General features: G+C 50.5%; 42 protein-coding genes, 2 tRNA genes, 1 pseudogene and 1 riboswitch (1 of these 46 running past the window's edge). Of the genes and pseudogenes, 19 read left to right on the top strand and 26 right to left on the bottom strand.

The annotated features are described in order from the left end of the window. The coding region (locus VGM48_RS11320) for a reverse transcriptase domain-containing protein (RefSeq protein ID WP_331579093.1) at window positions 1-733 on the top strand (733 nt) is incomplete at its 5' end. A gap of 816 nt (window positions 734-1,549) precedes the next feature. Then, window positions 1,550-2,329: a hypothetical protein gene (locus tag VGM48_RS11315; protein WP_331579091.1), complete on the top strand. Its 780-nt coding sequence runs from the start codon at window positions 1,550-1,552 to the stop codon at window positions 2,327-2,329. A gap of 188 nt (window positions 2,330-2,517) precedes the next feature. Here VGM48_RS11315 and VGM48_RS11310 read toward each other — a convergent pair whose 3' ends face one another. The 12 genes from VGM48_RS11310 to VGM48_RS11255 all read right to left on the bottom strand — a co-directional run bounded on the left by VGM48_RS11310 (window position 2,518) and on the right by VGM48_RS11255 (window position 13,710). After that, the gene (locus VGM48_RS11310; RefSeq protein WP_331579089.1) at window positions 2,518-3,249 is read right to left on the bottom strand and encodes a glucosamine-6-phosphate deaminase; all 732 of its coding nucleotides are present in this window, start codon (window positions 3,247-3,249) and stop codon (window positions 2,518-2,520) included. Window positions 3,250-3,291: 42 nt separating this feature from the next. Next, window positions 3,292-4,815 (bottom strand): Gfo/Idh/MocA family oxidoreductase, encoded by a 1,524-nt coding sequence (locus tag VGM48_RS11305; RefSeq protein ID WP_331579087.1) that lies wholly within the window; start codon window positions 4,813-4,815, stop codon window positions 3,292-3,294. Between the two features lie 12 nt (window positions 4,816-4,827). Further along, the gene (locus VGM48_RS11300) at window positions 4,828-5,523 is read right to left on the bottom strand and encodes a DUF1080 domain-containing protein (RefSeq protein ID WP_331579085.1); all 696 of its coding nucleotides are present in this window, start codon (window positions 5,521-5,523) and stop codon (window positions 4,828-4,830) included. Window positions 5,524-5,664: 141 nt separating this feature from the next. After that, complete coding sequence (locus tag VGM48_RS11295) at window positions 5,665-6,510, bottom strand: alpha/beta hydrolase (RefSeq protein WP_331579083.1); 846 nt, start codon at window positions 6,508-6,510, stop codon at window positions 5,665-5,667. Between the two features lie 19 nt (window positions 6,511-6,529). After that, a complete protein-coding gene (locus tag VGM48_RS11290) occupies window positions 6,530-7,942 on the bottom strand; it encodes an amidohydrolase family protein (protein WP_331579081.1) in 1,413 nt (470 codons plus the stop codon). Window positions 7,943-7,973: 31 nt separating this feature from the next. Continuing rightward, window positions 7,974-8,474: an SRPBCC domain-containing protein gene (locus VGM48_RS11285; RefSeq protein WP_331579079.1), complete on the bottom strand. Its 501-nt coding sequence runs from the start codon at window positions 8,472-8,474 to the stop codon at window positions 7,974-7,976. Continuing rightward, window positions 8,471-8,791 carry a metalloregulator ArsR/SmtB family transcription factor gene (locus VGM48_RS11280; protein WP_331579077.1) on the bottom strand — a complete coding sequence of 107 codons (321 nt, stop codon included), beginning with the start codon at window positions 8,789-8,791 and terminating at the stop codon, window positions 8,471-8,473. Before VGM48_RS11280 ends, VGM48_RS11285 begins: the two co-directional genes overlap by 4 nt. Window positions 8,792-8,919: 128 nt before the next feature. Beyond that, on the bottom strand, window positions 8,920-9,957 hold the full coding sequence (locus VGM48_RS11275; protein ID WP_331579075.1) for a hypothetical protein: 1,038 nt from the start codon (window positions 9,955-9,957) through the stop codon (window positions 8,920-8,922). Window positions 9,958-10,029: 72 nt separating this feature from the next. Beyond that, window positions 10,030-10,281 (bottom strand): DUF6520 family protein, encoded by a 252-nt coding sequence (locus VGM48_RS11270; RefSeq protein WP_331579073.1) that lies wholly within the window; start codon window positions 10,279-10,281, stop codon window positions 10,030-10,032. A gap of 40 nt (window positions 10,282-10,321) precedes the next feature. Further along, window positions 10,322-10,789 (bottom strand): MauE/DoxX family redox-associated membrane protein, encoded by a 468-nt coding sequence (locus VGM48_RS11265; protein ID WP_331579072.1) that lies wholly within the window; start codon window positions 10,787-10,789, stop codon window positions 10,322-10,324. Window positions 10,790-10,863: 74 nt separating this feature from the next. Then, window positions 10,864-11,178 carry a hypothetical protein gene (locus tag VGM48_RS11260; protein WP_331579070.1) on the bottom strand — a complete coding sequence of 105 codons (315 nt, stop codon included), beginning with the start codon at window positions 11,176-11,178 and terminating at the stop codon, window positions 10,864-10,866. Window positions 11,179-11,202: 24 nt separating this feature from the next. After that, the gene (locus VGM48_RS11255) at window positions 11,203-13,710 is read right to left on the bottom strand and encodes a hypothetical protein (RefSeq protein ID WP_331579068.1); all 2,508 of its coding nucleotides are present in this window, start codon (window positions 13,708-13,710) and stop codon (window positions 11,203-11,205) included. 77 nt (window positions 13,711-13,787) lie between these two features. Between VGM48_RS11255 and VGM48_RS11250 the strand changes: the two genes are divergently transcribed. The 3 genes from VGM48_RS11250 (at window position 13,788) to VGM48_RS11240 (ending at window position 16,617) form a co-directional block, all read left to right on the top strand. Next, window positions 13,788-14,804 carry a serine hydrolase gene (locus VGM48_RS11250; protein ID WP_331579066.1) on the top strand — a complete coding sequence of 339 codons (1,017 nt, stop codon included), beginning with the start codon at window positions 13,788-13,790 and terminating at the stop codon, window positions 14,802-14,804. Window positions 14,805-14,839: 35 nt separating this feature from the next. Next, the gene (locus VGM48_RS11245) at window positions 14,840-15,682 is read left to right on the top strand and encodes a DUF2911 domain-containing protein (protein WP_331579064.1); all 843 of its coding nucleotides are present in this window, start codon (window positions 14,840-14,842) and stop codon (window positions 15,680-15,682) included. Between the two features lie 101 nt (window positions 15,683-15,783). After that, window positions 15,784-16,617 (top strand): hypothetical protein, encoded by an 834-nt coding sequence (locus VGM48_RS11240; protein WP_331579062.1) that lies wholly within the window; start codon window positions 15,784-15,786, stop codon window positions 16,615-16,617. A 19-nt stretch (window positions 16,618-16,636) separates the two neighbouring features. On the opposite strand, the gene pgm is transcribed toward VGM48_RS11240, so the two are convergent. Next, a complete protein-coding gene (pgm, locus tag VGM48_RS11235; RefSeq protein ID WP_331579060.1) occupies window positions 16,637-18,280 on the bottom strand; it encodes a phosphoglucomutase (alpha-D-glucose-1,6-bisphosphate-dependent) in 1,644 nt (547 codons plus the stop codon). Between the two features lie 124 nt (window positions 18,281-18,404). On the opposite strand from pgm, the gene glgP reads away from it, so the two are divergent. Genes glgP through VGM48_RS11215 form a run of 4 tightly spaced genes read left to right on the top strand, consistent with a single transcriptional unit; the run spans window position 18,405 to window position 24,606 of the window. Beyond that, entirely contained in the window at window positions 18,405-20,930 is a 2,526-nt protein-coding gene (gene glgP, locus VGM48_RS11230) for an alpha-glucan family phosphorylase (protein WP_331579058.1), read from the top strand. Between the two features lie 55 nt (window positions 20,931-20,985). Beyond that, a complete protein-coding gene (locus VGM48_RS11225) occupies window positions 20,986-22,008 on the top strand; it encodes a hypothetical protein (RefSeq protein WP_331579056.1) in 1,023 nt (340 codons plus the stop codon). Next, on the top strand, window positions 21,953-22,432 hold the full coding sequence (locus VGM48_RS11220; protein WP_331579054.1) for a MarR family winged helix-turn-helix transcriptional regulator: 480 nt from the start codon (window positions 21,953-21,955) through the stop codon (window positions 22,430-22,432). Before VGM48_RS11225 ends, VGM48_RS11220 begins: the two co-directional genes overlap by 56 nt. A gap of 29 nt (window positions 22,433-22,461) precedes the next feature. Then, the gene (locus VGM48_RS11215) at window positions 22,462-24,606 is read left to right on the top strand and encodes a S9 family peptidase (protein WP_331579052.1); all 2,145 of its coding nucleotides are present in this window, start codon (window positions 22,462-22,464) and stop codon (window positions 24,604-24,606) included. Here VGM48_RS11215 and VGM48_RS11210 read toward each other — a convergent pair. After that, complete coding sequence (locus VGM48_RS11210) at window positions 24,603-25,076, bottom strand: hypothetical protein (RefSeq protein WP_331579050.1); 474 nt, start codon at window positions 25,074-25,076, stop codon at window positions 24,603-24,605. The genes VGM48_RS11215 and VGM48_RS11210 overlap by 4 nt on opposite strands. Window positions 25,077-25,096: 20 nt before the next feature. Next, window positions 25,097-26,392, bottom strand: a complete 1,296-nt coding sequence (locus tag VGM48_RS11205) for a voltage-gated chloride channel family protein (RefSeq protein WP_331579048.1) — start codon at window positions 26,390-26,392, stop codon at window positions 25,097-25,099. A gap of 36 nt (window positions 26,393-26,428) precedes the next feature. Beyond that, window positions 26,429-26,501: riboswitch (Fluoride riboswitch) on the bottom strand. Window positions 26,502-26,540: 39 nt separating this feature from the next. Here VGM48_RS11205 and VGM48_RS11200 point away from each other — a divergent pair. The 6 genes from VGM48_RS11200 (at window position 26,541) to VGM48_RS11175 (ending at window position 33,156) form a co-directional block, all read left to right on the top strand. Beyond that, window positions 26,541-28,727 carry a carbohydrate binding family 9 domain-containing protein gene (locus VGM48_RS11200; protein WP_331579046.1) on the top strand — a complete coding sequence of 729 codons (2,187 nt, stop codon included), beginning with the start codon at window positions 26,541-26,543 and terminating at the stop codon, window positions 28,725-28,727. A 78-nt stretch (window positions 28,728-28,805) separates the two neighbouring features. Next, window positions 28,806-28,879, top strand: a tRNA-Pro gene (locus tag VGM48_RS11195). 479 nt (window positions 28,880-29,358) lie between these two features. Further along, window positions 29,359-29,712, top strand: a complete 354-nt coding sequence (locus tag VGM48_RS11190) for a hypothetical protein (RefSeq protein ID WP_331579045.1) — start codon at window positions 29,359-29,361, stop codon at window positions 29,710-29,712. 103 nt (window positions 29,713-29,815) lie between these two features. Next, the gene (locus VGM48_RS11185) at window positions 29,816-30,727 is read left to right on the top strand and encodes a hypothetical protein (RefSeq protein ID WP_331579043.1); all 912 of its coding nucleotides are present in this window, start codon (window positions 29,816-29,818) and stop codon (window positions 30,725-30,727) included. 133 nt (window positions 30,728-30,860) lie between these two features. After that, a complete protein-coding gene (locus VGM48_RS11180; protein WP_331579041.1) occupies window positions 30,861-31,745 on the top strand; it encodes a hypothetical protein in 885 nt (294 codons plus the stop codon). An 847-nt stretch (window positions 31,746-32,592) separates the two neighbouring features. After that, window positions 32,593-33,156 (top strand): hypothetical protein, encoded by a 564-nt coding sequence (locus tag VGM48_RS11175; protein WP_331579039.1) that lies wholly within the window; start codon window positions 32,593-32,595, stop codon window positions 33,154-33,156. A gap of 57 nt (window positions 33,157-33,213) precedes the next feature. Here VGM48_RS11175 and VGM48_RS11170 read toward each other — a convergent pair whose 3' ends face one another. Together VGM48_RS11170 and VGM48_RS11165 are read right to left on the bottom strand one after the other, a co-directional pair. Beyond that, on the bottom strand, window positions 33,214-33,978 hold the full coding sequence (locus VGM48_RS11170) for a hypothetical protein (RefSeq protein WP_331579037.1): 765 nt from the start codon (window positions 33,976-33,978) through the stop codon (window positions 33,214-33,216). A 58-nt stretch (window positions 33,979-34,036) separates the two neighbouring features. Then, window positions 34,037-34,642, bottom strand: coding sequence for a hypothetical protein (locus VGM48_RS11165; RefSeq protein WP_331579035.1), 606 nt, complete (start codon window positions 34,640-34,642; stop codon window positions 34,037-34,039). A gap of 632 nt (window positions 34,643-35,274) precedes the next feature. Here VGM48_RS11165 and VGM48_RS11160 point away from each other — a divergent pair. Further along, a protein-coding gene (locus VGM48_RS11160; protein WP_414711250.1) for an IS3 family transposase occupies window positions 35,275-36,395 on the top strand; the annotation gives its coding sequence in 2 pieces (ribosomal slippage) (window positions 35,275-35,527 and window positions 35,527-36,395; 1,122 coding nt in all). A 250-nt stretch (window positions 36,396-36,645) separates the two neighbouring features. Here VGM48_RS11160 and VGM48_RS11155 read toward each other — a convergent pair. From VGM48_RS11155 to VGM48_RS25595, 3 genes and pseudogenes are all read right to left on the bottom strand, one after another. After that, a pseudogene (locus VGM48_RS11155) lies at window positions 36,646-37,709 on the bottom strand (IS3 family transposase); the annotation flags it as partial. Between the two features lie 361 nt (window positions 37,710-38,070). Next, window positions 38,071-38,415 carry a DUF86 domain-containing protein gene (locus tag VGM48_RS11150; protein ID WP_331579031.1) on the bottom strand — a complete coding sequence of 115 codons (345 nt, stop codon included), beginning with the start codon at window positions 38,413-38,415 and terminating at the stop codon, window positions 38,071-38,073. Continuing rightward, window positions 38,396-38,674: a nucleotidyltransferase family protein gene (locus tag VGM48_RS25595; RefSeq protein ID WP_414711251.1), complete on the bottom strand. Its 279-nt coding sequence runs from the start codon at window positions 38,672-38,674 to the stop codon at window positions 38,396-38,398. Before VGM48_RS25595 ends, VGM48_RS11150 begins: the two co-directional genes overlap by 20 nt. Window positions 38,675-39,182: 508 nt before the next feature. Here VGM48_RS25595 and VGM48_RS11145 point away from each other — a divergent pair. Beyond that, window positions 39,183-39,268, top strand: a tRNA-Pro gene (locus VGM48_RS11145). A gap of 5 nt (window positions 39,269-39,273) precedes the next feature. Here VGM48_RS11145 and VGM48_RS11140 read toward each other — a convergent pair. Genes VGM48_RS11140 through VGM48_RS11125 form a run of 4 tightly spaced genes read right to left on the bottom strand, consistent with a single transcriptional unit; the run spans window position 39,274 to window position 42,577 of the window. Beyond that, window positions 39,274-39,825, bottom strand: coding sequence for a dihydrofolate reductase family protein (locus tag VGM48_RS11140; RefSeq protein ID WP_331579029.1), 552 nt, complete (start codon window positions 39,823-39,825; stop codon window positions 39,274-39,276). Window positions 39,826-39,860: 35 nt separating this feature from the next. Then, entirely contained in the window at window positions 39,861-40,559 is a 699-nt protein-coding gene (locus tag VGM48_RS11135) for a hypothetical protein (RefSeq protein ID WP_331579027.1), read from the bottom strand. Window positions 40,560-40,586: 27 nt separating this feature from the next. Beyond that, the gene (locus VGM48_RS11130; protein ID WP_331579025.1) at window positions 40,587-41,282 is read right to left on the bottom strand and encodes a family 16 glycoside hydrolase; all 696 of its coding nucleotides are present in this window, start codon (window positions 41,280-41,282) and stop codon (window positions 40,587-40,589) included. 29 nt (window positions 41,283-41,311) lie between these two features. Beyond that, window positions 41,312-42,577: a glycosyltransferase gene (locus tag VGM48_RS11125; RefSeq protein WP_331579023.1), complete on the bottom strand. Its 1,266-nt coding sequence runs from the start codon at window positions 42,575-42,577 to the stop codon at window positions 41,312-41,314. A gap of 303 nt (window positions 42,578-42,880) precedes the next feature. On the opposite strand from VGM48_RS11125, the gene VGM48_RS11120 reads away from it, so the two are divergent. Both VGM48_RS11120 and VGM48_RS11115 read left to right on the top strand, forming a co-directional pair. After that, on the top strand, window positions 42,881-43,732 hold the full coding sequence (locus tag VGM48_RS11120) for a hypothetical protein (RefSeq protein WP_331579021.1): 852 nt from the start codon (window positions 42,881-42,883) through the stop codon (window positions 43,730-43,732). Window positions 43,733-43,804: 72 nt separating this feature from the next. Further along, a complete protein-coding gene (locus tag VGM48_RS11115; RefSeq protein WP_331579019.1) occupies window positions 43,805-44,650 on the top strand; it encodes a hypothetical protein in 846 nt (281 codons plus the stop codon). Window positions 44,651-44,670: 20 nt separating this feature from the next. Here VGM48_RS11115 and VGM48_RS11110 read toward each other — a convergent pair whose 3' ends face one another. Together VGM48_RS11110 and VGM48_RS11105 are read right to left on the bottom strand one after the other, a co-directional pair. Next, on the bottom strand, window positions 44,671-45,051 hold the full coding sequence (locus VGM48_RS11110; RefSeq protein ID WP_331579017.1) for a VOC family protein: 381 nt from the start codon (window positions 45,049-45,051) through the stop codon (window positions 44,671-44,673). A 127-nt stretch (window positions 45,052-45,178) separates the two neighbouring features. Continuing rightward, window positions 45,179-45,784, bottom strand: the 3' portion of a protein-coding gene (locus tag VGM48_RS11105) for a vitamin K epoxide reductase family protein (RefSeq protein WP_331579015.1). 1,023 nt of this gene lie beyond the right edge of the window; the window shows 606 of its 1,629 coding nt (coding positions 1,024-1,629); the start codon falls outside the window, past its right edge — the gene reads right to left on this strand; it ends in the stop codon at window positions 45,179-45,181.

Genomic DNA, 45,784 nt, shown 5'->3' with positions numbered 1-45,784 from the left:
CCCCCGGTCAGAAGGCACTCCGCAGGGAAGTCCTCTGAGCCCGTTGATGTCAAACATCGTATTGGACGAGCTGGACAAGGAACTGGAAGCCCGCGGCCATCATTTTGTGCGCTACGCCGATGATCTGAGCGTCTACGTAAAGAGTGAGAAAGCCGCGCAGCGGGTACTGGCAAGTACGACGGAATACATAGAAAAGAAACTGAAGCTACGAGTAAACCGGGAAAAGACAAAAGTCAGTACGCCGCAACAAAGCACGCTATTGGGATTTTCCTTCTTCCGGAGTAAAGGCAAATGGGAGGTAAGAATAGCCCCCAAATCGCTGAAACGGATTAAAGAGAAAATAAAGGCGAAGACGAAACGAAACGATCCATCCAATGCTCAGGAAAAGATCAAGAAGTTGGAAGCGATAATAGAAGGATGGGTCAATTATTTTCGGATAGCCCGAGCCAAAAGTGCTATGCAAACACTGGACGAACTGACGCGCATCAGGATCAGGATAGGGATATGGAAGCAATGGAAAACGCCTAAAACGCGGGAGAAGAACCTGAGAAAGCTAGGGGCATCCGTAGGCAAAGCGTATATCTGGGGAAACAGCAGTTGGGGATATTGCCGTATGGCTCACAGTCCGGCTATGCAAAGAACGGTCACTAACGAAAGGCTCCAAAGAATGGGATACGTGGGATTCTATAACTACTACCACTGGAAAACGGGATACCAGGGAAAACTATTCTAACAAACCGCCGTATACGGACCCGTACGTACGGTGGTGTGAGGGGACAGGTAGCCAAATAATGGCTACCTTCCCACTCTATTCTGGGGAGCGTGGCGAACTTGCTCGACAAAGCGGACCGGGATAAAAAATGAAGGTGCGATAGCGCCGTACCATTGAATCGCTTGACGCTCCACCTTTAGGGATCGGCGAAGCCAATCCCTCCCTCTCCGCAGATGAAATTTCGCCCCACCTTTGGTGAGGCATTTTTATTCCCGGACGCGGGACGAATATTTTCGCCAAAGCGGGAGGGGATGAAAATGAAAGCCGCGGCAGCGCCGGCGAAATTTCATCTGGCTTCCTCCCTAATTCGGTGCTCCTTCCTTCACCGGAACTTTGGTGCACCGAATCGCCCGAAAAGGGGCACTGATCCGGACAGGCAAAGACTACTGTCCTGCCACGCTGGTCCGCTATATCACTTCGCGGGATCATGTCCAGGGATTTATCCAATGGAAATACAAAGCCGACGACGGAACCCGTTTGCCGAGTTTAAAAGAACCAAGCAGGAAATCGAGCGCGAGGCATTGACTGAAGCCGAGCTTGAAAGGATCAATTCGAAAGTATTCTCGACCGATCGGCTGAATTACGTCAAGGATCTCACATATCCTTTCACCCGCCATACATTCACTAAGCAGCAGAAGTTCGGGCTGCCCGGTGGGCGAGGGGTGTAACGGGCACGGAGGCTGGTCCTGGCAAGGAATAATGCGGAGCCGGTGTTTTTGCGGGAGAAGAATAAATAATTCATTATCTTGACCTTTTCCCCCTAAATCCCACCGATATATGGAAGTTCATCACCACCCACAGCTCGAGCATAAACCCAAGCCCTGGGTCGAATACATTTTAGAATATCTCATGATCGTGCTTGCCGTCATCACCGGTTTTTTTGCCGAAAGTCTGCGTGAACAAATCAGCGATAAGTCAAAGGAGAAGGAATACCTGGCTTCTATGTTCAATGAGCTGAAGTACGACACCTCGCAGTACCATGCACAGCTGAATAAGATAACTCAATTAAACCCGGTATTCGATTCCTGCTTTATAAATGTAAAAGAAGCCCCGCGGTACCACTATACTTTACTTGCCCGGTGGAATACACCCGTGAACGAACTGGGACCCGGCTATAAGCCAACGTTACCGACCATCGGTCAATTAAAAAGCTCGGGCAATCTGCGGTTGCTGCATGACAAGGATATCGTAAGAAAGATCCTGGAGTACGAGAGTTTTATCTATGGAGATTACATGGGGCATTACCAGGACTGCAAAGAGGCTTCCAAACAGGTTTATGCGATCGAGGACGAGGTTTGTGATTATGGTGATTTCCTGGCGAAACTGGATAGCAATATGCGGAATGTTGCCGGCATGGTCAGCGTAGAATCCAGCGCTTTGTACGATATGCCGATCTTGATCAAAGACCCTCAAAAATTGAACCTACTCGCCAACAGCTTTGTGAATTTCAAGGCGAATAATTTTGGCTATACTACGGCGCTTAACCGGGCCATGAGAACGGCTACTGAATTGCTGGAGCTTATCGATAAAAAATACGAATTCGGAAGCGTCGATTAAATGCGAATGGAGGTGGCTGGAGAACCTTCAACAAACAAAAGGACCCGGAGAGCATGTGAAAACATTAAGCCGGGAACAATTGGAAGAGAAAATAGAGGCTTTTCTCAGGGTAAAGGGCGTATAATACATTGAAGACAAATTAGATTGGAGGTTTGGTTCGAATCCCTCCCAACTCCTGGCTCCAAACATTATTGCTTTTTTAATAAGCCGGCGGCTTCGCTATCCAGATAGATCCGCAGCCCGGGATGCCCGCGCAACATGCTCGCGGGAACTTTCTCCGAGATCTCGCCTTCCAAAACCGACTTCACGATCGACGCCTTTTTTGCGCCGCTTACCAGCAGAAAGATATTTCTCGAATCCAGGAGGGTGCCAAGCCCCAGCGTAATCCCCTCAGTCAGGGATTGGGCCTCTTTGAAATATTTTTGACCTGTCTGAGCAGTAATAGGGTCCAGAGCAGTAACATGAGTACGTGATGAAACGGATGTACCGGGCTCGTTCATGCCGACATGGCCATTCAGGCCCAGACCGAGGATCGTCGCGTCGAGGTCGCCGTGACGAAGGATGAAAGATTCGGCCTCCCGGCATTCCGATTCGAGGTTCGCTGCCCTGCCATCAAAAAAGAAAAGCCTGTCGTCCGGCACGTGAAGAGGGGAAAAGAGTTCCCGGTTCAAATGATACCTGCAGCTGCCCTCATCGCTGCCATTCATGCCCACCCACTCATCCAGGCCGAGAAAGGCCCAGCCCGAAATGTCCAGTTGCTTTTGCCCCACTTTGGCGACGAGATCTTTGTAGAGGCCCGAAGGAGAATCACCGGACGCTGCGCATAGCAACGGGTCTTTGCGCGATGCCATGCACCGGATCAGATCTTCGCTGGCCCGCAGGGACAGGTCCGCATAACTGCTACAAACAATGACTTCCATATGCTGATTTTGAGTGTCTGACCGGCGCGGCCAAATTTGTCGTCAGAGGGCAAGCGGCCCCCACCCCTTACGATATTCCCTTTTGATAAATTGATTGGCGGGCTCGTAGTTGGTGACTTTCATGTTTTCCCCATCCCATTTCAACGCCAGGTACCGGCCGCTGAACTTATATCCTTCCATATTCCCATACACCGGGTCATTGCGTTTGATCTTTTCTTTTATATTAAAACTGCGCAACAGGAGATTTCCCAACAGCACGGTTTCTGTAAGGGGCCCCGCATAGCCAACAAAGGGGGAATCCACCTCCATTTTTCCATAGCCGGCGATGCAGGCATCCACCCATTGCCACCAATGGCCGTCCATTCCCCCTTCTATCCGGGAATATTTCTCAGGGATGTGTACGTCTTTGTTGAGGGAAAGGGGCAGCAATCTCGGGTGACTTCCACCCCATCCGCAGGAAACCTTTCCTTTTGTTCCGATAAACAGGGTGGCGCCCTCAAAGTCGTTCTCCCCGGGCCAGTCGCCCAGTACTTCATTGGAATTCAAGTTGGGATCCACTTCGGTAAGCCGCTCGGGCGTGATCCCGCCGTCCAGCCAGAAAAGGTCCACATCCTTGCCATTTTTCATGGTAAACTTAAATTTGAGCGAACTGGAAACAGGGCCGCTTTCCGGAAACACCCCCTCTTTGAAGATACCGCTGTATACCGTGCTGGCGCTGCCGGAGATCTCGGTAGGATAGCCTAGTTCCAGCAATTTGAACGGCGGCCCGATGATATGGCATCCCATATCCCCAAGCGCACCGGTGCCAAACTGCCACCAACCCCGCCAGTTGAAGGGCACCAGATTGTCGATATAATCGACGTATTGCGCAGTACCCAGCCATAAGTCCCATTTGAGGTCGGCCGGCACGGGCGGCTTGGCGCTGGGCCAGGAAATACCCTGGGGCCAGACGGGGCGATCCGTCCAGCAATATACTTTTTCGATGTCTCCGATAAGGCCTGCTTCAAACCATTCCCGCATGGTGCGCATCCCATCGCAGGAGGAGCCCTGGTCCCCCATTTGGGTTACCACCTTATATTTTTTGGCAGCCTCGGTCAGTAAACGGGCTTCGTAGATATCGTGCGTCAAAGGCTTTTGCAGATAGAGATGTTTATTCATCTGCATGGCGCTTAACCCCACCAGGGCGTGGTTATGATCCGGGATCGCCACCGTTACCGCATCAAAGTTTTTGTTCTCCTTCTCAAACATCTCCCGCCAGTCGTGATAAAATTTCGCCTTCGGAAATTCCTTCATCCTGGGCTTTGCCTGACGGTCATCCACATCGCAGAGGAATGCCATAACCGCATTTTTCTTTGGCGCCGTCGCATAGTGGTGGATATCGTTTTCCGCTTCTCCCCCACAACCGACCGCCGCAATATATAATTTGTCGCTAGGCGCCACGTACCCTCTTCCACCAAGCACGAATCTCGGGACGATGGTAAATCCAGCGCCGGCGATTGCCGCTTTTTTGATAAACTCGCCCCGGCTCATGCCCTTTTTCGCCGGAGTGTCTTTTTTCTCTTTCATGATAGGGGGAAATTATTTGGTTATCGGCTTATAAGATACCTCCTTGAAATATACAATATCACTGTCGCCGTGATTCTGCAGCCCAAAATACCCTTCGTTAGGCCTGCGCCCGGGGTACGGCTCATAACTGAACTTGCGTTTCGGAACGGGTTCCCCTTCCTTGTAATCCGTGACTTTTTGGCCGTTCACAACGACGATGGTGCGTGGCCCTTCCATGGTGATTTCCATCGTATTCCATTCCGGACCGGGTTTTCCCGGTTTGGCAAGGGGCTTTGTGAGCGAATAAAGGGTCCCCGTGATGTGATATTCATCTTCGCCGGATGTTTCAGGATGATTGTCGATCTGTACCTCATAGCCGTAATACACCGGCATCCACTCCTCTTTAGGTTCGATCGGTATCCGGATAAAGACCCCCGAGTTGCTATTGAATTTCTGCATTCTGTACACCACCCGGATGGTGCAGTTGCCGAATTTCCGCCCTTGCCAATAGAGCAGGCCCATGCCGCCGTGACTTGCGATAAGGCCGTTCTCCACATAGTGGGTGCCGGGGCCTACCTGTTTCCAGCCCTTGAGATCCTTACCATCGAACAAGGAGATCCATCCATCACCCTGGCTTTTGACAGTCCGGGGTTGTCCGCTAAAGCTAATGGCCCAAAGCAGGAGAATAGCGTTCGCGCGGAGCAGGAAAATTATTGTTTTTTTCATCATATGATTCAATTCACTTCTGTGAATTTATTAATAAAAGAGATAATTCCCCGAAGAATTTGCATCGGCGCCTTATAATAGCAAAAGGGATCGCCAAAAGGCAATCCCCAATTTGTTTTCGGAACCGAACGGATATTTTTTATTCTACTTCAAAAAACCATCCAGGTAACCAAAGATCGTTTTCGTCTGCATCATCAAGCTGACATGGCTTTGGGAAGGAACAATCGCCAAATGCGATCGGGGCATTGGTCCCAGATCAGCACTTACACCACCTCCCAGCAGTTGATACGTTTTCATCAACTCAATTTTATCCAGGCCGTCATTGTCGCCCGAGATGAGCAGTACCGGCGAAGCGATCTTCGCAATATTGGCGTCCCCCATGTCGAAGGGTACCCCGGCGAAAGCAATCATCTGTTCCAGGTATTTTGTCCATTTGGTTTTGTCAGGCGCTGCTGCATCGTATGCCGTTTTAATAGGAGTATTAGTGAAAAATTCAGGCTTCAGATTTTTGAACCCGTTGGTTACCGTGGGTAGCCAACCACTGCTTTTATAGGTAGAAGAAATGATCACTAATTTTCTTAACCGTTTGGGGAATTTTATCGCAAACTGGTAAGCTACGGAACCACCCATGCTATAGCCGACAACATCCGCACTGTCGACTTTTAAGTGATTCATTACCCCGTCCACATCACTTGCCAGGGTAGCAAGGTCTAATTTCCGGTCTGAGAACGGGGTATGCCCATGGCCCTGCATTTCAATGGCAATTACTCTTCTTGTTTTTGACAATTCAGGTATTAATTGTCCCCAGTTGAGCCCGATGGTATAAAAAGCACCATGCAATAAAACAACAGGCCGGCCCTTGCCATATACTTCGTAATATACTTTAATGCCATTAACAGGGGCATAGCCACTGGTGGAAGGTTTGCTTTGTTGCCCATTTGACTGACATACCGCAAAAAAAAGTATGGCAATTGTTAATACTCTTTTCATAAAACGTTATTAGATTATTTTAATATTTACCAACCTCTCCTTTTACGGAACTGAATATCTTTTGGGAATTGAAGCCCACGCCCCGTTTAAACACCCAGATAATCTTCCTGATGTTCTCGATATGCTGAGAAATATCACCGTCAATGACCACCAGGTCAGCAGCCTTGCCGACCTCGATGGAGCCGATCTTATTTTCCAGTCCAAGTGCCTTCGCACCGTTATACGTCGCGATGCGTATAGCTTCTATGGGGCTGAACCCCGCCTGGGTCAGGAGTTCAATGGACTGCTGTGAGCCGTATCCCGCGAGGGTAGCGCCGTCGCCGGTAGGATCGGTACCCACGGTCAACAGGCCGCCGGCATCCGAGAACATCTTCTCCATCTTCATTTCCTCCAGCATGGCTTTATTGCCGGAAGAGCTGCGCATTTTGTTGTAGACGTTGAGGAACATATTACGGGTATCGGGTGACATCGCCTCCAGCACTTCGGGACGGATCGTTGTGTCCAGCGTAGTCATGTTGTAGATTACGGCCAGGGTGGACGTCACGATCACTTTTTTATCGATCAGGAACCGGATCAGGTCTTTCTCTTTCGGCGAATCCGCGAATGCGACGGGTGCCGCACCAAGGGGACAGGCATTCTCCTTTTTACCGGGGAAAAAATCCGTGGACACAGAAAAGCCATGTTCCAACTGGTCAATACCCATTTCAGCCGCCTCGCGATAGGTGACGGCACACAAATGGCCGGTCACTTTCAGGCCTTTAGCGTGGGCCTCGTCTATTGCGGCCTTCAGCGTAGGCTTGTTCACGAACATATATCCCTTGAATGAAGTGCAGCCCTGGCTGGCCCAGAAGTCGACAAAGGCCTTCGCCTCTGCGGGTCCACTCAATTCATGCATCCCGGGGAAGATGCTGCCTTTTCCCTCCAGGTAGGGGGCGGTCACGTCCATTTCCGGTCCGAGTATCTTGCCCTGATCGATGTCCCGTTTGAGGTTCAGGTCGGAATAGGGCTCAACGCTACCGGCTGTACGAACGGTCGTTGCGCCACAGGCCAGGTATAGTTTTGGGAAAGTGAAGGGCAATTCCTTGACGTGCAAGTAGCTGAAGTCGGCGGAGTAGTTGGCGTAGTACATGTGTTCATGCATCAGGACGAATCCGGGCAAGAGGGATCTTCCGGTCAGGTCGATGACGGTGCTGCCGGGAGGGGGTGAAAGTTTCTTGCTATCTGCCACCGCGGTTATTATACCGTTGCGGACGATCACCGTTTGGTCTTCCCGTACCTTTAAGTTTTTTACATCGGCGAGCCTGCAATGGGTGAAGGCGATGAAGGAGGAGTCGTAATCGATGTATTTCTTTACCTGGGCTGAAAAGGAGGTTTGGGAGATCACCTGCAAACCGATGAGCAGGCAAGATCCGGCAAGGAGAAGTTTTTTCATGAAGCGGTCAGTTTTGGTTCGGGAAGTTTTGTTATTTGTTGGTGACCAGGGTGAGTAAAAGTTCGTCCAGGTTGCTGAATCCCATGGCAGTCCCTTCCTTGAAGCCATTCGTAGCCATCATTTCAAGGGTAGCAAGATCATCGAATACTTTTTCGACGTAAAGCGTGGTTATCTCTGTCCCTGCCTTGAAGGTATTTTTCACCAGGGAGAAGGCGCTGCCGATGGAATTCCCGTTCTCATCGGAAAAGGTGTTTTTTGTAGAGAAAGTGTTTTTGGGTTGGATGTTGAGGAACTCGACCAAACTATATCTTTCGGTATTCTCGGGGGAAACCATGGCATAAAACCACCGGCCACCTTCCTGGAAATCCATTTCCTTCGTGCGCAACCGCCAGGGTTTTGGCGCATACCACTGGTCCAGTATCTCCGCTTTCGTAAACGCGTCCCAGACGAGATCGAGGTCTGCGGCAAATTCGCGGGTAATGTAAATGGTTTTCGTGGCTTTGTCCGCGACGAAATCAAATAGCAGGCTCATTTTTTCTTATTTTTTATGGTGAACAATACGTCATCGAGTTGCTTGAACTTATCTTCCATGATCTTGCGAAACTGGGCAAGCCAGGTGTCGATCTCTTTCATTTTGTCGATTTTTAGTTCGTAGTAGATCTCCCGGCCGTCCTGCTTTTGGTTCAGGAGTTGGCACTCGGACAGGATGCGTAAATGTTTGGATATGGATTGGCGGGTGATGTCGAAGTGCTCCGCAATGGCGTTGGGGGTCATTGCCTGCACGGCGATCAGGACGAGGATTGCCCGCCGGGTGGGGTCTGCAATAGCTTGAAAAATGTCGCGTCTCATAGTTTTTATTAAGAAGCCGTTCGGTTGCAAATATACGTGCAGCCGTTCGGTTTCGCAAATTTTTTTTATGCGGGTTGTTTTTTGAGACACAATACTTGAAAAATGGTAAAAGTTGGCGGCCTGCCACCTCAGAAATTCAGGCGGAAGCTATACAGGTAATGATCATACAGCGCCACCAGCGTATGATCAAAAACGCGAAAACTCCGCATCTTCTTATCCTGGTAATCCGGCAGGTAAAAGCTAAACTCGTATTTCCCGTTGGTCAATGAGTACACGTCGATCACCGACCAGCGATCGAAGGTCTTCTTATCTTCGTTATTTGCCAGCAGGCCTGAGTTGACATACAGCCGATCGCCGGCTATGCAGCTTTTCCTGTTCACCGTAACGGGCGGCGCACTGATCGTACTGGCGCCTTTGGACGGCAGGGCGCTGACGGAGATCTGAACGTGACTGTTCGTATCGATCGTGCGATACCGGTTCAGCACTTTTAGATTGGTATCGAGGCAGATGAACTGGTTGCGATAAAAATAGGTATATACCAGTCGAGCGGGGTCGCGCTCATAATACAGCATACCGTCCGTACAGAATAATCCATCCAGTTGTTTTTCCAAGACCTCCGGCGCGGGTCGCACGGCGGGGGCTTCGCTGACCTGTTTAGCTAGGATATTCTGTTGCAGCCGGTCACTGAAGACCCTGATGACGAATGAAGTGGGTGACAGGGGTTGCGAAGCGATGAAGTGTATGCTGTCCGGTACCCGGTGCAGCAGGCCGGATGGCAAAGTGCCGTATAGCAGTGTGGGCGTCTGTCCCTCCAGCATATAAATATCGGGTGAGTCGACCGTCAGCACGGAAGAGACCCGGACGAGCTTATTCCTGTCAACGAGCGCCAGTTGCAGCTGTTGCGTGTCTGTAAGCGCATGGTTGACGACCAGCACACGGGCAGGAACGGAATAGTTGCCCACGTAAACATGCTGCCCGGTCCCGCCGGCGAAATAGTAAGAATCATATTGAAGGTCGAGAATTTTAACAGGCGTCGTCCGATGCGGGGGAAAAAGGCGGATAAAACCATTAGGTCTGCTATTCGCCTTAGCCGCCATTATATAAAGCAAAAAGATCAGCCCAACGCCCAGGAGGCTGCAGCCTGTTAAATAGTAAATCCTTTTCATAGCATGAGGCAGAGAGTGAGATCAATTGGCGACGATTCGCCGCCAATTGAAGAATTACGGTTAAGCAGCAGGCTATTCCGCAAAGAAGAAAGGACTCAAGCAGGACCCATCCTGATAATAGAAGTCTTTCCCGAGCGTGCAGATCTGAGTTCCCGTTGTCCCGCATCCCTGGGGAATGAAAGTATGGGCGCAGGGTTCGCCCGGGCCCAGGTTAAAAAAGCCGGTCGTTGGCCCGCTGGGACGGGAGGACGATTTGAATCCAAAGGCGCCGCCGATCGCGAGGGCGAAGGCGAGGACCGTCATCAGAGTTTTTACTCTTTTCATAAGAAATGTTTCAAAAATGACTCAATGTGCCTACTCTTTTCTATAGGTTTTCGGCTTCCCCTTTTAACAGCGTTCGCCCGGCGATGGGAACCGGTTTGTCCGTTTTTTTTGAATATAACAGGACGCCCGTCAGCGCCAGCACGATAAAGATGATATTGAAGACGAGATGCTGGTTCCAGCTCATATTCTGCAGAATACCACCGCAGGAGCAGGGTATAAAGTCGCTGAAATGCAGAATTGCAATGATGTAAGCTGTGAACGTGACCATCAAGGTGAAGGAAGCATACAGTGCGGGTAGCCGCCAGCGGGGAATGGCCAGCAGCAGGGTGATCGCAATCTCCAGGCCCGGAACCAGCCAGATCACCAACCCCGTATAGGCGGTCAGCAAAGGGGACTTATTCACCTGCACACGGAACTCATCATAGTCCAGCAGCTTGCTCAACGCCGCGTATACGAAAAGGAGAATGAATAGGGAGGCGATGAAGTCCGCCAGGAATTGCTTTTTCATGATAAGGTCCGAATGCAATGATAAGATTAATCACTGCGATCATACCGCGGACCTGTATCTGCAACCGGAGTAACTCATTGTCTTCTGAACAATGGATCCCTCGGTCCGGCCTTCAGCTGAAAATCCACTTTTTTATTCCTGAACTCCGGCAACCGCAGATCTATCGCCTCTTTCTTTCGCGGTCCCGTATACATCATACTTCGGAAGTTGTCGTCGACATCATCCCATGCTCTTTTGGGGAAATAGCTGGTATTCGCTACCCAGCTAAAGTTGGTTTTTTTGAATTGGAGTTTTTGCGGGATAGCTGGATCCGATGTTGTTGTTGTTTGTGCCCAGACGCTGCAAGCGAAAAGGGTGCAGCAAAGCAGCACGAAAGGTGACTTTGCCATGGGAGGAGATTTTGTACTCTAAAGTTAAAACTTTATCTCCTTCCAGTCAATAGAATAAATATCTCCTAAACCGTTGCCCGGACTGTGCAGCCGAAGATCGAAATCTTTCATGTCCTCGCGCCGGGGCAACACATCGATGATCTTATTCCTGCTGCTCCCAAAGAAGAACTTTCCATCCCTGCTCATCTTGCCTCCCCACTCCGTCGCATCGGAGTTGATCGGTTCGGGCAGCCGCTTTGCCTTGCTCCACACCCCGTTTTCCCGGTAGCTGATGTAAAAATCGGCATTGGCCAGGCCATTGGGGCGGGTCGCCATAAAGATCAAAAAGCGCTCATCCGGGGAGATAAAAGGCTCATATTCATTGTCGGCGGTATTGATGGAATCTCCCAGGTTCTCGGGCTCGGTATATTTCCCATCGACCCATCTGCAAACATAGAGATCCGCCCGGCCCTTCCCGCCTTTGCGCCCCGAACCGAAATACAGATTGCCGTTGTCGGCCATGGTCGGAAAATATTCACTGGCGCTGCTGTTGAACGGGCTGTCCAGATGGACCGGTGTTCCCCATTCACCGGGGGTGATGGCCACCTTCCAGATATCCCAGTCAGGCTTTACCGGCTGGCCTTCCTTATCGGGTCTGTTCGACACGAAATAAAGCGTTTTCCCATCTTTTGTGACAAACGGATCGGCATCCAGGTACTTGCCGGAAAAAGGAACTACCCTTGGAGCCGACCACCGGCCGTTCCGCTTAAAAGACACGCAGATGGAGAAGAAATTTGCGTCGGGCAACCCTTTCAGGAAATACAGGGTATCACCACCCGGAGAGAAGGCTGGATGGGTCTCATAATCGCCGGTGCTGATCACCCCCTCTTCAAAAATATGGGTTTGGGCGATCTCCTTGTGACTGTTTTCTAACCCCAAAACCATCCGGCCACCGGCAGCCCGTATCCGAAGAGCGGCGCCGCCATCCCCCTTTGCCATGAGTCCCTTCTCCGCCGTGACCCGGTAGTTCATGCCTTCAAAACTGCAGTTGACGGCGGCTCCACTTATCGAAGCGAACGGTAAACTCACTCCCTCTGCCGTATTCAGATCGAAAAACCAGTCCAAGGGTTGCCGGCCAACCCAGCGCATCGAGAATTGTTTCTCGCCGAGCTCGATCTCAAAACTCCCCTTCACGGTCTTTAGCGGCCAATGGATGCGCATGGTAGAGGCGCCGGCAGGTGCAAACGAAGGATCACCACCCTCCAGCGACACCTCTTTCCCATCCACGACCGCCTTCAGCCGAAGCCCGGCAATCTGTCCCGGCTTGCTCCATACATAGCCATCCACAAAGGGCAGGGTAAAAAACCTGCAATCTGTGCTATCTACCGCCGCTGTCTCATACACCGAAGGGAAATTCTCGTCGAACAAATGGAGGTCCCGGATCCTCAGCCTCCCGCCTTCCCATAGGAGATTGATCCTGTAAAAGCGGCTATCGTACCAGATGGTCTTCCGGTCGCTGCCGGGCAGATCCTTAGTCACAGTAAAAGACGTGGCCGGTGTCACCGGATAGGTCAACCGGAACCAGCGGCCCGAGGCCTCCAGCGTCTCTACCCTTAGCTTATGCTCATCGCGCAGCCGGGCGATCAACGGGAATTGTATCTCCAGTCCTTTCGCCATCGCGCTCCAGGTAAATGAATTCTCCTGTCCGGCCTGGGTATAGTTAAAACCAAGTTCCGGTCCCTGGACAAAAGAAGCAAAGAACCAGTTGACCCAAGCGGGGTCACCGCCGCCAAACGCATATACCGGTTCGAGGGTAACGACACCTTGTCTATTGCCGCCAAGGCCATTGTCATACTGCCGGATGGGGTCACTGCCGAGCATCCTGAAAACGGGCACGGGCACCTGGTTTTGCGCATGCTGTGCCGGCATATAGGAATTCATCTTGCTGGGATAATAGGCCTGGTTCCAATAGCCGCCCCAGAGGGTATAGCCATCGGTGCCATATTGATCCTTGCAGTTGGCAGAGGCTACGATGTGATACTTCCCGTACATATATTCCAGGCTATGCGCATCGATGAACCAGGAAGCTACCGATCGGGGGTAGTAGCCAAAGATGTGTTTGAAGTCTTCCATGTAGACGTCGATCAGTTTCTCGCGTTCGAGCGGGGTATAGCCCGTCACAAATCCAACATTTGCCCGCCAGTCCCAGGGATACCGGCCCCGCCATTTGATGCCCGCCTTTTCCACCAACGGTTGAGGCAGTTCGAGCCAGGCGCCGATCTCAAAGCTGTCCCGCGGCAGTTGCTTCAACAATGACTGGTAGCGTGCATCCATCAATGCGTCATACTGCAATAAAAAGGTTCCGCGCAGCCGGTACTTTTTCATCAGCTGTACCTGACTGACGACCGTTTTGTAAAGAACATCCTCCGTAATAGCCGGATCTCTTGGTTCGAGTAACCGAATGAAATTGACGATGTTGACGATCCTCGGTGTAGTTTGTGCACCGGCAATAACGGACAGGCACAACAAGCAGACGAAAAAAGTATGGCGCATCCTTAAAGATACAGCAGATCAGGATTTGCACCATCAAGGCGATAAAATACGTAGTTTTACTTTTCAACCTTGCCACTATGCGAAAGACCGTTCTGTCCCTTTTTCTATTCACTATCCTGAGCCTATGTGCCCAAGCTCAAACCTCAACAGGAGACAGCTCCCTGGACCTCGCAAAATACCCGGGCCTTTACAGTGTCGTCATATCGAAGGACAACAAGATCGGCTATGAGAAATATTTCAACGGAGCAAAGGCGGCGGACGTCTTTGACGATCAATCACTCACAAAAAGCATGGGCAGCCTGCTCATCGGTATCGCGATAGATAAGCGACTCATCCCATCGCTGGATGAAAAGATCGTGCACTGGTTTCCGCAACTGAAAAGCGATCCTGATAAAAGAAAGCAGGATATCACGCTTCGTCAGGTGATGAACCAGGCATCGGGTCTGCAACATGAGGACCTGGATAAGTTGAACGGCATCGGCGAATATCTTGCGTTGACCGACCTCGCGGGTTTTGTGCTGAACCCGCCGTTGCTGTCTACCCCGGGCGAGGTGTTCCACTACAACAATGCGGCGACCCATCTTCTTGGTATCATTCTCACCAAGAGCACCGGGATGGATGTACTCCACTTTGCGCGTAAGAACCTGCTTGACCCGCTGGGCATCACCGCCGTCGAATGGGCAAAAACAAAGGATGGCTATTACGATCTGTCCGGGCTGGAGAACATCCGGCTTCGCACAGCAGATTGGATAAAGATCGGGTCGTTGCTCCTGAATGAGGGGAAGGCCGAGGGGAGACAGATCGTATCTAAAAAATGGATCGCCCAGCTCCTTCATCCCGACACCCTCTATCCTACCGAGTGGGGATTCCACGCTTCTCATTATGGGCTTTGCTGGTATCATATTACCTATCAGGGGCAGGAAATGATCTACGGCATGGGCTGGGGCGGCCAGTTCCTCGTCGTCGTCCCCGGGCTCAAGCTGGTATTGGCGATCAACCAAAGCCGGGAGGATCAAAATGCGATCCGGCACGCCGGGCGGTTTACGGAAGTGATCTTCCCGCGTATTTTTTATCGGGCGAGCCATCCTCTGTAGCAAATCCTGCGTTTTCAATGGCAAACCAAAACGATATGAAAATCACTGCCCTCTGCTTTTTAGCCTTTTGTTTTTGCCTGCGTCCCGGCTCCTCGGTCGCACAGGATCTCAAGATCCCCCAACCCAGCACCACCCAACGTATCGAGCAGGACTTCGGTCTGGGGAGTATTTCAGTCACCTATTCCCGGCCCAATACAAAGGGCAGAACGATATTTGGAGCCATGGAACCTTACGGCCACGTGTGGCGTACCGGCGCCAATGCCGCGACAAAACTCAAGCTCACCGATTCGATCAACATAGAAGGCCATCCGCTGGCGCCTGGTGAATATTCTCTGTTTACCATCCCCGGAGCCAATGAATGGGAGATCGTTATCAACAAGTCGGCAAATCAGTGGGGCGCCTATGCTTATGATTCGACAAAGGATGTACTTCGTTTCAAAGTGCGTACCGCCAAACTGGATAAGAAGCTCGAGACGCTTACTCTGCAGTTCGCCAATATGAATGTAGAGCATGGAGATCTCCAGATCATGTGGGACAATACGCTGGTATCGATGAAGCTGACGACGGATGTCGATGCCCAGGTGATGGCCAATATCGACAAGGCCATGCAAGGCGAGAAAAAGCCTTATTATTTTGCCGCCATCTACTACTACAACCACGATAAGGATATGCAAAAGGCGCTGGCCTGGATGCAGGAACGCGACAAGGCACAACCCGGTCAATACAACGTTAAATACTGGATGGCCCGGATACAGTTGAAACTGGGCGATAAAGCAGGCGCCATCGCCACAGCCAATGAAGGGCTACGCCTTGCCAGCGCCGAACCCAGCGCGGAATATATCCGACTCAACAAGGAGGTGCTTGCGGCTGCGAGATAGCTTTAATCACCTTTTAAGGGCTTTTATTTCCTTCCGGACCGAAATCTTGCGACCTTTAATCCAGTCCTTTTTAACCCCATTCTTAACCTCATCGTAAGATCATGAAAGCCCTTTACTGGCTGATGATCGTGGTCCTGCTATCTGAACACATCGTAGCCCAGACAGATGACAGGAGCTACAATATCTGGAGTATCGGCGGCGGCGCATTCTTTAGGACCGGTTCGACCGGCGGGATTGAAACTGCCTTCCCTTATACCGTTACTTCTGTTGTCACAGGGATCACCACCACGCAAACATTTAGTTCGGGTCTGCGGCGGTCGTATTTTGCACGGCCTTTAGGAATGGGGAATCTGTCGACTCTCACAATCCTTCGCAAGCGATTTAGTGTCGATCTTGGGCTTGGCAACTATCGATCGGGAAATGGTGAGAACGGATTTTACTTTCAGACGGGATACCGGCGTATTTTTCCAATAGGACCTCTTTTGCTGGGGCCGGGCTTCGATCTTTATGCCTTCATCGGGGGCAAAAAGAGCCTGGGCGCCATCGACAACAGGCAAAAGGAGATCAGTCTGTTTGGATACAGGGCTCCCGATCGATATCCCGTCACTATAAGTTCCTACGACTACACCAGCGAGACGGATACTATCAATGCCGGCCAGCTGAATATCGACTATCGTCGAAGCGCATTGCTGTTGGAACCCAAACTGACGTTGTCCACCAGACCGATCCGGGGGATGTGGGTGATCAGCATGGAAGCGGGATGGATGCTGCCGCTGGAACAATCCGCGGAGATGGAGTTCGTCCAAGCGGATGGCCCCGATGGACACAATCCAAATAATATCGGCGGCATCAACCTGAAGGCGGGGAGCGGTTTCTCGGGGCCCTACGTCTCGTTGAACGTCGGCCTGGCCTGGGGGATCAAGAAAAAGCCTTAGGGGGCGGCCCCTTTGCTCGTTATCCCTTCAACGCTTCGTTGACGATCGTCTGCGCCTCCTGCTGGATCTGTTTTAAATGATCGGTTCCCCGGAAGCTCTCCGCATAGATCTTATAGATGTCTTCGGTACCCGATGGCCGAGCGGCAAACCAGCCGTTCTCTGTCGTCACCTTCAGGCCGCCGATGGCCGCGTCATTACCCGGGGCGGTGGTGAGGATGGCGGTGATCTTCTCCCCGGCCATCTCCTTTTGTCTGACCATCGAGGGGGAAAGCCGGGATAATTTCTTTTTTTCTTCCGGTGTCGCCTTTGCCTCGAAGCGGTCATAAACGGGATTGCCCAGCTCGTTCGAAAGCTCCTGGTAGATCTGCCCGGGATCTTTGCCGGTGACCGCCATCATCTCGGCAGCGAGCAGACCCGCGATCATCCCGTCCTTGTCCGTGGTCCAGACCTTACCATTTCTTCGGAGAAAAGACGCACCCGCGCTTTCTTCGCCAACGAAACCCAGCGTGCCTGCAAGCAGCCCATCTACAAACCATTTGAAGCCTACCGGAACTTCATACAGCCCGCGGTTTACCTTGGCGGTGACGCGATCGATCATCTGGCTGCTGACGAGCGTCTTTCCGACTCTCGCCGTTGCCGGCCAATCCGGCCGGTGCGTAAAAAGATAATAGATACAGGCGGAGAGATAATGATTGGGTTGCATCAATCCCGTGGTTCGCGTAACGATCCCATGCCGGTCATGATCGGTATCGCAGGCAAAAGCGATATCGAACTTATCTTTCAGGCCAACCAGTCTGGCCATGGCGTAAGGCGAAGAAGGGTCCATCCGGATCTGTCCATCCCAATCGACTGTCATAAACCGGAAGGTTCCATCGACCACCGTCGAGGTGACCGTGAGATCGAGTTTATAATGATCGGCGATAGGCCCCCAATAATGAACGCCAGCGCCCCCGAGTGGATCGACACCAAAATGAAGCTTTGAATCCCGGATCCTGTCCATATCGATAATGTTCCCCAGATCGTCGATGTATGGCCGGAGATAATTGTATTTATGGGTCGTCGGGGCGTGGAGGGCCCTCGAGTAGGGTATCCGCTTTATACCTTGAAGACCGTTCTCTAAAAATTCATTCGCCTTTTTTTGCACCCAATCGGTGATGGCGGGTTCCGCCGGACCGCCATGAGGAGGGTTATATTTAAATCCGCCATCTTTCGGCGGGTTATGCGAAGGCGTGATCACGATCCCATCGGCAAGCCCGCTGGTCCGCTCGTGGTTATAGCCCAGGATCGCATGGGAGAGCACCGGGGTAGGCGTATAATCGCTACCATCCGCGATCATCGTTTCCACGCCATTGGCCGCCAAGACCTCCAGGGCGGTGATCTGTGCCGGCCAGGAAAGGGCATGGGTGTCTACGGCGAGAAATAATGGACCGTCGATCCGGTTCTGTTGGCGATAAAGGCAAATAGCCTGAGTGATCGCGAGGATATGATCTTCGTTGAATGCGGCGTCGAAGGAAGTTCCCCGGTGGCCCGACGTTCCGAACGCTACCCGTTGTGCGGGAATGCCCGGATCGGGTTTCTCTGAATAATAGGCGGTGATCAGTCTGGTAAGATCAACAAGCTGTTGCGGATCGGCAGGCTTTCCTGCCAGAGGATGGATTGCCATAGTTGCATATTTTACTGCCCGTAAGTATTTTATTACCCCGAAGTTCATTATTTCCCGGTTAAAAACATCGGCTGCTTAAACATTCATCTCGACTGACTGTATAATCAGTCAAAATCAAAATCCGATGGATCAGAAATACAACACTTACCAACCCTTTGGTTTTATGCCTTCCGATATAGAAGGTGTGGATAAGCTGGTTGGGCTGGCACTGGATATGCGTTGGTCGTGGAATCATGCCGCCGATGAGATATGGCGGCAACTGGATCCTGCCCTTTGGGACCTTACCCACAATCCCTGGATCATTCTGATGACCCTGTCCCGGGAACTGTTGCAAAGCAGACTGGCCAACCCGGCCTTTCGTGACAAGGTGAACCGTCTCGAGCAGGAAAAGGAGGAGGCCGAGTCGACCCCCCGGTGGTTCCAGCAAAAATATCCTGGGTCACCGCTAAAAAACGTGGCTTATTTCAGCATGGAATATATGTTGAGCGAGGCCCTGCCCATCTACGTCGGTGGGTTGGGGAACGTCGCGGGCGATCAGTTAAAATCCGCCACCGATCTCGGGGTTCCCGTGACGGCGGTGGGGCTGCTTTATCAGCAGGGCTATTTCCGCCAGGCGATCGATCGCGACGGCAACCAACAGGCACTGTTCCCGTACAACGACCCTATGCAACTGCCGATCTCACCGTTGCGGCTGCCCAACGGCGAGTGGCTGCGGGTGAAAGTTGAGCTCAGTGGGTACAACGTATGGCTCCGCACCTGGCAGGTACAGGTAGGGCGGGCGAGACTCTATTTATTGGACAGTAATGATGCCTCCAACCTCCCGATCCATCGGGGTATCACAAGCGAGATCTATGGGGGTGGGGAAGACCTCCGGATAAAGCAGGAGATCCTTTTGGGCATCGGCGGCTGGCGGCTGCTGCGGGCCCTGGGCATCCAGCCCGAGGTTTGTCATATGAATGAAGGGCATGCCGCGTTTCTCGTCCTCGAACGGGCCAATGATCTTATGAAAGAAACGGGCATCGGTTTCGAAGAAGCGCTGGCGGTGACCCGCGCGGGGAACCTCTTCACGACACATACGGCAGTGGCGGCGGGTTTCGATCATTTCAGCCCGGCCCTGATCGCGCAATATCTTGGGGCCTATGCCTGGGACAACCTGCATCTCGATTTCGACTCGCTGATGGCGTTGGGCCGCGAGAACCCGCATAATAGCGGTGAAGGGTTTAACATGGCCTGGCTGGCCTTACACGGCAGCGGTGCCGTCAACGGCGTCAGCAAGCTGCATGGCACGGTCAGTCAGCATCTTTTCCAGCCGCTGTTTCAACGCTGGCCGCGGATCGAGGTCCCTGTGGGCTCCGTGACGAACGGTGTTCATATGCCCAGCTGGGACAGCGCTTATGCCGATGAGGTCTGGACGCATGCCTGTGGAAAAGACCCGTGGAAAGGCGACCAGGAAGGTCTCGCGGAGAACATCGCGGGTGTTCCGGATGAGCTTCTCTGGAAGATGCGGAACTTATCAAGAGATAGTCTTGTCCGTTATGCCCGCGAACGATTTTCCCGGCAGATGATGGTGGCCGGCCAGTCCGCCGATCTCGTCAAAGCAGCCGGGGAGGTTTTCGATCCCTCGGCGCTGACAATCGGCTTCGCCCGGCGATTCGTTCCTTACAAACGGCCCTATCTCCTTCTTCATGACGAGCAACGGCTGATCCGGATCCTTACCAATCCCGATCGACCGGTACAGTTGATCCTTGCCGGCAAGACCTCGCCTAACGACGAGGGTGGTAAGGCGCTGATCCGTCAATGGGTGCGGTTTATCCGGGATCACAATCTCTATCGCCACATCGTCTTCTTAAGCGATTACGATATGCTGCTGGCGGAACACCTGGTACAGGGTGTAGACGTATGGCTCAACACCCCCCGGCGTCCCTGGGAGGCAAGCGGTACCAGCGGTATGAAGGTGCTGGTCAATGGCGGCATCAATTTCTCCGAGCTGGATGGCTGGTGGGTGGAAGCGTATACGCCCGAAGTGGGCTGGGCCCTGGGTGATGGGTGGGAGCATGGGGAGGACCCTGCCTGGGATGCGGCGGAAGCGGAGGCCTTATATACTATCCTCGAGCAACAGCTGATCCCTGAATTCTATAGCCGCAACGAGCAGAACATCCCCGAGCGCTGGGTGCAACGGATCCGAAAGAGTATGTCGATGCTCACCCCGCAATATTCCGCCAACCGGACGGTACGCGAATACACCGAGAAATATTATCTCCCTGCCGCTGCCCGCTACCTGCAGCGCGCGGCGGAAAAAGGCGCCGCCGGCAACCGGATCGTCGCCGCGCGTAACGAGCTGAAGGCAAAATGGGACGGGGTGGGTTTTGGCCAGCTCCAGTCGACACAAAGCGAGGGCGGCTGGCTTTTTCGCATACCCGTAGAGCTGAACGGGATCGACCCGGCAAAAGTGACGGTAGAGGTCTATGGTGACGGAAAGGACGATGGCGCACCTGAAAAGTATGTCATGGAGAGAGCGCGATCGACCAACATGTATGCCGTCGAGGTAAAGACCAACCGGCCGGCTTCAGACTATACCGTCCGGGTCATCCCCGGGTATGAGGGTATCTCCCTTCCATTGGAAGATACCCTTATCCAGTGGCAGCGGTAGAAATAATTATCTTAGTAATTAAGATAATTAAAAACTAAGATATTATCTTTGGTTTATGAATACACATCAACCAAAGACAAGGGTATTACCCCTGCTCTTCTTAATAATCATCTCGACCTTTATGGCCGAAGTGCTGAGTGGATCGACTCCCTTCAGCCGGATAAACCAATTGGCCGCGCAGTTCTTTTTTTATGGATCGGGAGCGATCCTCATCCGGGGCATTGCCCGAAGGCTGGGGCTTGGCTGGACAAGCATTATCCTGCTTGGTTTCGCCTTTGGCCTATTCACGGAAGGCCTGACGCTGCAATCTATTTTCAATCCCCATTTCCTCGGCCTCGATATTACGCTCGGAAGGGCCTTCGGGATCAACTGGGTATGGGCGATGTCCCTGACCGGACTGCACGCCTTCTGGAGCATCACGGGCGCTATCCTGTTTACCGAAACTCTGTTTCCTGCCCAGCGGCTTGAGCCGTGGATAGGAAAGACAGGCCTGTATATCTGGGGCATCGTCCTGCTGCTGACAGGCACCGCACTCCATTTCCTGTTTATCAAGCTGGGACACTTCAATGCGCCGGCTTTCTACTTTGCCCTTTGTGTCGTTTTAATAGGTATACTTGCGTTTGTAGCCGTGAAACGACCCCCGGTACCTGTCTACATAAGACCGGAGCCCGGATCGGAGAATATCTCCTTTGCCGTGATAGCGGTGATCACCTTTGCGGCGGGCGTGTTATGGTTTGTAGGAATTGGCACGATCTTCACTTTTAAAGGTATTCCTGCCTGGATGCCGCTGGTGGGAGGCCCGCTGCTGTTGCTGGGGTACTTCAGCCTGTTGCGGAACTGGCGGATGATGAAGATCACCACGAATAAAGACAGGCTCGGCCTCGCGGCTGGTATATTGTTGGCGGACCTGTTTCTCGGCTACACGGGCACAACAGGAAATAAGCTGGACCATTATGCGCAGGTCGCGATGATCGTGTTCATCCTGCTGTGGCTGGCGTTTTTATATAGAAAATTGACTATCTATGGCAGCGGACAAAAAAGTGGATCCGAAAGTCTACGATCTGATGTGGGCGCTTAGAAAATTTACCCGGAGCTCTCTACTATTGCAGCATACTATCGCACAGCAAACGGGTCTCCATGTCACCGACGCGGAGTGCATCGATTTCCTGCAGGAAATGGGGCCTTCCACTGCGGGGGCCCTGGCAAAGGCCACAAAACTGACTACCGGTGCCATCACCAACGTCATCGACCGGCTGGAGAAAAGCGGCTTTGTAAAGAGAACTGCAGACCCCAACGATCGCCGTAAAGTTATAGTCACCCTGATACCGGAAAAGCATGCAAAGACCAGGCAGCACTATATCCGCCTGGCTGCCCAGGTAGAGCAACTATTCCGCACCTACGACGAAAAAGACCTGAGCTTTCTCATCCGCCATACGGAGGCGCTCGACCTGATCTATAGAGAGCAAGCGGAAAAGATCGACCCGGATGTAAAAAAGTCGTAAATTATTCGCATAAAGCCCAGCCACTATACATGAGAAAAGCATTGCTATTTCTGCTGCTGCCATTGCAATTGGTGGCGCAACCGACTCCTTTTCTTGCCTTCAAGAAATATCCCTTTCCAACAGAGTTGACGGCATCGCCGACGGGAGCCCGCATTGCGTGGGCCATGGATGAGGAAGGCCGGCGAAATATCTATGTTGCCGAGGGACCGGCCTATGCTCCGCGGAAACTCACCGATTTCTCAAAGGATGATGGGCAGGAGATAACGAGTATTTCGTTGTCTACCGATGGCAGTTGGGTGGTGTTTGTCCGCGGCGGCGATCATGGCGCCAACTGGGAGGGCGGACGTCCGGTCAACCCCGCCTTCGAAACAGAAGCTTTTAAGGTGCAGGTCGCGAGTATTCCTTTCGCCGGCGGGGAAGTAAAATATCTGTCCGAAGGCGATGAACCGTCTCCCTCACCGGATGGGAAAACGGTAGCCTTCATAAAGAGCAATCAGGTTTGGACGGCGCCCATCGACGGATCTTCTGCTGCCAAGAATGCCTTTACTACCCGGGGGAACGTCGGTGACCTTCAATGGTCGCCCGATGGCCGGCGGCTGTTGTTCGTGTCCTCGAGGTCCGATCATTCCATCATTGGTATTTATACTCCAGGGTTGCCCACACTAAAATGGATCGCTCCCTCCTTTAGCCGGGATGAATCACCGCAATGGTCCAACGACGGCAGCCGGATCGTTTTTATCCGCAGACCGGGAACAGGAGGGGCGCCGGATTCCCTGCTGGCGAACCGACATCTCCCCTGGAGTCTTTACGTTGCGGATACCGCAGCCGGCAAGGCGAGCCTGTTATGGAAGGCCCCGGCGACGCTCAGGGGTTCTTTTCCTTCAACGGATGGCGGCGCCAACCTGCACTGGGCTGACGGCAACCATATCGTCTTCCTCTCTTATCACGACGGCTGGCCACATCTATATTCCATCGATGCCAATGCCGCAGATGGTCATGGGGCCACGACACCCTCTGCCCGTGGCGTGCAGCCGCTGCTGCTGACACCCGGAAATTTTATGTGTGAGCATATCCGGCTTAGCGCCGGCAGAAAATATCTGGTTTGCAGCGCCAATACCGGGACGGACCCGCTGGATGTGGAAAGACGCCATGTCCTGATGGTGAGCATCGATAAGCAGGATGCGAAGATCATGACCCCGGGCGAAGGGCTGGAATGGACGCCCATCCTCACCGGCGATGAAACGGCTCTTGCGTTTATCAGCGCCACCGCCCAGCGCCCGCCGCTGCCCGCCGTCCTGCGCCTAAAGGATCATGGCGGCAGGAACATCACGACACTTTGCAACGATCGGATACCCCAGGATTTCCCCCAGAGCCGGTTGATCACACCCCGGGCGGTCACCTTTACGTCAGCCGATGGGGTGATCGTCCATGCCGATCTTTTCGAGCCACAGGGCGGCAAGACCCGTAAACCGGCCATCGTTTATATCCACGGAGGCCCGCCGCGGCAGATGCTCCTGGGCTGGCACTATTCGGATTACTATTCCAACGCATATGCCTCCAATCAGTATCTCGCCAGTCTGGGCTTTGTAGTCCTTGCGGTCAACTACCGGCTGGGTATCGGCTATGGATATGAGTTTCACAAGCCGGCAAAGGCCGGGGCCGCCGGTGCCTCGGAGTATAAGGATATAAAAGCCGCCGGCGAATGGCTGCGGAAACAGCATTTCGTAGATACGGGCAGGATAGGGGTGTATGGCGGCAGCTACGGTGGTTTTCTCACTGCCATGGCGCTGGCAAAGGACTCCCGCCTGTTTGCGGCCGGCGTCGACTTTCACGGCGTGCATAGCTGGCTGACCCAATCATCGATCTTCACAGCAGCAAAGGACCGGTATGAAAAGGCTCCGGACTATGAGAAAGCGCTTCGAACGGCCTGGCTTTCTTCGCCGGTCTCGGCCATCGATACCTGGCGGTCACCGGTGCTCATCATTCAGGGCGATGACGATCGCAACGTGCGGTTCAGCGAAAGCGTCGATCTGATCCGGCGCCTGGAGAAAAAAGGGGTGCCCTATGAATCGTTGATGATCGTTGACGACACCCATCACTGGATGAATTTTGCCAATGCCGTCACCGTATACGCGGCGGCTGCGGACTTCTTTGTCCGGAAGTTTATGAACTAATGTAAGTTTTGCAGGGATTCCTCCATTTCGTTGCGCAGATCGGTAAAATAGACAGGGAAGAAAAGGAGCGTATAAACATAATTGACGACGGATACCAGCAGAAAGATCAGGAGACCCAGGGCGATGGCAATGACGTTGAACCCCGAGGCGATAAACGCCGCCAACGCGCAGACCGTCGCCAGGGCGCCCCCCAATATCAAGATCCGGGAAAGATTGCCTTCCAAAAAGACAGTGTATTCGCTACCGGTATCCTGGATCCGGATCCTGCCCGAGGCAAAACAAAAGTATTGATTGCCGAAACGAGCCTTGCCGATGACCCAACGCCGGTTGCTGAAATAAAGGGAGTCCTCCGACACGGTGATGGAATGAACACGCTGGTGCTCCAGTTCCTGCTGATAGAAATTCAAGAGCAGCGGGATGGAAGCGGCCGGGATCTGGGCCTTTGTAAAAGCGGTTGACGTACGCAGCATGACCCTGGCAAGATAATAAACTATCCAGCTTTTGTCCGGGATATTTTGGCTTTGGCGATGCCGACCCGCTGGGCCGAATAGATGCCGGAGTGACCGCTGAAATAATAGGCTGTAAAGCAGGCGACGGCGTAATAAAGAACATGTTCAGCCCCAAATAATTCCACCCCCATCAGTGTGCAGGCCACCGGCGTGTTGGTCGCCCCGGCGAAGACGGCGATAAAGCCCAGTCCGGCCATCAGGTCTACCGGTGCACCGCTCAATACCGCCAGGGTATTACCCAGCGCTGCCCCGATAAAGAACAGAGGCGTCACTTCGCCACCTTTAAACCCCGTTCCGAGCGTGACCGCCGTAAAAAGTAATTTCCAGAGCCAACTGAACGATTCCGCCCCGCCTGCGTGAAAGCAGGAGAGGATGGTGACAGCCCCCGGGTTTTTACCGATGACGCCGAGTCCGAGATAATCCCGTGTTCCCAGCGCATAGGTCAGCCCGATGATTACCAGGCCACCGGCCACGGGCACCAGCCATTTGATCCTGATCCATCGGTTACTATATTTTTTGATCGTATGCGAGGCTTCGGCAAAGCCCATCCCCGCCAGGCCAAAGGCTACGCCGGCTACAATGATCTTTACCAGAAGAAGAAGATCAAAATGCAGAAAAGCAGTCGTTGTGGTATCCGCAAATTGGATCCGGTAGGCTGTGTGATGAATCCCCCAGGCGCTGCATACGATATCCGCCAGTACGCTGGCCATAAAACAGGGCATGAGGGCATCGTATTGCATCTTCCCCAGCGCCAGCACTTCCAGCGCAAAAATGGCTCCCGTCACCGGCGTGCCGAATACGGCCCCGAAGCCCGCGGCGACCCCGGTCATCAGCAGGGTGCGGGTGTCCTCCTGTGAAAGGTTCAGCTTCCGGGCAAAAAGTTGCGCGAGGCTTCCGCCGATCTGAACGGCGGTACCCTCCCTTCCCGCGGATCCGCCAAACAGATGCGTGATCACCGTTGTGAACAGTACCAGCGGGCCCATCCGCGCCGGTACGCCGGCTCCGGGCTGGTGGATCTCATCGATGATGAGGTTATTGCCGGCCTCGGAATTCTTGCCCAGATATCGGTAGATAATATAGATCAGGATGCCGGCCAGCGGCAGCAGGAAGAGCAGCCAGCTATGCGCAAACCGGAATAGCGTGGCCTTATCCAGCAACCACAGGAACAGGGCCACAAGCGATCCCGCCGTCAGGGCCACGGGGATGACCAAAGCGGTCCAGCGAAGAAGATAGGAGAGAATGGAGAACTGTTCGAACGAGAACCTGGGTTGCTTCATGCCTACAAATTATAAATTTGATCAATTAAGTATTGATAATTCGTAGGCGTCATCGTCCCTCTGATCGTCAGGGCGGTTGATAAGGTGGAACACCATCACCTCGGGGTAAAGATAATGAGATATCGGTAAAAAATTGTATTTTTTGACAATGATCCTTAATCGATTAGCTGCTTGTTTGTGTTGTGTGCTGCTTCTTTCCGCTTTTCCGGCTTTTGCTCAAAAAAAGAACATCGGCTTCGAACTGCATATCCATCGCGCGACGAGTCCGATCCACATCGACGGGGTCATTGATGAGCCGGCGTGGCAGCAGGCCGAGCGGACGGGCGATTTTTATATGGTGCTTCCCATGGATACCAGTCGTTCCAATGTGCGGACCGTGGTGCGGATGACCTATGACCTGCACAATCTCTACCTGGTGGCGGAATGTTATCTGCGCGGAGCCGGGCCCGATATGGTAGAGTCATTAAGACGGGACTTCAGTTTTGTCAAGAACGACAACTTCATCTTCTTCATCGATCCGTTCGAGGATGAGACCAGCGGGTTTTCATTTGGCGCCAACGCCGCCGGTGGGCAATGGGATGGGCTGATGTATGAGGGCGGCAAGGTCGATCTCAGCTGGGATAACAAGTGGACCTCTGTTGTCAAGCGATATAGCGACCGCTATGTGCTGGAACTTGCCATCCCGTTCAAGACCCTGCGCTATAAGAACGGGGTCACGCATTGGGGCATCAACTTCAGCCGCAACGATCTCAAGACGACGGAAAAATCGGCATGGGCTCCTGTGCCCCGGCAATTTCCCACCGCTTCGTTGGCGTATACCGGCGACCTGGTTTGGGATGTGCCGCCGCCGCCGCCCGGCCCCAATATCTCCGTCATCCCCTATGTGCTGGCGGGGGTGCAGAAGGATTACTCCGCGCATGGCGCTAATGTGTACAAGAAGGAGATCGGTGGGGATGCCAAGATCGCGGTCACCTCTTCGCTGAACCTCGATCTTACTGTCAACCCCGATTTTTCCCAGGTGGATGTCGACAAGGAAGTGATCGACCTCAGCCGGTTCGAGTTGTTCTATCCCGAGAAGCGGCAGTTCTTTTTGGAGAACGCCGACCATTTCAACAATTTGGGCTACGCCAATATCCGGCCTTTCTTTTCCCGGCGGATCGGATTGGGCGTTCCAATAGAGTTCGGGGCGCGGCTCAGCGGCAAGCTTGACCCCAATTGGCGCATTGGGGTGATGGACATGCAGACCAATAAAGTCGATTCAATCGGTCTGCCGGAACAGAATTTTTCGATGGTGGCGTTGCAGCGGAAGATCTTTGCGCGAAGCAATATCGGCTTCATCTTCATCAACAAGCAGTCTGTCCATTATCAGCCGGGCAAGGATACGACCCTGCCGGTATATTCGCAGTACAACCGGAATCTGGGTGTCGAGTTCAACCTGGCTTCTTCCAACAATTACTGGACGGGGAAGGTCTTGCTCTTAAAGGCATTCAGCCCCGGGAAGCGCGGCGACGACTATGTACATGCGGGGAACCTACAGTATAACGACCGGCATTGGCTTATCGGCGCGGAATATGAGTATACCGGCGTCAATTACAATGCCGAGGTAGGCTATGTGCCGCGGACGGGATATTTCAAGGTCAACCCGCAGGCGGCGTACCTCTTCCTGCCCGCGGGTGGGATAGTGCTCAGTCATGGCCCTCAGCTAACCTCGACCTATTACTACAGTGAGGCCTTTCATCGGACCGACAACGAGACCATCTTCACCTGGCTGACGACGTTTCGCGATAAGAGTACCCTGTCGGGCGTGCTGATGAACGACTATGTCCGGCTTTTGGCCCCGTTCGACCCGACGAATACCGGCATCCACTATCTCGCCACCGGCACGCAGCATCGGTGGAATACCGCGGGCATCGATTATGTCAGCAAGCCGCAGGCGCTGTTCACCTGGGACCTTTCGCTGCGTTATGGCGGCTATTATGCCGACGGCAACAAGTTCACCCTGCTGGGGGATGTCGGTTATCGCATTCAGCCATACGTCAATTTTACCATGAGCGCCTCTTATAGCGACCTCAACCTTCCGCAACCCTGGGGGCATACCCATTTCTGGCTGATCGGCCCCAAGCTGGATATTACCATGACAAACACTCTTTTCTTCACCGCCTATGTCCAGTACAACCAGCAGATCCGCAACATGAACCTTAATACCCGGCTGCAGTGGCGCTACAAGCCGGCATCCGACCTGTTTTTGGTCTATACGGATAACTATATCACCACGCCGTTTGGCGTTCGCAACCGGGCTGTTGTCCTGAAATTCAACTATTGGTGGAATCTTTAGGGATACGGGACGGCTTTTCTGCCTTAATCTTAGGCGGTTCGCGGGGAAATCCCTATTTTCGCGCCTCATTGCCAGGATCGGGAAGTAGCGCAGGCCGGTAGCGCACCTGGTTTGGGACCAGGGGGTCGCAGGTTCGAATCCTGTCTTCCCGACGAACAAGAAGCCCGCAGCGAAAGCTGCGGGTTTTGTTTTTTCGGTAGTGCCGGGAGCTCGCTTCCGGGCGCGGACGGAAAAACAAAACGGTCCCGACGAAGGCGGGACGGGGCTTTTTGGGTAATAAGGAGGGTTAAAGGATCGCCGAGGTCCGCGTTGGCGCGGCGAAGGCAATCCTGTCTTCCCGACTTGAGAGGACAAAGCTGAAATTATCTGGCTTTGTCCTTTTTCATTTTCGCTGAAAGCCTTATCCAGCGTGTATATTACCTGGACCGCGTCATTGATTCTTGTGGTTCGAAGTCGCTCTCCGTCAAAAGTCAATTTTTCCGGATACATCGAACCAATGACTTCCCGCTTCTTTTCTATCCCTCCATCCTGGTAGATATAGTCCAGCTTCAGGAGATTTTCTATTCCAGAGGCCAGAAGGCCGGGTACGTCATTGTCCTGCGATCTGTTGGATGAGATGGAGCCGAAGTTTATGCACTATTTGAAAACCTTTTTTGATGATGAAGGAATGCCGCATTTGGGAAATTCTCTGGCAAATGTTGAGCAGGAAGTGGCTTTGTATGATGTTATTCTTGACCTCAAGCGAGCGTTGAAACCCGACTTATATCAACGGCTGATAGAGCATTCTTTCTTATTTGCCCCACCCTACTACCCTTTGAATTATTTCATTGAGATACCGCTGAGACCACCGCTTAGAATCTTTACTATTATGGATTGGACTAATACCACGACTCAAGAGCGGTTCGGCGAATTCGTAAGGAAGATATTTCCTGCTCAGAATTCGTCAGACATTATGCGTGACATTGAGCAATGGATTGAACGCTAAGTAAAGGTTGGCCTCGTAAGCCCCTACTATCTATCATACAAGAAAAAATCCGTCAAATTATCGTTATCTCAAAGTATATTGTATAACTATCTACAAATTAACCATGGCACCAAACAGCAGCTCCGAATATGACGAAATCCTTCAAGATCTCCACGGGCAGGACAAACTCGACGTACTGGATGTCATCCAGATGGGAGAAGAAAAACTGAAAGAGCTACAAAAAAGAAAACCACTCCTCTTTTCTGTACTACGGCTATTTAAAAACAGTCCGAAACACAGGCCAATGGTTAAAGAATTCGTTGCCCAAATGGCTCAAACTCATCGTGCAATGAAGGAATACTTGGACGTTCGCTTGGAAATGTCGAAAAGCATTCAAAAACTTCCAGCCAAAGGTTGGTATTTGAGCCTGGACTTTATAGATGCCCTAGCAATTTCCAATTTGGATGAATACCTTGAACGGGATCCAATAGCTTTTCAAACCGATGTAGAGGAGACGTTCTCCCGCCAATTCCTGTATATCGAGGGCAAACTGATGGAAGATTCGCCAAAGAGAGCAGACCTCATTAAAAACATTTTCAGCCTCCACACACAAGGAAATTATTTCGCTGCTATCCCTCTTGCGCTCACCCAGGCAGATGGTTTCTGCAAGGATTGGTTTACCGTCGAAAGTAAATCTGGAAAACATGTTCCCGTTGGCTTTTTCGACATGGACCGAGACCACAAGCGCGGAACTGCCTCACAAAAACTTTCCAGGTCGATTATAGCTCCCGCGACTTCAGTATTCAATCTTTTGCTAAATCAGCTGGCGAAAATTGATCGAAATAATAGCCTCGTTCTCGAAGGTAACACTTCTCGTCTCTCCGATTTAAACCGTCATGCTATCCTTCATGGTGAATCGACGGATTACGGCACAAAGATCAACTCCATCAAAGCAATCCTCTTGCTCGACTTCATCGATGCTCTCCGAATATCAAACTCTATTCTTAAAGAAAAATTGAAATCGACTGGCACATAGCAATGTGTATCCGAAGTATTACGATTCAAACGCGAGAAGGACGTAGTGAGGGCAATACGCGCTAATTGAAGAATGTATATGCTAACATGAACCATCTCCCATAAATCGAAAACTAATTTATATTTGCCGCTTTATGGACCCCGGCTTACTGCTAGAATATGCAAAGAAATTTCAAATCAACCCATCGATCGTCTACTGGGCTGAGATCGCTGCGATAAAGATTTGGCGAAAAATAACCTTTAGTCGCAGTGCCGCCGACTTTAATATGCATGAAAATACGGTAACACAAAATCTTATCTACTCGTTCTGGGAACTTGCCATCACACGTGTATTTCCGGTCCAATTGTATCAGGCGAAAAACGAACGAGCCAATGGGAACGATATTGAAATTGCGATACAAACCGCAAATGGTTACCTCCTGTTTCCCAGCCAAGCGAAAATTGTCAATAAAAAAGGAAGCTATCCTGGCATCCGCCATAAGGTAGCCGGCAAACTTCAGATCGACCGCTTATTGGAATACGGCCATCGAGTTGCGGGCATTCCAATCTATTTGTTTTATAATTTCGGTGATAATCCGGAAAGAAATGAAGCCCTTGAAAACAAGTTTTCCTTGGATGTTCAAAGACTTGGCTGTTCAATATTTCCAGCAGAATTCCTCAAGCATAACTTTTACCGCACAGCGACAAACCGATGGTCGATCCCCGATTTCTATCGGTTACATCACTTACTGGCAATTCCCTTCGGGAATCTGTTCGAATTAATCAATTCCAACACAATGCCTGGTTTAAACCTCGCAGCATACAGTGCCGGAACAAAATTTTATTCGAAAGACGAGATTACCAACAAGAACTACTGGCGAAATTTGACACCCCCACCCTCTATTGGCCGCATTCCGATAAAAGACCATAACCGTATATCTCTCCCAACATTCGAATCCGAAGACAGTGGTTTTAACCCAGCGTTCAGAGTGGTATTTTCAATAGAACGTGAGAATGCCACCATAGTACGAATGTCTTAATGTCCTCATCTCTAATCCTCCGCGGGCGACTTGTGGGAAAGTTTACAGGATGCCTGCGCTGTCCAAAGAGCATTAAAGGAAAGATCGCCTCTTCGGAGGCGATCTTTCTAAGTAACAACTGCGAACGCTCAACTCTTTGATTTTAGCCATTGACTGATAATAGCCATCAGCGCTTGGGGCTGCCCAGACAAAGCCAGCGTCAATAGGACAATCAATATAATGATCAGGACTCTGCTCCGGCGTGACATGGTCACTTTTATGTGGATGCGCATTTTTATGTTTTTAATTAATGAAAGAGAGCAGGCAGGACCAGTTTGGTCTGGACCCGCTGCTGTTAGCTTATAACCGAATCAAAAATGCGTCGTTCCATCGGGGTCACCAATAGATAACGGCATTCAAGTAAGCAATAAATGAAAAGTAACAAGTCCGTCGAGCAGGGCTTCATCCTGTCCGCCGTCCCTCAGAGTAAGTGTCAAGTCTGCCGAGCGGAGTTTCGGTCCGTCCGTCATCCTTCGTGTGAGCGGCCTCCGTAGAGCGCCTTTTATTAGCGCGCGTCGGTCGCCCAGGTATCAAGTCCGCCGAGCAGGGCTTCATCCTGTCCGTCGTCCTTCGGAGAGAGTGTCAAGTCTGTCAGACGGGATTTCTGTCCGTCCACCATCCTTCGTGTCAATGCCGGTAATGAAATGCCCTGTTCAGGGTACATCGTCCTCATCCATTGTTTCGTCCGCCGAGCGGGGTTTCTGTCCGTCCGTCGTCCCGGTATAAAGCTACAGGAATCGACCGAAATCGAACCCCTTTACTAATTGTCGGGAAAATTTTATCTTTCCACCCTTATTTACCCCTTACCATGATAGCATCTCTCGAACATGAAATACTAGGCGTATTATACACCCATCCGCTGGTGTCCGTCACCATGACGGGATCCGACGCCGCCGGCCACGTCCCCATCTTCGCCCGGCAGTACGCAACAGCACACCTCGATTTTGGCGTGCTGGTCGACATCTTAAACAACCCCGGGAAATACGATAAACCCATTCCTGGCGTGAAATTCGTCAATCAGCACCGGGTAAAGTTCGAAGAGGTAAACACGGCCCGGCACGCCTGGTGGGAAGTCTCTGATGCGCTGGAAGTGCTGGTCGCCAACGGCCACGTTGTAGACCTCCAGGAAGGGAACTGGCAGGAAACACACACCCGCACCATCCAGCTGACAAAGCCGGGCGCAATCATCTATAGAAAGCAGACCTATCTGAAAGAGGCCGAAGAAGAAGAGATCAGGGGCCTCAAGGGCCGGCTGTCGAGGATCGAGTACCGGCAAAAGAGATTGGGACTGCTGTACGACGGCGCTAAGGTGCTTCTTGGCGCTGTGATTGGTGCACTAGTAACCTACTTGGTCGCGAAAGCTAAGTCATAGATTCCTGGCTCGAAAAAAGGCTGGCCTGCAAAGCTCCCTTGCATCATGCTCCGAAAATTATCCTTTTAGTTCAATAACCTCGCCAGTAGAAGTACGGAAGAGGAATACCTTCGTAAAGCTCGAACTCAGCGGAAGAGGTATACGAACGTCGTCAAAACTCCCTGTATAATAATTGCCTTCCCGGATCAGCAGCCAATTCTCCTCCAACACCGGCTGTTTCGCCATCTTTTCCTCCTTGTTCAGTACGATAGGCGCTATGTACTCCAGCGTCAGGCTCGGTACTATCCCTCCTTCACTATGAGAATTCCGTGACTCGTTCAGCCTATCGTACCGATGGATACGAATTCTGCCAATGCCGGACGGCAGATTCCGGTATCCCTGATCCAGCACGTGCTTCAACGGACCCGGCTCCATCGTACTCAGGTCATAATCTATATGCTCAACCTCCCCCCAGGCGTCATTCGGGAGGTCTCCGAATTCATTTACAACTATATCCGAAAGCTGTTTAATCACCTCATTCATTTCCGCCTTTCGTATGGTCCGGTTCGGATCGGGAAACACATTGATCGTGAAGGGATAAGACAATCGCACTTTCAGCACCTCCACCAACTTGTCGGTAACCTTATCTTTCGTTGAGGAATATTCTTTCTTTGCTTCGCTGTGGAACACTTCGGTCAGCTCAATACCGATCCGCCTGTTTCCTTCGACCGTCAACACAAAATCCGGGTAGGGCGGCTCCATGGCCACCAGTGTGCCCGCCGGGAATGGCGAATATGCATTTCGAAAACTCTCCATAATGCGCTGCTCTTCTTGTTTTGTCATTTTTCAATTTTTAGCTCCATTGGTAAGATACTATTCTCCGGACAGTTGGCCGCAACCGTCAGGATGTCCCTGCCTCCACCGGCGACACGATGGCCGCCGCAAACCGGGTCTTTAAGAACTGGCCCAACGTCCATAACGCATTGTCAAGCTCGAACCGGTCGAGCTTATGCCGTCGCCGAACCTCGTTGAAGTAGGGTTGATAATGGACATGGTAATAGTCCAGTTTGGTCTTCCCATAGGTGGGAAGTGCGACGATCCGCTGATGCACCAGGAATAGGTGTGTCCGGTGGACATGCTGATCAAAGATCGGGTACACATCCGGCTGGATGATGTGTAGCAGGAAGATCTGCCAAATCGGAGATATTCCCGCAAATGTTTCTTCAAACGCCCTCATGACAAACTGCTGCTTGAGACGATTAATCATCGGTAGCTCAGCCTGGATTCGCTCCACCGACACTCTTTTATTGGGATTGTTCTCATATGGCCGGCTGTTCTTCCACCGATAGAGCTCACCAATGTCCTTCCGGGTGAACCGCTGCTTATCGATGTTGTCAAGGTACAGCGGAAGCGTCTCGGCATTCGGCCGATACATGCTACGCCAGAACTGCACGAACGTTTTGTAGTCGTCATTGGGGTATGCAAATTGTAAATACGGTAAGGACATCGCTTTTAAGTTGAAGGGAGGTAACCATTTATATCGCAAATGGACTCGAAGATATGCTTGATAAGGAGTGCCTCCCCCCATTGTTCATCACATCCACCTTCATACAGGGGTTATTCTCCTGGTAGTATTTTCAAATAAAATAGCCAATTCTTGGTAATATTATAAAAACTTATCATTCCACTTGCCCATGGATGATTGCCGTAATCAATATCCCAACAGGTAAACAACAATGTTCGGGGTGAACGGCAACCCGGAGGCGATTAAGACCAACCGGAAATTCTAACTCCGGGCGAAACCTGTGGATTACCGGGTCCGGAATTGCAAAAAAATTTAGTAAATTGAGGAAACAAAACTGTGAATTCAATATGCGAAACCCGGTAATTATAAGAGATGCGGAACCTCTCTTGGCTAGCGCCAAACGGTTTCGAGCGGCGAGAATAGCCTAGTGGATATGCCTGCGAGCTGCTTTGAGCTTGGCGCGTACCCAGTTCCGCCACCGCCCGGCTTTCAATTCCCAAAAGACTTTCCTTATTGTTGCGAATATCATACCTGACCTCCTCCCGGATAATCGGGCCATTGTAAAGTAGAGAAACCGGGCAAAATTTCATAATTTAAACAATGAAAGATTGCTCATGAAAAAGACAAAATTCACAGAAGCGCAAATCGTTTTCGCGGTTAAGCCGGCGGAGAGCGGAATCAAAATTCCCGAGGTCTGCCGACAGATGGGTATCAGCGAGGCTACCTTTTACAATTGGAAGAAGAAGTACGGCGGCCTGGGCATCAGTGAACTAAGACAGCTGCGGCAGCTACAGGACGAAAATGCCAAATTGAAACAGATTGTCGCAGATTTGAGCCTGGACAAACAGATGCTGCAGGATGTGTTAAAAAAAAATGCCTGAAGAACCGGCAGCTGCGGGAGTTGGTGAATCGCTTGACGGCCGACTACCAGGTATCGATCAGAAGAGCCTGCCGGGTAGTGTGTATGCATCGGTCTAATTGGCATTACCGTCCTCGGCGAAGAGAAGATCGACTTGTGCGGCGTCGAATGCGGGAGATTGCTGAAACGCGGGTCAGGTATGGGATGTGGCGGATCTACATTTTGTTGCGAAGGGAAGGCTTTAAGGATAATCATAAGCGGATCCACCGGATTTATAAAGAGGAAGGGCTTAACCTGCGTAGCAAACGGCCCCGGAGGAATAAGTCGGCTGCTCACCGGCTCGAACGTCCCGATATCAACAGCCTACAGCAGTGTTGGAGCATGGATTTTGTAGCCGATCAGCTCTTTGATGGACGAAAATTCAGGGCTTTAACTATAGTGGATAATTTTAGTCGTTTTTGCCAAGCGATCCGGGTCGGAAAGTCCATTAAGGGAATAGATGTGGCGGAGGTATTGGAAAGGCTGAAAAGGGAGAATGGCACTATCCCAAAACGCATCCAGGTGGACAACGGAAGCGAGTTTATCTCGAAGGATGTTGACCGGTGGGCATACGAAAATAAGGTGGTGCTGGATTATTCCCGGCCAGGCAAACCAACGGATAATCCCTTCATTGAGTCTTTCAATGGCTCATTCAGGGATGAGTGCTTAAATGTCAACTGGTTCTTATCGTTGGATGATGCTTACGACAAGATCACTAATTGGGTTCAGGAATACAATTACTTCCGACCACACAGTTCTTTAAACGGGTTAACGCCTGCCGAAATGGTGGCTAGTTGCAAGGAAATAGGCGAGGCCCAAACGAACAACAAGGAATAGAGCCTGATGATAAACAGGTGTCTTTTGCGACGAAAGAATATGGCTGAACAACTTCAGAAAAGACGCCTATTTCCCATCAGTTTTGTATCTTTAAATAACCCGGCTCTCTTCACTTCAAGCCGGCCCGATAAACGGGAGGACCTCATATTTTATCCACTAAACGGCGCCCTTCAATTTTTGGAGGATTTTCGTTCGCCGTTTGGGGATAAAGCTTCAGTTCCTTTGATCGGCTTTGGTAATACTGTTGAGCATATTTGACCGGAGAAAGATATCCCAGTGATTTATGCGGTCGTTCAGTATTGTAGTCCAACTGCCATTCTTCCGCCATCAATCGGACCTCAGCCAAGCTGTAAAACAAATAGGCATTCAACAGTCCTCTGCGCATGCTTCCGTTTTTCCGTTCTATATAAGCATTCTGCGTGGGTTTCCCTGGCTGTATATAGATCAACCTGATTCCATTGGCATCGCACCATTGCTGGAGCAAATGACTGATAAATTCCGGCCCGTTATCTGTCCGGATACAGGCCGGCTTGCCACGATGTGCTATGATCCTTTCCAACACCCGGATAACTCGCCGCGCGGGTAAGGAGGTATCCACCTCAATGGCTAACGATTCCCGATTAAAATCGTCTATAACGTTCAATACCCGGAACTTTCTGCCGTCGACCAGCGCATCACTCATGAAATCCATACTCCAGACCTTGTTGGGTCCCTCCGGAATGAATAATGCTTCCCGGATCCGGGCCGGTAACCGCCTTTTGGGTCTTCTCCGGATATTAAGTCTCATCTGTATATAAACCCGGTATAGCCGATTATGATTCCACATAAACCCTTTATTCCTTAATCGGTGATAGGATTGCCAAAAACCAATGTCGACGTGCTTGTCCGTTAAGGCTGTCAGCGCCTCCTGGACCGGTGCGTCGTCTTTGAGGATGGCCTTGTATTCGTAGGTGCTTCTGGGGATAGCTACGATCTTACACGCCTTGCGAACACTCAGTTGTTCCTGTTCAACCAGGTAACCCACTGCTTCCCGTTTCTCCGCAGGCGTTATAGCTTTTTTTCGATCAGGTTTTTCATCGCCCGGTTCTCGATGCTCAGCTCGGCATACATCTTCTTCAGTTCAGCATGTTCTGCCTCCAGGTCCTTCAGACGTTTGACATCGGAAGCTTCCATGCCCCTATATTTCGACTTCCAGTTGTAAAAGGTAGCTTCACTAATGCCCAGGTCCCTGGCTATGTCCTTAACGGGAATGCCCCCTTCCTGCTGTTTAAGGGCTGATACGATTTGACTCTCTGTAAATTGCTTGCGTTTCATAATTCAAGTTTAAAGTTAACAATTCATTCGATTGGTAACTCTAATTCTTGTGGCCGGAAGTCGGGGGAGCCGACAGCTCGTGGCCTAGTTTTAGGGGAAGCTTACATCGGTTATTCGGGTAAACATTATCTTGTTGTTCCCCATCATGGAGGAAATGCGGGAAAATTTACCTACGAACTTGAAACAAAAACTAAGGTAACAAGTGCGGTTATTTCTGTCGGAAAAAATCCTTATGGGCATCCACTTAAAAGAAACATGGATAGCTTACGTCGACTTGGATTTACCCTTCTCAAGACAAATACTCACGAAAATGACATTGAAATAGATATGCAGAATTGAAGAAAGTGTCAGGAACGTAATACTAGCCTTTTTCTCTTTCGATAACCACTTCAATGCTTTCTTTCAACTGTGGAATATTCGTATTGATAGTATCCCAAATAATGTCATAATCAACCCCAAAGTAGTGGTGAATAATCTTATTGCGGATGTCACTCATGTCTCTCCAAGGGACGAGAGCATATTTTGCTTTGAAATCGGGATGTATTTTACTGCTGGCTTCACCAATTATTTCAAGGCTTCGACAAACAGCTCGGGTCAATCGATCATCAGCCAGGAACTCTTCGAAGGTACACTGCTGAGATTCTCTAATGAGATAAATACATTCATCCAGTATATGTCGGAGAAAATCAATTTGCGACAGAGACATATTCCACGGTTTTCAAAATGTGCGGACCGATATAGGGACTTAAGGATTGAGTAGTCACCAACTCTACCTTCTTGCCAAATAAATCTTCAAGAAAATGGGTAAGCGACAAAAAATTATTAAACGTTTTTTTGTCCTTTTGAATGTCCACGAGTAAATCAATATCGCTATTGGGGGTCATCTCGTTCCTTACATAGGAGCCGAATAACCCAATTCGATTAACTCCATATAGAGCTAACCGCTGCTTATTGGCTGAAAGCATGTTAAGTATGGTATCCTTATGTAAGGCATTATTCATAAGACAAAAATAATCAAATCTTTGGTAATTTTTACACTTTGTAAATCAATTACTTATGATTGTTTTGGCCCTTTCAAGAAATCGAGTCTCTTCCGTATGACGTTACGTACCTTCGATCTGATAAACAGATGACAGATACTCCCCAGCATATTAAAGAACTTCAATTGAAAATTTGGCTTTCCAAATCTCCAGGGGAAAGGCTGAGGCTGACATTGGAAGGTAATGGTCAGTTGCTTCACTTTTGGTCATCCGCTCAAGTGGTTGATAGGAAGCAGAACGATGAAAAATCCGCCGGCCTGGTTGAAACAAAGAACTCTCTGTAATGCTATTTCTAAAGTCGCAACTTGAAAAGATCCTATAAGAGTAAGAAACTTGAACTTAAGAAGGAGTTACAATAAATTTGTATTTTTGCGTCTTAAAATTAGCTTTTTTACATTTTGGGTCAGATACAAATAAATTCCGTAATACTATTCTGAAAGTCGCGTCTGGCAGCGATCACAAGCCTTACTCACCTGGTTTGGGACCAGGGCGTCGCAGGTTCGAATCCTGTCTTCCCGACGCTCTCACTGTTTCGAGTAATGAAGCGCGATACATCCTGATTTAAAAGTCTTCGACCCAACAAGTTTTAATTTCTCCTGCAGGTCAATGCCTTCAAACCACCGTTTCCCTTTTCCTGCGATGACCGGATGCACGAGAAAAAGAAATTCATCGACCAGGCCCAGCGCTATCAGCTGTGAAGGAAGCGCTACGCCGCCGACCAGCATATTTTTTCCCTGTTCTTGTTTTAATTTTAGTATTTCCTCCTGAAGGTCGGCGTGAACAATTCTTGTGTTATTTCCTTCGGCCTTGTTTAACGTTCGTGAAAAGACAATTTTGTTGCAGGACTCAAATGCCCGGGCAAATTCGATATCTGCTTTTGACTCGCCGGAAAGGTTTTTTAGGATATCGGGCCAGTAAGGAACCATCATTTGATAGGTTTTCCGCCCGTAGAGGAGCAGGCCGGCATCTTGCACCTGACGGGTACAATATTCAAGCAATTCATCATCAGGGGCCGTAGGGGCATGGTCGAAGCACCCATCAATGGTAAGGTTGATTGTGTAGATCAGATTTCTCATTTGATTGTTATTACAAGTTTATTAAGAATTTGTGTTCAACAGATCAACAACAACCTCTTCTGCCCGGATCTTTCCTTTGGCGCACGGTGAAGACAGGGAGGAACCTGACTTTCAGGATGATCAACCGCCAACCTCCATAAGTGACCAAGACCTAGGCTTATCAGACGCGCTGCAGGTTCAGCCTGATAGTGTAGATCAAAGAAGTGCTCACTTAAGAACGACTCAAAACCATCCTCTGTTCCATGATATAGTTTTTTAAGTTGATCACGTATTTCCGGGATCAGTACTTTCTTTTTTCCTTGTGAATTTGGCAATATTTCACTCGGCTCGCCATAGTAAGTGCATAAAAAGGTATCGGTCGGTATTGGCGAGCGATCTACATGAAAAGAATAAACATCGGTTGGGAAAAACGGGTAGGTGTCATCCTGATCATAGCGGTTGATCACATTGAGGATTGGCGATGCGCCATGAGCTTTCAATGCCCTCATGTCATTTAAAAGAATTTTACGGGCAAGTTGCCCTTGTTCGCTCAATTGAAGTTCACAAAGTTCCTCCTGCTCGATCACCGCCATATTTCCGTTTAGTTCTACCTTTTTAACGATCTCGGAAAAATCACCTATTAGTTCACGAGTCCAACAAATAGCATTTATTACTCCCCTAAATGGGGTAGAAATAAGGTCTTGAAAATTCGTGACATAGTGGATCTGATGCTCTGCCTGGGATAAATCTGCCATAGGTTCGATAATTGTATAACGGTGAAACTAGTTCTCTGTCACTTTGATATCCCGGAAAAATGCCTCCGTGCCCGTATCCACGAAAAGACCGATGGCGCCGCTGTTGGCCGCGCCCAGCTTCAGGTCGTTCACGATCAGGACCGGCTGCGGGTTATTGTTCAGGTAAAGTTTGGCCTGAGCGCCCTTTACCACGATCTTCATTTTGATCCATTCATTCAGCCCCATGTCGGCATAGGATTCGTATTTTCCCTCTGCTTCTTTTCGCAGCCTATCGAACTTATAATCCGGGTAGGAAAAATATTGCGTGGAGTGGTTTCTGCGGAGCTGGTCCTCCGCCCTTCCGTTGGTAGGCCTGATGTAAATAGATTCAAACCTGCTATTATCCTTATTGATCCTGAATGCTAAACCGATAAAGCCCCTTGCATCCGGGAAAGCGGTGGGCAGCAGCCGGCTCAATAGCGTTACTTCAATAGTCCCATTGCTGAAATTATCGGTGTTGTTCAGCCGTACGAAGGTGGGCAGATCGGCGCCCTTTGTGGCTGTATCCCTTGTTACCCTCACCGCTTCCTTGCCATCGATGTTCGTGGTCGACATATTTACCAGTACAGGTTTCAGGTCAAAGTTTTCGAAACGCGTTTCCTGGGCAAACAGGAAGCTGGAAGAGGACAATAATAATGTACTCATGATCGCGCCGCGCAGCAAGGGAAAGGTTGATGACAACATGATGAATGTTTTAAATCGTATAAGGATGATTAGCCAGAGAGACCGAAATACCGTTCAATCTCCTCTACCGCATGCTCTGTTCCTTTCTCATTTCGGATCCGCTCGCCCGTAGTCGTTACCTTCCGGCCCACTTCAGTGGACTGTACCTGGCGGATACCAGCCATTAATTTTTCCGATGTCAGTTTCTTCACTGGTATATGAATGCCCAAGCCAAGTCGCTCGACCAACTTTCCCCAGGTGGGTTGGTCCGTGTAAAAGGAGACGATCACAACGGGTAAATTGTGCCGCAACATGGCGGCCAAAGTGCCGGCGCCGCCATGGAAGACACCGACCTTACAGTGAGGAAGAACGGCTTCGTGATTGACATATTTGGCGACAAATAAATTCTTGTGGCTGGGTAGATCACGAAAAACGGACCAGCCGGTACAGAACAAAATCCGCTCACCGCCTAAGACCAGATCAGTGAGGATCTCTATGAATTTTTCCTGGTTGCCGATCCCATTACTGCCAAACCCAATGTAGACCGGCCGATCACCTTTCGACAGCCAGGTCAACAATTCCTCGGAGGCCTTTTCGTATTTATGTTGCTCTCTATGGGAAACAGGAACAGTCAAAAAGCCAGTGATCTTATGATTGTCCGTCCAATCCTTTGGTTGGGAGATCAAGCTCGGACTGAGGCAATAAAGGTCCAATGGTTTTTGCCGGTCGACATGAATGAGCAGACTTTCCTTGAGTGCCGGCAATCCCAGCTCCATTCGGTATTCGTTGGTATCGTGTTTGATAAATCTCCAAAAAAGACTGTGGATAATTTTGTAGGTAAGCTTATTGTACCAGCCGAGGTTCAGGAGGCGCAGGTCTTCTACCGGGAATTCCACTGTAGGGACGAGGGGCGGCATAAAATATGTGTAAGCTACCTTCTTCTGTTGTTTTTCAGCAATGGCGCTTACAATCGGCATGGTCGCCGAATTGGCGATGATAAAGTCGACCTGGCTGATTCTCTCATGATAACTTTTTCGCAAAGGGTGTTTCATTTCGTTGACCGCTTTGAAATAGTACTTCATGAGTTTTATACTATTTTCGGTCTTCAAAATGCGCTGACCCTGCGGCGAATTCATCATCACTTCGGCGTTGCCATAGAGCGGAGAAAAAGGTATCCCAAAGCCCTCTACGAAGTCTTTGAAGTCGGTAGGAGCGGCAAGGACGACGCGATGGCCTTTCTCTAACAAAGCGAGCGCCAGTGCGATGTAAGGTTGAACATCCCCCCTGGTGCCGTAGGTATAAATACCGATAGTCATGTCAAGGTTATAGCAGGCAATGTAGCAAATCTCTGTCAAAGCCGGGCTTCCTGTTGGCCCTGTGGTGGGTCAAAACGCCCTGATCGCTTTCGGATCTACGCCCACTCTTGCCCATCTTCGCCTAAACATGGTCATTGTGCATTTTCTTCCTATCTTAAAGAGATTTTTCTGCTTTTAGTAGCCCTATCGAACGGCCCTATGCTGCCGTTTTCCTATCATAACCCGTCTTTCTTCTACACAGCCAGTCTTCCGTAGGGACGTCCCTACAAGCCATTTATTTAGTCAACCTTAAACTTTTCTATTATGAAAAAGCTCCACTTCTTCTGCTTCTTTTTCTGCGTGCTTTTGCTGGCTTCCTGTAGAAAATCCGGTGAATTCCTGCCTATCGGAGATAGCGAGGAACAAAATACGACTACTACCCTTAAACACGGCCAGCCTAATGAAAAGCAATTTATGCTTTCCCGGATGGCCTGGTATCGCAGTAACGTCCACGAGATGACCGGTATTGACGTGATCACATTTAATTTTAGCTACAGCAGAAAGGGGCAACTTGATTCTATGCAATTCGATCCCCAGGTAATCGGTGGGATTGGTGTTCATCGCATTAAGGACAAGGGCAAGATTGATACCATATTTTCTACCTCCCCTTTCACTATACCACAGACACTGAAATCAGGATTTGAATACGATAGGCACGGAAACATTAGCGGGTTTACCAGAACCAATCAGAGGAATGGTCAAATCACACCCGTTGTAATCACCTATGATCAGGGATATCCGCATCGGATCACCCGGGTCAACACCACAGATCCTTCCCTGAATGATCACGATATCTTTACCTACAACGAAAACAATATTGCGCGATGGACTATGGCGTCAGGGTCATCAAGAAATGACATAAAGTATACTTACGATCGCAAACATTTTAATCCTGTTTATTTTATTGACGATCTGGTGCCCATATTTTCTTTCGAGCTGGGTTGGGAATTTTTTCTGGAGGCCGAGAACGTAAGCGCGTCGAAATTCTACGTGCAGACCCAGCAGTTGGTTCCCTTTCAAAACTTTTTTGACCGTAAAGGCAGACTTGTCAAAAAGGTGTGGACAGAGCCTTCAATGCCATTGCCCGATAGCCTTGTCTTCACGTATGTGAATTGATATGCCCATTTCGAGTCTCCTCAAGCTGCCTTGCGGGCTAGTTTCTATTAATCGTTTTTAAACTTTTTTATTATGAAAAAGCTCAATTTGTTCTGCTTCTTTTTCTGCGTGCTTTTGCTGTGTTCCTGTAGAAAATCCGGCGAATTCCTTCCTGCCGGGACCAGCGAGGAAGAAAATACCACCACTACCCTCAAACACGGCCAGCCTAATGAAAAGCAATTTAAGCTTTTTAACATATGGTGGTGGCGCAGCAACGTCCATGAGATGACGGGTGAACGCGTGATCGTTTTTAGTTTTCGTTTCAACAATAAGGGGCAACTTGATTCTATGGAGTACGGTCCCCAGATACTCGGTGGGATTGGTGTTCATCGTATCAGGAGCAGGATCGATACCATTTTTACCTCCTTTCCTGTCGGGGCATTGTATTCAATGAAAACAGGGTTTGAATACGATCGGCACGGAAATATTACGAGGTTTACGTTGTCCAATGTGAGGTTCGGCCAGATAACCTCCCTTGGATTGACTTATGATCAGGGTCATGTGCATCGGATCACCCAGTTCAACACCGCAGATCCAACCCTGAACGCTTACAATATCTTTACTTACAACGAAAACAATATTGCGCGATGGACCAGTGTGTCAGGGTCGTCAAGGACCGATATAAAGTATACCTACGATCGCAAACATCTTAATCCTATTTATTTTATTGACGATCTGGTGCCTATATTCTCTTTCGAGAATGGTTGGGAATTTTTTCTGGAAGCCGAGAACGTAAGCACTTCGAAATTCTACGTGCAGAGCCAGCAATTGGTTCCTATTCAAAACTTTTACGACCGTAAAGGCAGGCTTATTAAGAAAGTATGGACGGAACCTTCCATGCCATTGGCCGATAGCCTTGTCTTTTACTATGTAAACTGATAAAGCGTGCCCCGGCGGTTTTATTCACCCATTGGCTGCCAAAGTTCTATTTTATTGCCTTCCGGATCGAGAATATGGACGAATTTGCCATAGTCGTAGGTGGCTATCTCGTCGACAATGGTAACTCCGGCTTCTTTAAGTTCACCGACCAGCGCCTCAAGATCTTCGACCCTGTAGTTGATCATAAAATCTTTTGTCGAGGGGTTGAAATAGTCTGTATTGCCGGGAAACGGCGCCCAGACGGTGGTACCCTTTTTTGAGGGGTCGTCCGCCTGTAACCATTCGAAGTTGACGCCATACTGATCACCAACCACCCCCAGGTTTTGGGCGTACCAATCCTTTACCTTTTGCGGATCCTTGCATTTAAAGAATATTCCGCCGATACCGCTTACCTTTTTCATTTAAAATGGGTTTTGTTTCTTTTAGATTGTATGTCTGTCACAAAGTTGTGGAAATTGCGCTCAATTCCCTTCATACTTTCGGGTGATTGTTGAAAAAACCTCTCAAAATCATGCTTTTGGGCTGGTTTCAATAAAAAATGTTCTTAAGTTCCTCTCCGCCGTAACCCTCAGGCAATTGGAACCCATTCATAAAAAGAGTGGGGGTGGAGGTGATCCCGGCATCCTCGCACCATTTGCTCATCGCTTCGAGTTGGCTCCCGACGTCCGCTTTATTTTGGGAAAGAGGGTATTTCCCGGCAAATGCTTCATAGTCTTTATTTTCACCAAGATACCAATCGTCCAGGGATCTTTGTGTTTTTGCCGGGTCTCCTTCTGATGCAATCTGCAACAAGTGCTTTACCACAATTGTGCTTCGATTCTGCTCATCATTGGGCGCCGTGAAGATCACTTTTAGCCTTACCTCATCGCTGTTCTTTAGCATCTCCTCCAAATGGCGATGAGCCTTCGCACAGGGGCCACAATAGGGATTGCACACCTTAAGAATGGTATTGGGGGCGGCCGGATTGCCCAGGTTTATCCCCAATTGCTGCCAGCCCTCGGGGGCCGCCGCCTGTTGCTGCAGAAGTCCTTTGAATATTTCGGGATTATATTGAAGGCGTTTATACGCCGATTCGAAGGAATTCGCATTATTTGCGCTTTTGATCAAGGGTTTAACGCCATACCACGCGAGTAT

The organism is Puia sp. (assembly GCF_036500295.1).
In the GTDB taxonomy this organism is placed as follows: domain Bacteria; phylum Bacteroidota; class Bacteroidia; order Chitinophagales; family Chitinophagaceae; genus Puia.
The sequence above is the reverse complement of the archived record's forward strand: the minus strand, read 5'-3'. Positions and strand labels throughout refer to the sequence as shown.

Bases quoted from the DNA above. Each gene is read 5' to 3' on its own strand.
- pgm (WP_331579060.1), bottom strand. From the start codon at position 18,280: ATGGCAATCCATCCTCTGGCAGGAAAGCCTGCCGATCCGCAACAGCTT.
- VGM48_RS11215 (WP_331579052.1), top strand. From the start codon at position 22,462: ATGAGAAAAGCATTGCTATTTCTGCTGCTGCCATTGCAATTGGTGGCG.
- VGM48_RS11205 (WP_331579048.1), bottom strand. From the start codon at position 26,392: ATGAAGCAACCCAGGTTCTCGTTCGAACAGTTCTCCATTCTCTCCTAT.
- VGM48_RS11290 (WP_331579081.1), bottom strand. From the start codon at position 7,942: ATGAAAAAACTTCTCCTTGCCGGATCTTGCCTGCTCATCGGTTTGCAG.
- VGM48_RS11250 (WP_331579066.1), top strand. From the start codon at position 13,788: ATGCGAAAGACCGTTCTGTCCCTTTTTCTATTCACTATCCTGAGCCTA.
- VGM48_RS11225 (WP_331579056.1), top strand. From the start codon at position 20,986: ATGAATACACATCAACCAAAGACAAGGGTATTACCCCTGCTCTTCTTA.
- VGM48_RS11175 (WP_331579039.1), top strand. From the start codon at position 32,593: ATGATAGCATCTCTCGAACATGAAATACTAGGCGTATTATACACCCAT.
- VGM48_RS11240 (WP_331579062.1), top strand. From the start codon at position 15,784: ATGAAAGCCCTTTACTGGCTGATGATCGTGGTCCTGCTATCTGAACAC.
- VGM48_RS11260 (WP_331579070.1), bottom strand. From the start codon at position 11,178: ATGGCAAAGTCACCTTTCGTGCTGCTTTGCTGCACCCTTTTCGCTTGC.
- VGM48_RS11165 (WP_331579035.1), bottom strand. From the start codon at position 34,642: ATGTCCTTACCGTATTTACAATTTGCATACCCCAATGACGACTACAAA.
- VGM48_RS11280 (WP_331579077.1), bottom strand. From the start codon at position 8,791: ATGAGACGCGACATTTTTCAAGCTATTGCAGACCCCACCCGGCGGGCA.
- VGM48_RS11200 (WP_331579046.1), top strand. From the start codon at position 26,541: ATGATCCTTAATCGATTAGCTGCTTGTTTGTGTTGTGTGCTGCTTCTT.
- VGM48_RS11130 (WP_331579025.1), bottom strand. From the start codon at position 41,282: ATGTTGTCATCAACCTTTCCCTTGCTGCGCGGCGCGATCATGAGTACA.
- VGM48_RS11135 (WP_331579027.1), bottom strand. From the start codon at position 40,559: ATGGCAGATTTATCCCAGGCAGAGCATCAGATCCACTATGTCACGAAT.
- VGM48_RS11300 (WP_331579085.1), bottom strand. From the start codon at position 5,523: ATGATGAAAAAAACAATAATTTTCCTGCTCCGCGCGAACGCTATTCTC.
- VGM48_RS11295 (WP_331579083.1), bottom strand. From the start codon at position 6,510: ATGAAAAGAGTATTAACAATTGCCATACTTTTTTTTGCGGTATGTCAG.
- VGM48_RS11140 (WP_331579029.1), bottom strand. From the start codon at position 39,825: ATGAGAAATCTGATCTACACAATCAACCTTACCATTGATGGGTGCTTC.
- VGM48_RS11170 (WP_331579037.1), bottom strand. From the start codon at position 33,978: ATGACAAAACAAGAAGAGCAGCGCATTATGGAGAGTTTTCGAAATGCA.
- VGM48_RS11110 (WP_331579017.1), bottom strand. From the start codon at position 45,051: ATGAAAAAGGTAAGCGGTATCGGCGGAATATTCTTTAAATGCAAGGAT.
- VGM48_RS11190 (WP_331579045.1), top strand. From the start codon at position 29,359: ATGCACTATTTGAAAACCTTTTTTGATGATGAAGGAATGCCGCATTTG.
- VGM48_RS11315 (WP_331579091.1), top strand. From the start codon at position 1,550: ATGGAAGTTCATCACCACCCACAGCTCGAGCATAAACCCAAGCCCTGG.
- VGM48_RS11270 (WP_331579073.1), bottom strand. From the start codon at position 10,281: ATGAAAAGAGTAAAAACTCTGATGACGGTCCTCGCCTTCGCCCTCGCG.
- VGM48_RS11285 (WP_331579079.1), bottom strand. From the start codon at position 8,474: ATGAGCCTGCTATTTGATTTCGTCGCGGACAAAGCCACGAAAACCATT.
- VGM48_RS11220 (WP_331579054.1), top strand. From the start codon at position 21,953: ATGGCAGCGGACAAAAAAGTGGATCCGAAAGTCTACGATCTGATGTGG.
- VGM48_RS11245 (WP_331579064.1), top strand. From the start codon at position 14,840: ATGAAAATCACTGCCCTCTGCTTTTTAGCCTTTTGTTTTTGCCTGCGT.
- VGM48_RS11275 (WP_331579075.1), bottom strand. From the start codon at position 9,957: ATGAAAAGGATTTACTATTTAACAGGCTGCAGCCTCCTGGGCGTTGGG.
- VGM48_RS11210 (WP_331579050.1), bottom strand. From the start codon at position 25,076: ATGCTGCGTACGTCAACCGCTTTTACAAAGGCCCAGATCCCGGCCGCT.
- VGM48_RS11265 (WP_331579072.1), bottom strand. From the start codon at position 10,789: ATGAAAAAGCAATTCCTGGCGGACTTCATCGCCTCCCTATTCATTCTC.
- VGM48_RS11115 (WP_331579019.1), top strand. From the start codon at position 43,805: ATGAAAAAGCTCAATTTGTTCTGCTTCTTTTTCTGCGTGCTTTTGCTG.
- VGM48_RS11125 (WP_331579023.1), bottom strand. From the start codon at position 42,577: ATGACTATCGGTATTTATACCTACGGCACCAGGGGGGATGTTCAACCT.
- glgP (WP_331579058.1), top strand. From the start codon at position 18,405: ATGGATCAGAAATACAACACTTACCAACCCTTTGGTTTTATGCCTTCC.
- VGM48_RS11150 (WP_331579031.1), bottom strand. From the start codon at position 38,415: ATGTCTCTGTCGCAAATTGATTTTCTCCGACATATACTGGATGAATGT.
- VGM48_RS11180 (WP_331579041.1), top strand. From the start codon at position 30,861: ATGGACCCCGGCTTACTGCTAGAATATGCAAAGAAATTTCAAATCAAC.
- VGM48_RS11255 (WP_331579068.1), bottom strand. From the start codon at position 13,710: ATGCGCCATACTTTTTTCGTCTGCTTGTTGTGCCTGTCCGTTATTGCC.
- VGM48_RS25595 (WP_414711251.1), bottom strand. From the start codon at position 38,674: ATGCTTTCAGCCAATAAGCAGCGGTTAGCTCTATATGGAGTTAATCGA.
- VGM48_RS11310 (WP_331579089.1), bottom strand. From the start codon at position 3,249: ATGGAAGTCATTGTTTGTAGCAGTTATGCGGACCTGTCCCTGCGGGCC.
- VGM48_RS11305 (WP_331579087.1), bottom strand. From the start codon at position 4,815: ATGAAAGAGAAAAAAGACACTCCGGCGAAAAAGGGCATGAGCCGGGGC.
- VGM48_RS11185 (WP_331579043.1), top strand. From the start codon at position 29,816: ATGGCACCAAACAGCAGCTCCGAATATGACGAAATCCTTCAAGATCTC.
- VGM48_RS11120 (WP_331579021.1), top strand. From the start codon at position 42,881: ATGAAAAAGCTCCACTTCTTCTGCTTCTTTTTCTGCGTGCTTTTGCTG.